This is a genomic window from Pseudomonas poae RE*1-1-14 (assembly GCF_000336465.1).
Taxonomy (GTDB): domain Bacteria; phylum Pseudomonadota; class Gammaproteobacteria; order Pseudomonadales; family Pseudomonadaceae; genus Aquipseudomonas; species Aquipseudomonas poae.
Window position 1 is genome coordinate 1,889,808 of sequence record NC_020209.1, and the last position, 57,671, is coordinate 1,947,478.

General features: G+C 59.5%; 40 protein-coding genes and 2 pseudogenes (2 of these 42 cut by a window edge). 18 read left to right on the forward strand and 24 right to left on the reverse strand.

Features of this window, described 5'->3' with window-relative positions:
• On the forward strand, positions 1 to 650 hold the 3' portion of the coding sequence (hppD, locus tag H045_RS08475) for a 4-hydroxyphenylpyruvate dioxygenase (protein ID WP_003230731.1). 427 nt of this gene lie to the left of the window's left edge; only the last 650 of its 1,077 coding nucleotides appear in the window; its start codon lies off the left edge, out of view; the stop codon is at positions 648 to 650.
• 45 nt (positions 651 to 695) lie between these two features.
• On the opposite strand, the gene rarD is transcribed toward hppD, so the two are convergent.
• Positions 696 to 1,577: an EamA family transporter RarD gene (rarD, locus tag H045_RS08480; protein ID WP_015372050.1), complete on the reverse strand. Its 882-nt coding sequence runs from the start codon at positions 1,575 to 1,577 to the stop codon at positions 696 to 698.
• A gap of 134 nt (positions 1,578 to 1,711) precedes the next feature.
• Positions 1,712 to 3,022, reverse strand: coding sequence for an MFS transporter (locus H045_RS08485; RefSeq protein WP_015372051.1), 1,311 nt, complete (start codon positions 3,020 to 3,022; stop codon positions 1,712 to 1,714).
• 160 nt (positions 3,023 to 3,182) lie between these two features.
• Here H045_RS08485 and H045_RS08490 point away from each other — a divergent pair, with 160 nt between their 5' ends.
• Together H045_RS08490 and H045_RS08495 are read left to right on the forward strand one after the other, a co-directional pair.
• Positions 3,183 to 4,289, forward strand: coding sequence for a sugar diacid recognition domain-containing protein (locus H045_RS08490; protein ID WP_041931613.1), 1,107 nt, complete (start codon positions 3,183 to 3,185; stop codon positions 4,287 to 4,289).
• 90 nt (positions 4,290 to 4,379) lie between these two features.
• Positions 4,380 to 5,543 carry a glycerate kinase gene (locus H045_RS08495; RefSeq protein ID WP_015372053.1) on the forward strand — a complete coding sequence of 388 codons (1,164 nt, stop codon included), beginning with the start codon at positions 4,380 to 4,382 and terminating at the stop codon, positions 5,541 to 5,543.
• Here H045_RS08495 and H045_RS08500 read toward each other — a convergent pair.
• On the reverse strand, positions 5,516 to 7,105 hold the full coding sequence (locus tag H045_RS08500) for an alpha/beta fold hydrolase (protein ID WP_176717690.1): 1,590 nt from the start codon (positions 7,103 to 7,105) through the stop codon (positions 5,516 to 5,518). The two genes, H045_RS08495 and H045_RS08500, sit on opposite strands and share 28 nt — an antisense overlap.
• A gap of 177 nt (positions 7,106 to 7,282) precedes the next feature.
• On the opposite strand from H045_RS08500, the gene H045_RS08505 reads away from it, so the two are divergent.
• On the forward strand, positions 7,283 to 7,795 hold the full coding sequence (locus tag H045_RS08505) for a GNAT family N-acetyltransferase (RefSeq protein ID WP_015372054.1): 513 nt from the start codon (positions 7,283 to 7,285) through the stop codon (positions 7,793 to 7,795).
• Between the two features lie 27 nt (positions 7,796 to 7,822).
• Here H045_RS08505 and H045_RS08510 read toward each other — a convergent pair whose 3' ends face one another.
• The 3 genes from H045_RS08510 to H045_RS08520 all read right to left on the reverse strand — a co-directional run bounded on the left by H045_RS08510 (position 7,823) and on the right by H045_RS08520 (position 13,812).
• Complete coding sequence (locus H045_RS08510; protein WP_015372055.1) at positions 7,823 to 9,223, reverse strand: DUF1254 domain-containing protein; 1,401 nt, start codon at positions 9,221 to 9,223, stop codon at positions 7,823 to 7,825.
• Positions 9,224 to 9,348: 125 nt separating this feature from the next.
• Complete coding sequence (locus H045_RS08515) at positions 9,349 to 9,714, reverse strand: response regulator (protein ID WP_015372056.1); 366 nt, start codon at positions 9,712 to 9,714, stop codon at positions 9,349 to 9,351.
• A 237-nt stretch (positions 9,715 to 9,951) separates the two neighbouring features.
• A complete protein-coding gene (locus H045_RS08520) occupies positions 9,952 to 13,812 on the reverse strand; it encodes a hypothetical protein (protein WP_015372057.1) in 3,861 nt (1,286 codons plus the stop codon).
• A 210-nt stretch (positions 13,813 to 14,022) separates the two neighbouring features.
• On the opposite strand from H045_RS08520, the gene H045_RS08525 reads away from it, so the two are divergent.
• The 5 genes from H045_RS08525 to H045_RS08545 all read left to right on the forward strand — a co-directional run bounded on the left by H045_RS08525 (position 14,023) and on the right by H045_RS08545 (position 20,587).
• On the forward strand, positions 14,023 to 17,517 hold the full coding sequence (locus H045_RS08525; RefSeq protein WP_015372058.1) for a response regulator: 3,495 nt from the start codon (positions 14,023 to 14,025) through the stop codon (positions 17,515 to 17,517).
• Positions 17,518 to 18,348: a CheR family methyltransferase gene (locus tag H045_RS08530; RefSeq protein ID WP_015372059.1), complete on the forward strand. Its 831-nt coding sequence runs from the start codon at positions 17,518 to 17,520 to the stop codon at positions 18,346 to 18,348. It begins immediately after the preceding gene.
• Positions 18,345 to 18,944 (forward strand): chemotaxis protein CheB, encoded by a 600-nt coding sequence (locus H045_RS08535; RefSeq protein WP_015372060.1) that lies wholly within the window; start codon positions 18,345 to 18,347, stop codon positions 18,942 to 18,944. The genes H045_RS08530 and H045_RS08535 overlap by 4 nt, the downstream gene beginning before the upstream one ends.
• Positions 18,938 to 20,131, forward strand: coding sequence for a hybrid sensor histidine kinase/response regulator (locus H045_RS08540; protein WP_015372061.1), 1,194 nt, complete (start codon positions 18,938 to 18,940; stop codon positions 20,129 to 20,131). Before H045_RS08535 ends, H045_RS08540 begins: the two co-directional genes overlap by 7 nt.
• Before the next feature lie 78 nt (positions 20,132 to 20,209).
• Positions 20,210 to 20,587: a response regulator gene (locus H045_RS08545; protein ID WP_015372062.1), complete on the forward strand. Its 378-nt coding sequence runs from the start codon at positions 20,210 to 20,212 to the stop codon at positions 20,585 to 20,587.
• 94 nt (positions 20,588 to 20,681) lie between these two features.
• Here the strand turns inward: H045_RS08545 and H045_RS08550 are convergent, their stop codons facing one another.
• Both H045_RS08550 and H045_RS08555 read right to left on the reverse strand, forming a co-directional pair.
• A complete protein-coding gene (locus H045_RS08550; RefSeq protein WP_157225358.1) occupies positions 20,682 to 25,466 on the reverse strand; it encodes a hypothetical protein in 4,785 nt (1,594 codons plus the stop codon).
• A 190-nt stretch (positions 25,467 to 25,656) separates the two neighbouring features.
• Positions 25,657 to 26,712 (reverse strand): annotated as a pseudogene (locus tag H045_RS08555) (response regulator).
• 32 nt (positions 26,713 to 26,744) lie between these two features.
• Here H045_RS08555 and H045_RS24930 point away from each other — a divergent pair.
• Together H045_RS24930 and H045_RS08565 are read left to right on the forward strand one after the other, a co-directional pair.
• A pseudogene (locus H045_RS24930) lies at positions 26,745 to 26,888 on the forward strand (response regulator); the annotation flags it as partial.
• Positions 26,889 to 27,035: 147 nt separating this feature from the next.
• Entirely contained in the window at positions 27,036 to 30,869 is a 3,834-nt protein-coding gene (locus H045_RS08565; RefSeq protein WP_141687633.1) for a hypothetical protein, read from the forward strand.
• Positions 30,870 to 30,925: 56 nt separating this feature from the next.
• Here the strand turns inward: H045_RS08565 and H045_RS08570 are convergent, their stop codons facing one another.
• From H045_RS08570 to H045_RS08580, 3 genes are all read right to left on the reverse strand, one after another.
• Positions 30,926 to 32,596, reverse strand: coding sequence for an ATP-binding protein (locus H045_RS08570; RefSeq protein ID WP_015372068.1), 1,671 nt, complete (start codon positions 32,594 to 32,596; stop codon positions 30,926 to 30,928).
• Positions 32,593 to 34,095, reverse strand: a complete 1,503-nt coding sequence (locus H045_RS08575; protein ID WP_003230706.1) for an ATPase domain-containing protein — start codon at positions 34,093 to 34,095, stop codon at positions 32,593 to 32,595. Before H045_RS08575 ends, H045_RS08570 begins: the two co-directional genes overlap by 4 nt.
• Positions 34,096 to 34,471: 376 nt before the next feature.
• Complete coding sequence (locus H045_RS08580) at positions 34,472 to 35,530, reverse strand: tetratricopeptide repeat protein (RefSeq protein ID WP_015372069.1); 1,059 nt, start codon at positions 35,528 to 35,530, stop codon at positions 34,472 to 34,474.
• 208 nt (positions 35,531 to 35,738) lie between these two features.
• On the opposite strand from H045_RS08580, the gene H045_RS08585 reads away from it, so the two are divergent.
• From H045_RS08585 to H045_RS08605, 5 genes are read left to right on the forward strand one after another with little or no spacing between them, the layout of a single operon-like run.
• Positions 35,739 to 37,388 carry an AMP-binding protein gene (locus H045_RS08585; RefSeq protein ID WP_015372070.1) on the forward strand — a complete coding sequence of 550 codons (1,650 nt, stop codon included), beginning with the start codon at positions 35,739 to 35,741 and terminating at the stop codon, positions 37,386 to 37,388.
• Between the two features lie 22 nt (positions 37,389 to 37,410).
• Entirely contained in the window at positions 37,411 to 38,178 is a 768-nt protein-coding gene (locus H045_RS08590) for an SDR family NAD(P)-dependent oxidoreductase (RefSeq protein WP_015372071.1), read from the forward strand.
• Between the two features lie 9 nt (positions 38,179 to 38,187).
• Complete coding sequence (locus H045_RS08595) at positions 38,188 to 39,372, forward strand: acetyl-CoA C-acyltransferase (protein WP_015372072.1); 1,185 nt, start codon at positions 38,188 to 38,190, stop codon at positions 39,370 to 39,372.
• A 12-nt stretch (positions 39,373 to 39,384) separates the two neighbouring features.
• On the forward strand, positions 39,385 to 40,512 hold the full coding sequence (locus tag H045_RS08600; protein WP_003230700.1) for an acyl-CoA dehydrogenase: 1,128 nt from the start codon (positions 39,385 to 39,387) through the stop codon (positions 40,510 to 40,512).
• A gap of 11 nt (positions 40,513 to 40,523) precedes the next feature.
• Positions 40,524 to 41,297: an enoyl-CoA hydratase gene (locus H045_RS08605; RefSeq protein WP_015372073.1), complete on the forward strand. Its 774-nt coding sequence runs from the start codon at positions 40,524 to 40,526 to the stop codon at positions 41,295 to 41,297.
• A 267-nt stretch (positions 41,298 to 41,564) separates the two neighbouring features.
• On the opposite strand, the gene H045_RS08610 is transcribed toward H045_RS08605, so the two are convergent.
• The 12 genes from H045_RS08610 to arnC form a co-directional block, all read right to left on the reverse strand.
• Positions 41,565 to 42,716, reverse strand: a complete 1,152-nt coding sequence (locus tag H045_RS08610; RefSeq protein ID WP_015372074.1) for an acyl-CoA dehydrogenase family protein — start codon at positions 42,714 to 42,716, stop codon at positions 41,565 to 41,567.
• Between the two features lie 3 nt (positions 42,717 to 42,719).
• Positions 42,720 to 43,823: an enoyl-CoA hydratase/isomerase family protein gene (locus tag H045_RS08615; protein ID WP_015372075.1), complete on the reverse strand. Its 1,104-nt coding sequence runs from the start codon at positions 43,821 to 43,823 to the stop codon at positions 42,720 to 42,722.
• Between the two features lie 130 nt (positions 43,824 to 43,953).
• A complete protein-coding gene (locus H045_RS08620; RefSeq protein ID WP_003230693.1) occupies positions 43,954 to 44,664 on the reverse strand; it encodes an HPP family protein in 711 nt (236 codons plus the stop codon).
• A gap of 171 nt (positions 44,665 to 44,835) precedes the next feature.
• Entirely contained in the window at positions 44,836 to 45,003 is a 168-nt protein-coding gene (locus H045_RS25250) for a hypothetical protein (RefSeq protein ID WP_003230691.1), read from the reverse strand.
• 302 nt (positions 45,004 to 45,305) lie between these two features.
• Positions 45,306 to 46,928, reverse strand: coding sequence for an ArnT family glycosyltransferase (locus H045_RS08625; RefSeq protein ID WP_015372076.1), 1,623 nt, complete (start codon positions 46,926 to 46,928; stop codon positions 45,306 to 45,308).
• Positions 46,929 to 46,931: 3 nt separating this feature from the next.
• On the reverse strand, positions 46,932 to 48,311 hold the full coding sequence (locus tag H045_RS08630) for a UDP-glucose dehydrogenase family protein (RefSeq protein ID WP_003230688.1): 1,380 nt from the start codon (positions 48,309 to 48,311) through the stop codon (positions 46,932 to 46,934).
• Positions 48,308 to 48,709, reverse strand: a complete 402-nt coding sequence (gene arnF / locus H045_RS08635) for a 4-amino-4-deoxy-L-arabinose-phosphoundecaprenol flippase subunit ArnF (RefSeq protein ID WP_003230687.1) — start codon at positions 48,707 to 48,709, stop codon at positions 48,308 to 48,310. Before arnF ends, H045_RS08630 begins: the two co-directional genes overlap by 4 nt.
• Positions 48,706 to 49,053, reverse strand: coding sequence for a 4-amino-4-deoxy-L-arabinose-phosphoundecaprenol flippase subunit ArnE (gene arnE / locus H045_RS08640; RefSeq protein WP_015372077.1), 348 nt, complete (start codon positions 49,051 to 49,053; stop codon positions 48,706 to 48,708). The genes arnF and arnE overlap by 4 nt, the downstream gene beginning before the upstream one ends.
• Positions 49,050 to 50,705 carry a lipid IV(A) 4-amino-4-deoxy-L-arabinosyltransferase gene (arnT, locus tag H045_RS08645; RefSeq protein ID WP_003230685.1) on the reverse strand — a complete coding sequence of 552 codons (1,656 nt, stop codon included), beginning with the start codon at positions 50,703 to 50,705 and terminating at the stop codon, positions 49,050 to 49,052. Before arnT ends, arnE begins: the two co-directional genes overlap by 4 nt.
• Positions 50,702 to 51,586, reverse strand: coding sequence for a 4-deoxy-4-formamido-L-arabinose-phosphoundecaprenol deformylase (arnD, locus tag H045_RS08650; RefSeq protein WP_015372078.1), 885 nt, complete (start codon positions 51,584 to 51,586; stop codon positions 50,702 to 50,704). The genes arnT and arnD overlap by 4 nt, the downstream gene beginning before the upstream one ends.
• On the reverse strand, positions 51,586 to 53,589 hold the full coding sequence (arnA, locus tag H045_RS08655) for a bifunctional UDP-4-amino-4-deoxy-L-arabinose formyltransferase/UDP-glucuronic acid oxidase ArnA (protein ID WP_015372079.1): 2,004 nt from the start codon (positions 53,587 to 53,589) through the stop codon (positions 51,586 to 51,588). Before arnA ends, arnD begins: the two co-directional genes overlap by 1 nt.
• On the reverse strand, positions 53,586 to 54,617 hold the full coding sequence (gene arnC / locus H045_RS08660) for an undecaprenyl-phosphate 4-deoxy-4-formamido-L-arabinose transferase (protein ID WP_041931469.1): 1,032 nt from the start codon (positions 54,615 to 54,617) through the stop codon (positions 53,586 to 53,588). Before arnC ends, arnA begins: the two co-directional genes overlap by 4 nt.
• A gap of 412 nt (positions 54,618 to 55,029) precedes the next feature.
• Here arnC and H045_RS08665 point away from each other — a divergent pair, with 412 nt between their 5' ends.
• Together H045_RS08665 and H045_RS08670 are read left to right on the forward strand one after the other, a co-directional pair.
• A complete protein-coding gene (locus H045_RS08665) occupies positions 55,030 to 55,848 on the forward strand; it encodes a M949_RS01915 family surface polysaccharide biosynthesis protein (RefSeq protein ID WP_015372081.1) in 819 nt (272 codons plus the stop codon).
• 108 nt (positions 55,849 to 55,956) lie between these two features.
• Positions 55,957 to 56,871 (forward strand): site-specific integrase, encoded by a 915-nt coding sequence (locus H045_RS08670; protein WP_015372082.1) that lies wholly within the window; start codon positions 55,957 to 55,959, stop codon positions 56,869 to 56,871.
• A gap of 85 nt (positions 56,872 to 56,956) precedes the next feature.
• On the opposite strand, the gene H045_RS08675 is transcribed toward H045_RS08670, so the two are convergent.
• A protein-coding gene (locus H045_RS08675; RefSeq protein ID WP_003230670.1) for an SDR family oxidoreductase crosses the window boundary here: on the reverse strand, positions 56,957 to 57,671 show its 3' portion. Its footprint extends 143 nt past the window's final position; the window shows 715 of its 858 coding nt (coding positions 144-858); its start codon lies beyond the right edge, outside the window; its stop codon occupies positions 56,957 to 56,959.

The following is a 57,671-nucleotide window of genomic DNA, read 5'->3' on the forward strand; positions in this document are numbered from 1 at the left end:
TGTACCTCGACGGCGTGGAACGCAACCCGGTTGGTGCGGGCCTGAAGGTCATCGACCACCTCACGCACAACGTGTATCGCGGCCGCATGGCCTACTGGGCGAACTTCTACGAGAAGCTGTTCAACTTCCGTGAGGCGCGCTACTTCGATATCAAGGGTGAATACACCGGCCTGACTTCCAAGGCCATGAGCGCGCCGGACGGCATGATCCGCATCCCGCTCAACGAGGAATCGTCCAAGGGCGCAGGGCAGATCGAAGAGTTCCTGATGCAGTTCAATGGCGAGGGCATCCAGCACGTCGCGTTCCTCACCGACGACCTGATCCAGACCTGGGACGCATTGAAGCGAATCGGCATGCGCTTCATGACTGCGCCACCGGACACCTACTATGAAATGCTCGAAGGCCGCCTGCCCAACCACGGTGAGCCGGTCGATCAGTTGCAAGCGCGGGGTATCCTGCTGGACGGTTCATCGATCGAAGGTGACAAGCGCCTGCTGCTGCAGATTTTCTCGGAAACCCTGATGGGGCCGGTGTTCTTCGAATTCATCCAGCGCAAGGGCGACGATGGGTTTGGCGAAGGCAACTTCAAGGCGCTGTTCGAGTCGATCGAGCGCGACCAGGTGCGTCGCGGTGTGCTGACCGCCGACTGACCCATAAAAAGCCCGGCTTCGGCCGGGCTTTTTATTACCTGCCATTCAGGGCCGGCGCTGGCGCACCAGATGCTTGAAGCCTTCGAACACCAGCACCATCACCGCGATCCAGATTGGGATGTAAGTCAGCCATTCGCCCGGTTTGATGCCCTCGCCAAGCAGCAGTGCCACTAGCAGCAACAATACCGGCTCAACGTAGCTGAGCAGCCCGAACAGGCTGAACGCCAGCAGTCGACTGGCAATGATGTAGCTCACCAGCGCCGAGGCACTGATCAGGCCGAGTATCGGGATCAGCGCATAAAGTTTCGGGTGAGTCTCCATCACCGCAAATCCCTGTTCGCCGCTCTGCACGAACCACCAGGCGACCGGCAGCATCAGCGCCATGTCCAGCCACAGCCCGCCCAGGTGGTCAGTCTTGAGGTACTTGCGAATGATGAAATACAGCGGGTAGCCGATGATCACCACCAGCGTCGCCCAGGAGAAGCCTCCGGCCTGGAGCACCTCGTTGAGCACCCCGAGACCGGCGAAGAATACCGCGACCTTCTGCAGATAAGACAACTGCTCGCCCCACACCAGGCGCCCGGTGAGCACCATGGTCAGCGGCAGCAGGAAGTAACCCACCGACACGTCCAGGCTGCGCCCGTTGAGCGGCGCCCACATGAACAGCCACAACTGCAGGCCCAGAAAGGTCGAGGACAGCATCGCCCCGAGGATCAACTTCGGCTCGGCCGCTAGCCTGCGCAGCAACGCCCAGGCACGCCGCCATTCGCCGGTAACGAGCATGAACACGGTCATGCACGGCATGGTCAGCAGCATGCGCCAGCCGAAAATTTCCAGGCCGCTCAACGGCGTCAGCAACGACGTGAAGTAGTACATGACGGCAAACAACACCGAAGCCGAGACGGATAACACAACACCTTTAGACACGCTGCCCTCGCGCAAACCGTTTAATCCAATTCCAAGCGCAGATTATGGTGGTTTTAGCGAAGCAGCGTCGCGCTATTTTGGGGCGTTTTTTGACGGCTCCCGGCCCGATCACCGTATTGATCGTTTGGCGCGCCTCAGTCCTTCAGGCTGCGGGTCATCCGCAACGCCAGCACACTACCGGCCACAATCACCGCCGCCAGCAGGTACAACGCCATATCCGTAGACCCTGTAGCGTCCTTCACAAAACCCACAATGTAGGGGCTGAGAAAGCCGGCCATTTGTCCCATGGAGTTGATCAACGCCAATCCACCTGCCGCAGCTCCCGCGCTGAGCAGGGCGGTAGGCACCGGCCAGAACATCGGCAGGCCGGTGAGGGCGCCCATGGTGGCGATGGTCAGGCCGAGGATGGCAATTGCCGGCGTGGTCGCGAAATTCACTGCGATCACCAGGCCAACGGCGCCCATCAGCATCGGCACCACCAGGTGCCAGCGCCGCTCCTTGCGCAGGTCGGCAGAGCGACCCACCAGCAGCATGAACACCGCCGCCAGCAGGTACGGAATTGCGCTGAGCCAGCCAATCACCAGATTGTCAGTGAACCCCAGGTTTTTGATGATCGACGGCAGCCAGAAGTTGATCGCGTAAACACCGCTCTGGATGCAGAAGTAGATCAGGCCGAACGCCCAGATGGCCGGGTTCTTGAACACTTCAGCGAGCGAATCGGTGCTGGTTTTCGGCTTGTTCGCCAGGTCCGTGGCCTGGTCGGCCTCCAGCACCGCACGCTCGTGGGGCTTGAGCCACTTCGCATGAGCGAAGCTGTCGCTGAGCAGGAAGTAGGCGAGGGCGCCGAGGATCACGGTGGGAATGCCCTGCAACAGGAACATCCACTGCCAGCCGGCCAGGCCGCCTTGGCCTGCGGCGAAATGGTTGAGGATCCACCCGGAAAACGGGCTGCCAAGCAGGCCGGACACGGGGATCGCCGACATGAACAAGGCCATGATGCGTCCCCGGCGAAAGGTCGGGAACCACTGCGAAAGGTACAGCACCACGCCTGGAAAGAAGCCCGCTTCGGCGGCGCCGGTAAACAGGCGCAGGGTGTAGAAATGCGTGGGCGTGGTGACGAACAGCAGGCAGGTCGACAACGTGCCCCACACGATCATCATCAGGGCGATCCATCGCCGCGGGCCGAAGCGGGTCAGCGCCAGGTTGCTCGGCACGCCGCACAGCACGTAGCCGATAAAGAAGATCCCGGCCCCCAGGCCGTACACGGTTTCACTGAACTTCAGCGCGTCGAGCATCTGCAACTTGGCAAAGCCGACGTTGACCCGGTCGAGGTAGTTGAACAGGTAGCAGATGAAGATAAAGGGGATCAGGCGCAGGGTGATGCGCTTGTAGATGGCGTTTTTTGCGTCATCGGTGGCCGGTGTTGCAGCGGCGCTCTGGGACATGGCGGTCTCTCTTTATTATGATTTTTTGCGATGCACAGGTAACGTTGATCGCCCAACGAGTCTCGGCCAACCGGCAGCCCATTGTCTTTGTGCCCGCGCACAGTCGGTCATGCGTTGCGCTGTGCCGATGAACAACCTCGCTTTCAAGGAAAACCGCCCCATGTTCGAGCTTGATCATGACCTGGCGCAGGATATCGTCAATCGCACCATGGCGATCCTGCCCAATAACGTCAATGTCATGGACAGCCAGGGCCTGATCCTTGGCAGTGGCGAGCCGGGACGCATCAACACCCGTCACGAAGGCGCGCAACTGGTGCTGGCCAATGGGCGCGTGGTCGAGATTGACAGCCAGACCGCCAAACACCTCAAAGGCGTACAACCGGGCATCAACCTGCCGCTGCTGCATGATCAGCGTCTGATCGGCGTGCTCGGCATCACCGGCGAGCCGCAAGAATTGCGCACCTACGCCGAACTGGTGCGCATGACTGCCGAAATGCTGGTGAGCCACCGCCATCAGCAAACCGAACAGCAATGGCGGCGCCAGCGTTGCGATGACCTGCTGGCGCTGCTGTTGGCCGACAACGGCGACTCGCCGCGCCTGGTGGATGAAGCGCAACGCTTGGGCCTCAAGCCGCAAATGGCGCGCACGCCATACCTGTTTGAGCTGGGGCCTGGGCAATCTGCACAGGACCTGAGCGCTTGGCTGGCCTCACGCTACCCGGACAGCTGGTGCGTGAGTTCGGCGCCATCGTCTCTGCTGTGGTGCCGGCCCGCCACGGTGCTGGTGGACAATCCACGGCTGCTGGAAAAACTCGACGGCCTGGGCTGGAGCGTCCTGCGCGTGGCCATTGGCGGGCAGGCCGAGGGACTGAGCGCATTGCGCCGTTGCTACCGCCGCGTCGGCGACTTGCTCGCCTACGGCCGCGATGTGTTGCCGCAATCGCGCGTGCTGACCCTCAACCGCTGCCGCCTGCCGGTAATGCTCTGGCGCCATCGCCACGAAGACGCTCTGGATGAACTGCTCACCCCGCTGCGCCAGGTGATGGCCAGGGACACCAACGGCCAGTTGCTGGCGACACTGCGCAATTGGTGCGAGCACGATGGTCAGAGCCAGGCCTGTGCCGATGCCCTGGGCATCCACCGCAACAGCCTGCGCTACCGCATGGAGCGTATCGCCGAGCTCAGCGGCGTCGACCCGCTGACCCTGGACGGCATGCTCGCGCTGTATCTGGGCGTGCAGCTGTTGCCCCAGCCATTGTCACAATGAACAACAAACCCGCGCCGTACTTGTGCATCGGACAGGCGTCATCGAAGGTGGCAACTGGCAGCATGGACGTCATAAAAAAGGAGAACGCCCATGAAAATCATCATCGCCCCTGACTCGTTCAAGGACAGCCTGAGTGCCGCCGGTGTGGCTCAGGCCATCGCCGACGGGCTGGCGCAGGTCTGGCCAACTGCCGAGCTGGTGCAATGCCCGATGGCGGACGGCGGTGAAGGGACGGTCGATGCCGTGCTGGCGGCGTGCAACGGCGAGTTGCGCCGCCTGCCGGTTCGAGGGCCATTGGGCGTTACGGTTCAAGCACGTTGGGGCTGGTTGGCCGACAGCCACACGGCCATCATCGAAATGGCCGAGGCCAGCGGCCTGCAACTGGTCGCGCCGGGACAACGCGATGCGTGTTCCAGCAGCACTTACGGTACGGGGGAACTGATCCGCGCGGCCTTGGATCTCGGCGCCCGACGCATCATCCTGGCCATCGGTGGCAGTGCGACCAATGATGGCGGTGCCGGGGCGATGCAGGCCCTCGGCGTGCAACTGTTCGATGCCGCAGGCCAGGTGTTGGCGCCGGGTGGCCTGGCGTTGACGAACCTGGCGCGCATCAGCCTCGAAGGCATCGACCCGCGTTTGGCGCAGGTGCGCTTTGAAATCGCCGCCGACGTGAATAACCCACTGTGCGGTCCCCATGGCGCCTCGGCAATTTTCGGCCCGCAGAAAGGCGCCAATCCCCGGCAGGTGGAGCAACTCGATGCCGCGCTCGGGCATTTCGCCGACCACTGCGCCAGCGTGCTGGCTACGGATGTGCGCGACGAGCCCGGCAGCGGCGCCGCCGGCGGCCTGGGCTTTGCCGCCAAGGCATTCCTGAGCGCACAGTTTCGGGCGGGTGTGGACGTGGTCGCCGGACTGGTCGGCCTGGACGCGGCCGTTCGCGGCGCCGATCTGGTCATCACCGGAGAGGGTCGCTTTGACGCCCAGACCCTGCGCGGTAAAACACCGTTTGGCGTGGCACGCATCGCCCAACGGCACAGCGTGCCGGTGATTGTGATCGCCGGCACGCTGGGTGAAGGCTATGAGCAGATGTATGCCCATGGCGTTGACGCTGCCTTTGCCTTGCCTTCAGGGCCCATGACTTTGGAGCAGGCTTGCAGCGAGGCGCCACGCCTTTTGCGTGAGCGCGCATCGGATATTGCGCGGGTGTGGCGGCTGGGGGCCTCGGTTCAATCGGTGACGAAGCAGATCCGATAGCGCTCTGGTTTACGACCATATGCCAGGTAATCACCGACGCTCTGATTGACGCAGGCGCTGCTATCAGAAAAAGACACACCATGCTGATAACCGCCCTTGAGCAACGTCATGTGAGTGTTGGGCAGGCTTTTGAAGGCTTTTAACGCGCCCGCTGTGGGTGTCTGGTCGTCGAACTCGGCCTGGACCATCAGAATGCTGTCCACTTGTTTCAGCTTTTTCAGCGGTACGCCGGTTAAGGGGCGAGCGCTCCACCCAGCGCAGTGCGCAGCCTGAAAAAAGCTGCCACCCACCGGATAGTGAGTGGCATACCGGTTTTCCCTGTCAGTCCAGAATGCCTGTCCCGCCGCCGGCGTGTCATTGCATAGAACGGTGCTGCGTACGGAATCTGCCGGCGTCAGCTTCAGCGGACCGGGTACCAAGCCATTCCAGGGTTCAGGGTTACGGATGAGCGTGAGCACGTGCATGAACGCGCTTTTAGCCGACTGATCCACCCCTGCGTCGGGACTGAATCGATAAGCGCGCGCCCTGGACAGCAATGCGGCGTCGTTCTCGTCGGGCGTTTCACGCAACCATTGGCTGAGCAGGCGTGCTGCCATTAAATAGGTCGCAGAGCTGTAAAGCTCGTTGTCAGAGCGCAGGGCTACCCGAACCTCGGGGACCAGGCCCAGGAATATGTCGCGCACTGCTTTGGGGTCGCTACCCAGCTGATAGACATGCGGACGACTGGCGGCTGGCTGCGCGACAAAACGCTCGAAGATTCTTTCCTTCTCTGGCGCCTGGATGAGTGAGGCTTCCTGAAAAGTCGATGTCCAGTCCGTGTTCGAGTCAAGCACCATGCGGCCAACGTGCTCCGGGAACAGTCCTGCATACCAGGCACCTAGCCAGGTGCCGTAGGAGTTTCCAACGTAATTGAGTTTTTTCTCCTTGAGTAAACCACGCACGAACTCCATGTCGCGGGCGGTTTGATCGGTATTGATGTAGGGCGCCAGGCGCTGACTGGCGCAACCACGGGCCAGCACGGCGGCGTTGTGTTGCAGGGCCATGAGGTTGGCAGGGCTGCGGTCCTCGGTGATGTCGTTCTGCGCGACGATCAGCTCATCGGACTGGCACACCAGTTGAGAATCCTTCGTGCTGCCCAGTCCTCGCGGCGTCAGACCGATGACGTCATAGGTGTCTATCAGGTGCCGATACGCCTCGCCTGCGGCCCTGTCGCCATAGTTTTTCCAGATGGAAGCCAGCAGCACCGCAAAGCCATCGGCTTCAGCGCCGGGTCCGCCCGGATTGGTGAATATCGCGCCTTCTCGCTTGCCTGGCTGGCGCGCAGTCACCCGGGTGATATCCAGGTCGAGGGTGCCGAGCGAGGGCTTCAAGTGATTCAACGGCACGCGGACAGTCCCGCACTGTGTTCTGGCAACGACTTCCGGGTCCAGACCGCTGATAGGCCGTCCGTCACAGTTGGCGAGCCATCGAATAGGTTCTGCCTGTTTTCTGGTGGAGCAGGCACCGCTCGCCAATAGCGCCATGATAAGAAGGCTGCCCAATACTGCTCGTTGCTTGTTCACTGTTTGAAGACCTGGCCTGTGGTTGGATGGCCGGGAGTATTACAAGGCCGGCCTGGCCGTGAATGTAGGAAAGTACGACGCTTTTTACTGGCTGTCTCCGGGAAAGCACGTTGCTTTCTTTTACGTCGCGGTCGCCTCTACACTGGACGGCCACTATGCCTTTCAAAGGATGAACGCATGCATGCGCCTGAGACCCCCATCGTGATCCAGCGCTTTACCGAGGTCCATCTGGAAGGCGTCACCGCGCTTTATAACGAGCCTGCCGTGTGCAGGCAGGTGCTGCAGATGCCCTTTCAGTCAGTCGAAGCCTGGCGCAAACGCCTGGTGCTGGATAACGAGCGCCGACTCCAATTGGTTGCGCTGCACGGCGGCGAAGTGATCGGCCAACTTGGCCTGGAGCAATACCTGCGGGTGCGCCAGAGCCATGTCGGCTCATTGGGTATGGGCGTAGCCACCGCCTGGCAGGGCAAAGGGGTGGGCTCCCGTCTGCTCGCGGCCGCTCTGGACGTGGCCGACAACTGGATGAACCTGCACCGGGTGGAATTGACGGTGTACGCCGACAACGAAGCCGCGCATTGCCTGTACCGCAAGTTCGGCTTCGAGGTGGAAGGGCGCTTGCGCGACTATGCCCTGCGTGACGGTGTATTCGTTGACACATTGAGCATGGCGCGCCTTCGCCCTTCAGCTTGATTGGCCCGGCGCGCACGCGCTCAATCGTTACTTCAACGGCGTCAACGGTGGCAGTTTCCATTGCCCATTACCCACCTCGGGCTTGGGCAGATACACCCGCAGCACGGCATAGAACGGGCCAGGGGGCGCCGGCAGCCAGTTGCTCTGCTCGGCCTTGGGCGGCTCGTGGTGCTGCAGCGCCAAGGTCAGGCCACCGTCGGCGTCGCGCTTGAGGGCGGGCAGCATGCGGGAATTGATCAGGTAGCGCTTCTTGTGGTTGGGCACCAGCAAGCGGGTCCTGGCGTCATACATCGTCAGCGACCAGAACGCATCGGCCGGCGGCAATTGATCCTTGGCAAAATGCACGGTGTAGCTGTGGCGTGCACCATTGGCCGGTTTTCCTTCGCTGTCGACGAGGTATTTGAAGTAGGCCGCTTCATCACTTGAGTTGCCGAACATGCCCGTTTCGGCACCGGCGTAGCGGTACAGGTAATTGTTCTGCAGGTGGTCGCGGCTGCCGTAAAGGTCTGCGCTGGTGACCTGACGGGTGTCGATCCGGTCTTTCTTCAATGCAGCGAATTCGGCCTTGGCGTCGGCGATGCCGTCTTCCAGCGCCTTGCGTTGCTCTGCCGTCAATTGTTTAACCTTGAACGGCGCGCCCGGGGCAATGCCGATTGTGGCAAAGCGCGCGAGCAGCTCCTTTTCACTGTCCTGGGGCGCGGCAAAGGCCAGCATGAAGTTCAGGTAACGAAACAGCTGCGGGCCTTCGGTCATGGTCGCCATCGGCTTGGGCCATTCGATCTTCGCCACCTTGGGCGGTGCGGCCTGTTTCACATAGCCGCTCAGCGGCTGCACCTTGTAGCCGTCCTGGATCTGCCTGACCTTGTTCAGGTCCTTCTCGTCAAACAGCTGCGTGCGGTACAGGGCGTAGGCAATATTGCTCTCGCTGTAGACCACCCGGTCGACGTCCACCGGCTGCTGACCTTTCCAGTCGGGCCCTGCGATCATGTAGTGACCGCCGTTGTTGCCCGTGCTGCGGGTGCCCAGGTAGGCGATATTCTGGGTATACAGGTCGATCAACTGCACCGAGTAATAGCGGTCGTCTTCGATTTTCGGCAGGGTCAACACCAGGGGCTCTCTGCGCAGGTCCATCCACACGAAGGAGTAGGGCGTGTCCGCGTTGGGGCTGGGGAGCACGGTGTCCTTGGGCGTCAGGACCTGCGTGGTATTGCCGATCTGGTTGAACGGTGCCTTGTAGTTGACACCGCCTTTGTCGACCGCCTGGGTGTAGAGCGTCCTGTACATCTGCACCACCGGAAAACCGTACAGGTAGGCTTCCTTGGCGATCGCTCGTGCTTGGGCCGGCGTCGCCGTGAAGTCCGCCCATGCGCCGGTACTCATGAGGAGGGAGAGGCTCGCCAGCACCAGGCGCGCGGGTTTTCCGATCATGTTGTTGCGTCCTTCCAAAGTTCTTTTGACTGACGGGAGATGAAGGCGACGAGTTTCCCGTTTTATTGGGCAAACGTCACGTTAATCCCTGCAGGACGCTGAACTGAGCAAGTGGGGGGCAGGTATCAGGCAGCGGGCAGCATTGACTTGACCTTGTCGCGCAGTTGGTCAATCGAGAATGGCTTGGCAATGACCTGCATACCATCGGGCACATCGATGTTGTCGGCGTAGCCACTGGCAAACAGGATAGGCAATTGAGGGCGCAATTCACGTACTTTGCTTGCCAGTTGCTTGCCGTCCATGTCCGGCAGGCCGACGTCGGTCATCATCAGGCTGATGACCTCTTGGCTATTTTTCACGAATGCCAGTGCCTGCTCGGCGTCAGCGGCCTCCAGCACAGTGAACTCCAACTCTTCGAGTACATCGACGATCAGCATGCGCACGATGTTGTCGTCTTCTACTACAAGGATGGTGGAGGGGGTAGCGGACATAATGAAGGTTCCCGAGGATTGAGAGGGCAGGTCTTTAGCGGTTGAAGGGCTGCTTTCTAATGAGTCGCTTCAATCTCTGCAAGTTCCGTTGGCGCGGCATTGTGAAGGGAATGAGGGGAAATGTCGCGCCAGGCGCGCAGCCTTTAAGCGAGCGCGCAGGGGGCGTAAGGGGATTTGAGTCGCTGCCGGAACAGCGCAACGGCTTGAAGCCGCTATCCGTTGCGCCTGTTGAGCGACTTACAGCTCGTTCATGAACAAATCGTCAACCTTGCCGGGCACCGATTTGACCGCCGCGTTGAGGTGACCGGGTTCAAAAGCCGATATTTTGTATTGAGGCGCACTCGTGGACGGGCCAAAGTGGTTCAGCAAGCTCTTCGTGCGGCCGCTGTTCAAGAAACTGTCCAATCCCTTGCGCATCGCGGCTTCATCGGCAAAGAGCGCCAATCCAAAATTGGGATCGAAATAAAACCATTCCTTGTGCTGACCGGATACGACAACGCCGGCTGTGATGCCGTGGTCAGGGCCATTGATTAACAGTGTTTTTGAGGTCTGAGCACTGGCCAGCTCTGAAATGATTGCGGTGTGAGTCACCTGGCGGGACTCCATGCCGAGATGGAACTGTGAACCGAGTATGCCCTGATAGTCCTCCAACTGTTGACGGAACTTGACCGTATTGACCGCTCTCCTTTGTTCTCGCGCGGCTTTGGCGGGGTCTGTCACGCGCAACCTGGCTATTTCGTCGGCACTGAGTGGAGGGACCATCGAAGCGTAGAGGTTTTTAATGAATGTATCCCGTTTGTTGTAACGAGTGGCTGCCGCAATGATGTTGGATATCGCCGCGCACTCTCCTTCAGACATCAAGGCAATCTGGCCGAGCACGAGACCTTGCGGAACGGGTATGAATGTGCCGTCTGCGGCTTTGACCTCATCGCTGAACACCCTTGAGTTCTCCAGGCTGACAAGGGACCGGCGATTTTCCATGTACCGGACCAACCGGCCAATTTCCTCCGGCGTGCGTCCGGGCACCAGCGTAAGCTCGGCCAGCTCATTATTGCTCAACGTGTCCGAAAACCCGGGGATCGCCTGAGGTTTACCCGCGTCGTACCCGCGCTTGAAGCCGGCCGCATCGGTTAGTTCGGCGATATCGCGCTTGGCTTTGAATTTGGCAGGCAGCATCTCGAGGTCATCAATGCGTCTGACCAGGCTGCCCAATTGCATAGGCGTGCGCCGTCTGGCCACCGCCAGGCGTTTGAGGTCATCGATCTTCAACGCTGGGGTGTAGCCGTCTATGTCTTGCGGGTGCGCGGTGTTCTGCCCCCTGATATAGGCGGCGTTATCCTCGGCTTTCGCCGCGACGATGGCCGCCGAGTAGTCCCTGCGAAAAGTGCTGTTATGGGCAGGAGACGTGGAACCAAACATCCATCGCCAGCCATCCCCGAACGCTCTGATTTCACCGTCCAGGGCGACGGCCGCGGGATTGAAGTCCATGCGTGGCGAACCGTAAGACGCACCACTGGCAGGATCGTACGCGTACCACTGGCGCCCCTGGAGTACTGCGGTGCCCTGAACGGTCTGCCCGTCAACCTTGAAGGCACCTGCCGCGGCGCCGTCGTAGTGTTTGCTGGCCGCTTTGAGCAGATCGTAATTGCCACTTGCTCCCCTGAGCGCGGTGACCAGATCGGCCCCTTTGGCAAATCCCTTGCGTACCAGGTTGGCTCCTCCCACCAACATATCGCCCACCCCGCCAACGGGATTGAGAAACTCGAGGGCAGCCGCCCCAAGAAACTTTACCGCTTGGGTAGCCTTGCCAGCGGCTTTGAGACCCGACATGCCCTTGCCAAACACTTTTACCGCCTGCGCAGCTTTGCCCGCACCCAGCGTAAGCAGCCCGAATGCGTCCATGGCCAGATCACTGACCCCTTCAAAGGTATTGCCTTGCCTGAAGTTATTGATCGCCGATCGCAACGGAATCAGGTTGAGAAAGAATTCATCAATGACGCTCCCCAGCGCCCGCCCTCTGTCAAAGGAGGTAATGCCTCTGGCGTGATTGAGCAAGTCCTCGCCATCCAGCGCAAGCGCTTTGACGTACATGTCGGCAATAAAGTCGGTGCGCTTGGAGCGATAGCTGTCGGGGGTTTGAGCGCTAACAGGCTGCTCTTTTGCTTCGTTGTCACGCGCGCCGTTGTAGGGGTCCAGAAGCGACCTTCGAGTGATCAGATTGGCTCGCCTGACATCCATTTTTTCCGGGCTGTAGGGCTCACTGAACTTATCGGCCGGATGATCCTGTTTTTCAATGACCCCCGCGCTGGTGTTGACTTCATAAATAGTGACTTTACCGTTGAGCGTGGTCTTTATATGCATCCTGCGCCCACGCTCTGTCAGTTCCAGCGACGAAGTGAAATCCTTGGCAATTTTGTACTCGTTGGTGTGAAAAAACTTCACGTCGCCGTATTCAAGGTTCATGCGATCGGCCAGTGGCAACTTGGCAATCAGCTGTTTGACAAGTTCATGGTGGCCGTCGCCCAGGGATTTCATTGTGGCTTCATATTGCTTGCCAAATAGCTTGTTGACCTCAAGATGCTTTTTGGTCCTTACATAAGCATTGAACGAGGCGATCGGAATGCGCGGGTCTTTCTTAACCCATAGTTGAAATCTATCGAGCGTTGCACCTTCCATCACGATATCAAGCATCGAGCGTCGCGTAAGAAAGGCAGGGTAGACGCGACCTCCATTCTCGTTGCGTATCTGCAAACTCCTGATGTCAAATACGGCAGGATCAACCTGAGGAAACTCGGTTTTCAGATACTCCAACGCGATGTCCTTTCGACTGGGTACGGGTGACTCCAGTAACGCAGAAGACTTCACCAGAGCGTTGAGTCGATCGTTATAGGCTGTCTTGGCCTGTTGCATCTCGGCTGGCGAATGTTCGGTTTCGGATGGTTTCAACACGCCATTGGCTTGGGCCCAATCGCTCAGGGCGTCGCGTTGAGCCACTTGATTGGCGTAAGTGTCAGTCGCAATGGGCTCCGCCTGGGCGATCACCTCGGCGTAGGTCATGTTCTGCACCCGACCAGGTGTCTGCGCCTCGATCCTGGCGGCGGCAATGGTCAATTGCGTCCACATGGCAGAGCCTACGGTGACGCCGCCGGGAATGTCCTTAACCAGAAACTGGGGAGCGCTTGGGGCCAATAGTAGAAGGCTGGCCAGTTCGGCCGAGTGCTGTGTGGCCCGCCCTTTGCTCACTAGATGAAGGCCTAGTTTTTTCACGACCTCCGACGGGGTGAGCCCCCAATGGCTGGAGTCCAACAAGTCGAAACCGGCTACCTTGTTGCGAACGTTGTTCAAGGAAGATTCCGGATCCAAACTCAGGTTAATCGTCGTGAGTATGTAGTCGTAGATGCTGGTGTCCGAGGCCACACCGCCAAGGTGCGCTTGCAAGGCTTGCCCCAGCTCTACGGCCTTGGGGCTGTCGAGCAATGTCTGCAGCGCTGTGACCGGATCTTTCAAATCGCCTCGTGTCACCGGACCGCCCATCAGCAGATACCCCAGCACACCCGACGCCCAGAAGCGGGGCAGCGGCAAGCCTGACACCCCTGTGCGGCTGGAGTACAGGAATCGCTCAATACGACGCTGGTCAGCTTGCGAGATTGGTATTGGCCAGGACAGCCCACCGCCGAAATCACGCAAGGGAGGGACCGACGCTCTTTTCTCCAATACGTCTGCCAGCTTTTTAGCTTCGTCCAGGGTCTGCGGCAATTCATAGCCCAGGTCCTTGATGACGGCAGCCAGGGTCGGTGGAGTAGTGTGGGTCAGGGTTTCGGAGGAATTTATAAAGGGCACCAGAACATCGCGGTGCAACTGGTCGGAAAGCTTGTGAGCCACCCAGGTTGTCAGGTTGCGAAGCTTATCGGCAAGACTGAGCATATCCTGCTGGTCCGCCAGCAGTTGCCGCACGGTTTTGACCGCAGGTGTCGCAACAGCGGGCGAATGCTGCTGGGGGGATGGATTCACTGTTACCGCGCCAGCCTTTTTTGCACCCGCTTCAGGGGCTTCGGTGACAAGGTTCATCGGTCGATGCGCTACGCTGGTGATGCTCATTTGGAATACCTTGGTATGTAGGAAAGGCGCCTGACTGTTGGACCTTCCCTGTTCCTGAGGCGTAGTCCTGAGTGCCGGCTCAGTGCAATCCAGTTCCACCGGCTAAGCGTCGAGCCCGTACGCTTGCGTCAAATAAGCGCACAAACATAGCCTCGGCACCCGGTATTCGGGCAAACTCCCGGTTTTTCCGTATTTGGCCAAGGCATGCCCATGACTCCTGCGTCATCCGTCGATGAAAAGAGCTTCCGTAACCTGTTGAGCCGAAATGTCGCACTGCCCCTGAGCGTCGGCGTACTCAGCGCGGTGTTTTTCGTCTGCCTGATCACCTATCTGTTGTCGGTGATCCAATGGGTTGAACACACCGATCGGGTGATCAACAACCTCAACGAGTCGTCGAAACTCACGGTGGACCTGGAAACCGGCCTGCGTGGTTTTCTGATCACCGGCGACGAGCATTTTCTCGACCCCTACGAAGTGGCAAAGCCGCGCATCATTGGCGACCTGCGTAACTTGCAGGAACTGGTAGCGGATAACTCGCAGCAGGTGGACCGCCTCAAACGCCTGGAAGCGATGCAGGGCGAGTGGAACAAGTACGCCCAGTCGATGATCGACCTGCAGCGCAACAGCGGTGACTACCGCTCGGCGGTCAAGGCCGGTCGGGGCAAGGGCCTCACCGATGCGATCCGCCAGGAATACGCGGATGCCGTAGCAATGGAGCAGCAGTTCCGAATCGCGCGCAACAAGGACGTCACCCGTACCACCATTGTCAGCGTTGCGCTGTACCTGGCGTTCGTATTGGGGCTGAGCGGTTTTCTTGCCTATATCGGCCGCAGGAATTTGGTAGCGTTATCAGAGAGCTACAGCGCAAACCTCGCGTCGCAACAGAAGATTGCGCGGCGTCTTGAGCAACAGGCCTGGCTGCGCAACGGCCAGACCGAACTGGCCGAGCAGGTCCTCGGCCAACTGACCCTGAACATGCTGGGCCGCAATATCCTGCAGTTCTTCGCTCAATACATGGGCTCTGCCGTGGCCGCGTTGTACGTGCGTCAGGAGCACGGAGGGCTCAAGCGTGTGGCCACTTATGGTTTCTCACGCGAGCAGGAACAGCAGGAACAATCGATCTACAGCGACGAAGGCATCGTTGGGCAGGCCGCCCAGCTTGATCGCCTGATTCGCCTGGATGATGTGCCGGTGGATTACTTCAAGGTCAGCTCCGGGCTGGGTGAGGGTTCGACGCGCAGCGTACTGGTGGTGCCGACCAGCGACGAGGACCGTGTCAACGGTGTGATCGAACTGGGTTTCCTGCGCCCCCTGGATGAACGCGACGTCGAGCTGCTGGAACTGATCGCCGGCAATATCGGCACCTCCATCGAAGCTGCGCGCTACCGTCAGCGCCTGCAGGAAGTGCTCGCCGAGACCCAGCAGCTCAACGAAGAGCTGCAAGTGCAGCAGGAAGAACTCAAGACCGCCAACGAGGAGCTCGAAGAACAGTCACGCATCCTCAAGGAATCCCAGGCCCATCTGGAAACCCAGCAGGCGGAGCTGGAGCAGACCAACGAGCAGTTGGCCGAGCAGACCCAGACCCTGTCCGAGCAGCGCGACGCCATGGACCGCAAGAACATCGAACTCAACCAGGCCCAGCTTGAACTCGAAGACCGCGCCGACGAGTTGCAGCGTTCGAGCAAATACAAGTCCGAATTCCTCGCCAACATGTCCCACGAACTGCGTACGCCGCTCAACAGCTCGCTGATCCTGGCCAAGTTGCTGGCCGAGAACCCTCAGGAAAACCTCAGTGCCGAACAGGTCAAGTTCGCCGAGTCGATCTATTCGGCGGGCAACGACCTGCTGAACCTGATCAACGACATCCTCGACATCTCCAAGGTCGAAGCCGGCAAGCTGGAAGTGCGTCCGGAAACGTCCAGCGTGGCGCGTCTGGTCGAGGGTTTGCGCGGGATGTTCGAGCCGCTGGCCGCCGACCGCAAGCTGGGTTTTCAGGTGGATGTACAGCCCGGTGCGCCGGCCATGCTGTTTACCGACCGCCAGCGCCTGGAGCAGATCCTCAAGAACCTGCTGTCCAACGCGGTCAAGTTTACCGAGCAGGGTGAGGTCAGCCTGTCGGTGTCCCGTGCGCAGGATGCGGGCATTGCCTTTACCGTGCGCGATTCGGGCATCGGCATTGCGCCGGACCAGCAGGAAAGCATCTTCGAAGCCTTCCGCCAGGCCGACGGCACCACCAACCGCCGTTACGGCGGCACCGGCCTGGGCCTGTCGATTTCCCGCGACCTGGCCGCGTTGCTTGGCGGCTATATCAGCGTGACCAGCGAACCGGGCAAGGGCAGCGTGTTCACCCTGGTATTGCCTGAGCACTACGTGGAGCGCGAAGCCGATGCGCCGCTGGCAGAGCAGGCGCGCGAGCCGCTGGTCGCCGCGCCTGCGCCGGTCAGGGTGTCGCCGCTGCCGGTGGCCGATACCAGCCAGATCCCGCGCTTTGCCGACGACCGCGACAAGGCGCCGTTCACCACCCGCTGCATCCTCGTAGTGGAAGACGAGCCCAATTTTGCGCGGATCCTCTTCGATCTGGCCCATGAACTGGGCTACCACTGCCTTGTGGCCCATGGCGCGGACGAAGGCTACAGTCTGGCGGCAGAACTCATTCCAGACGCGATCCTGCTCGACATGCGCCTGCCGGACCATTCCGGGCTCACCGTGCTGCAGCGCCTCAAGCAGAACGCCGGCACCCGCCACATCCCGGTGCACGTGATTTCCGTGGAAGACCGCGTCGAAGCGGCGATGCACATGGGCGCCATCGGCTATGCGGTCAAACCCACCACCCGTGAAGAGCTCAAGGATGTGTTCGCGCGTCTGGAGGCCAAGCTGACGCAGAAGGTCAAGCGCGTGCTGCTGGTGGAAGACGACGACCTGCAACGCGACAGCATTGCCCGACTGATCGGCGACGACGACATCGAGATCACTGCCGTGGGCTTTGCCCAGCAAGCCTTGGACCTGCTGCGCGATCATATCTATGACTGCATGATCATCGACCTCAAACTGCCGGACATGCTCGGCAACGAGCTGCTCAAGCGCATGGCCACCGAAGATATCTGTTCGTTCCCGCCGGTGATCGTCTACACCGGGCGCAACCTGACCCGCGATGAAGAAGCCGAACTGCGCAAGTATTCGCGCTCGATCATCATCAAGGGTGCGCGTTCGCCGGAGCGTCTGCTGGACGAGGTCACACTCTTTCTGCACAAAGTCGAATCGCAGCTGTCCCATGAGCGCCAGACCATGCTCAAGACCGCGCGCAGCCGCGACAAGGTGTTCGAAGGCCGCAAGATCCTGCTGGTGGACGATGATGTACGCAATATCTTTGCCCTCACCAGTGCGCTGGAACATAAGGGCGCTGTGGTGGTGATCGGCCGAAACGGCCGCGAAGCCATCGAACGGCTCAATGAAGTCGAGGACATCGACCTGGTGCTGATGGACGTGATGATGCCGGAGATGGACGGTTACGAGGCCACCGCGTTGATCCGCCAGGACCCGCGCTGGAAGAAGTTGCCGATCATTGCGGTCACCGCCAAGGCCATGAAAGACGATCAGGAGCGCTGCCTCGCTGCAGGCTCCAATGACTACCTGGCCAAACCGATTGACCTGGACCGTCTGTTCTCGTTGATTCGCGTCTGGCTGCCGAAGATGGAACGCATTTAAGTGGAGCGCAGTTTCTTGGACAAAAGCAGCGACATCGAGCTGCGCCTGTTGATTGAGGCGATTTACCTCAAGTACAGCTACGACTTTCGCGATTACTCGGGCGCGTCGGTCAAGCGCCGTGTGGCCCATGCGTTGCGCCAGTTCGATTGCGCGACCATCTCGGCGCTGCAGGAGCGGGTGCTGCACGATCCGTCGGCGTTCATGCAACTGCTGCAATTTCTGACGATCCCGGTGAGCGAGATGTTTCGCGACCCGTCGCACTTTCTCGCGATTCGCCAGGAAGTGGTGCCGCTGCTCAAGACCTACCCGTCGATCAAGATCTGGATCGCCGGCTGCAGCACGGGGGAGGAGGTGTACTCCATGGCGATCCTGCTGCGCGAGGAAGGCTTGCTGGAACGCACGATCATCTACGCCACTGATATCAATCCAGCGTCGCTGGACAAGGCCAAGCAGGGCATCTTCTCCCTGGAAAACGTGCGGGCCTACACCGCCAACTATCAACAGGCCGGAGGCCAGCGCTCATTTGCCGATTACTACACGGCAGCCTACGATTACGCGATCTTCGACAAGACGCTGCGCGAGAATGTGACCTTTGCCGATCACAGTTTGGCGACCGATAGTGTATTCTCCGAAACTCAATTAATTTCGTGTCGTAACGTATTGATTTATTTCAATAAAAAATTGCAGGATCGTGCATTCGGTCTGTTCCATGAGTCGCTGTGTCATCGCGGCTTTCTGGTGCTGGGCAGCAAGGAAACCCTGGATTTTTCCGCCTACAGCAAACAGTTCGAGCCATTGGTCAAACAGGAACGGATCTACCGCAAATCATGAACGACGCCGCAGCCAACCCGATTCGCGGGATTGAAGCCATCGTCGTCGGCGCGTCCGCCGGCGGTGTCGAGGCGTTGCTGAGCATATTTGGCGAGTTGCCCACCGACTTCGGCCTGCCGATCGTTGCTGTGCTGCACCTGCCGGACGAGCGCCGCAGCCAGTTGGCCGACGTGTTCGCGCGGCGCCTGCGCATCCCGGTAAAAGAAGCGCGGGACAAAGAGCTGATCGAGGCCGGCACCCTGTATTTCGCCGGGCCCGGTTACCACCTCTCGGTGGAGCAGGACCGCAGCCTGTCCCTGAGCCAGGAAGACCGCGTGCATCATTCACGGCCAGCCATCGATTATCTGTTTTCATCGGCTGCCGATGCGTACGGCGCCGGCCTGCTGGCGATCCTGCTCACCGGCGCCAATCAGGACGGCGCGCGCGGGCTGGCACATGTCAAGCAATCGGGCGGCACCACGGTCGTGCAGGACCCCACGGAAGCTCGCATCGCCGTGATGCCGCTGGCGGCCCTGGCCCTGCACACACCTGATCATATTCTGACACTGGGCCGGATCGGCTCATTGCTGGCTTCCCTGGAATCTTCCCCATGTTAAGTACCGTCCAGGCCAAACTGCTGATCGTCGACGATCTGCCGGAAAACCTGCTGGCCCTCGAAGCGCTGATCAAGCGCGAGGATCGCCAGGTCTACAAGGCATTGAGCGCCGACGAGGCCTTGTCACTGTTGCTCGAACACGAGTTCGCCATGGCGATCCTCGATGTGCAGATGCCGGGCATGAACGGCTTCGAGCTGGCCGAATTGATGCGCGGCACCGAAAAAACCAAGAACATCCCGATTGTGTTCGTCAGTGCCGCCGGTCGCGAGCTGAACTATGCGTTCAAGGGCTACGAAAGCGGCGCCGTCGACTTCCTGCACAAACCGCTCGACATCCATGCGGTCAAGAGCAAGGTCAATGTGTTCGTCGACCTGTACCGCCAGAGCAAAGCCATGAAGCTGCAGGTCGAAGCCCTGGAGCGCAGCCGTCGCGAGCAGGAACTGCTGCTGACGCGCCTGCAGGCCACCCAGGCCGAGCTTGAGCAGGCGGTGCGCATGCGCGATGACTTCATGTCGATCGTTGCCCATGAAGTGCGTACCCCCCTTAACGGCCTGATCCTGGAAACCCAGCTGCGCAAGATGCACCTGGCCCGGGACAACGCTGCGGCGTTTACTCTGGACAAGATGCACGCGATGGTCGACCGCGACGAGCGGCAGATCCGCAGCCTGATCCGATTGATCGAAGACATGCTCGATGTGTCGCGTATTCGCACCGGCAAACTGTCGATTCGCCCGGCGCCTTTTGACCTGGCGCAGTTGGTGAGCAGCCTGGTGAACAATTTTGCGCCGCAGGTGACTGCCGCCGAGTCGTCCATGCAACTGGTGGTCGACGGGCCGGTGGAGGGGCATTGGGACGAGTTTCGCATTGAGCAGGTGGTCACCAACCTGCTGACCAACGCGTTGCGCTACGGCGCCAAGAGCCCGGTGCACGTGCGGGTGTATGCCGAACATGGCGAGGCGCGCGTGGAAGTGCGCGACCACGGCATTGGTATCAGTGAAGAGAACCAGAAGCGCATTTTCCAGCAGTTCGAGCGCGTGTCTGCCAGCCATGCGGCCGCCGGGCTGGGCCTTGGATTATTCATTTCCGAGCAGATCGTCGCGGCCCATGGCGGCACCATCGAGGTCGAGAGCCGGATAGGCGAGGGCGCCTTGTTTCGGGTGTGCCTGCCCCTTGCGCAAGCGCAATGAAATCAATCGTCAGCCCAACGCAACCTCTGCCAGACCCCATGGTCGTAATTGCAGCAATTGACCGGACATAGGCTTCCCATGAGTGAAGATGCACAAGACGTCGTACTGATCGTCGAGGACGACGAATCCATTATGTTTGTGCTGGGTGAATACCTGGCAGGCCTGGGGTATCGGGTATTGAAGGCCGTCAACGGAAAAGAGGCGTTTGAGATTCTGGCCACCAAGCCGCACCTGGACCTGATGGTCACCGACTACCGTCTGCCCGGTGGCATCTCCGGGGTGCAGATTGCCGAGCCCGCACTGAAGGTGCGGCCAGAATTGAAGGTTATCTTCATCAGCGGTTACCCACAGGAAATCCTCGACTGCGACAGCCCGATCACGCGCAATGCACCGATCCTGGCCAAGCCGTTCGATCTGGATACGCTGCAGGAGCATATCCAGCGGTTGTTGGCGTAATCGTTGATGGGGCAGCAACTCAGATGAATCCGTCCATCTGAGTTGACCGTGTGGTCCCGTATACACCGCAAGCGATATCAAGCGTCACTCATAGTTAAATTTTTGTGTATTGCGCCGGTACATCCCCCTTGACGTAAAACACTTCCAGTTCCTGATTTTTGATTTGATCAGCAGCCTGCAATAGCGTGGCCTTGGTAACTTTCCCTTGCTGCACCAGTCTTTCACCATCTTTCAAAATTATATCGGGCACTGTCCGAAAAGCTGCGGGGTCTTTGGTTGTATCGACAGTGAATACAGGCACTGGGTTATCCGGTGTTGAGTATTGCTTGGAGAAACTATTGGCCTTTGCCTTGCTTGCGCTGAACGACATGACTTCGCCGCCGCTGCCCCCATGCCTGGCTGTGTGTTTGATAATGGCAGCGAGATAGTCATCACCTGCGGTGCTTGTTCCCGCCGCACGCCTCAAGCCCGTTGCAGGAGAGTCTCCAGCCGCGGTATGGGCTCGGTAAATTTGCGCAGGAACCTCAAAGTCTGCGTTCTTGATATCTTCGACTGTTTTAACTCGCGGCCTGGCTCCTGGGAGGGCATTGCGTTGGTTCAGCAGGTTTTCCATAAAGGTATCTGCACTGCTCGACGTCGGAAGGTCAACGTTGAAGAGTTTATTAAAACTAACTTTGTCCGTGCTGCTGAGTGCTATCCATCCATCATCGTGATCAAATATTTTGAATTCCAGGCTCTTGCCGGTAGTGGCGTAAGTTCTGTACTGGCCGGGTAGAGTCTTGTCATTGAATAGTTTTGTCAGCCCTTTCTGCATTGCCTCTGAGGTTGGGAAGAAGGCGACGCCCGCATTGGGATCATAGAAATAATATTTTTTGTTGGAATCATCGATTAATACGCCTGCTGCCATCGCATGTCCAGGCGAATCGATCATTATGGATCTGGTTACAGCCGATCTGGAAAGCTCTCCGACCATCTCCTGATAGGTGACCTGTCGGCCAACTTTCTGCGCATAAAAGGAAGCATTATTTTCCGTTGAGTTTTGAAGGCGGCTGAGTGTACGCATGAACTCTCTAGCCTCATTCGTATCCGCACGAGCAGCGGCTTTGAACATGTTATTAATCAGCGTTTTCTCTTTGCCTTGCTCGACGGCAGTGGCAAACGTGCGTGCCAGAGCCGCACACTGGCCGTCAGAAATCTGAGCCGTTGAGCTAAGATAAGCGGCTTGCGGCATAGGGAATACCGTTCCGAATTCAGGATCGATATTGTCAATAAACTTGGTCGCCGTTTTACTACCGTGTTTGAATGCCAAGTTGTCATATTGCCTTGCAAGCGCTCCCATGGCTGCAGCGTTGATGTCTTTTCTTTGTGCCTGCTCCATTACCTGCATTGCAGTCAGGTTTTTCAGCTTGTCTGTTATGATTTTCGGCGGATTCTTCATATAATAGCTCGCTTCAAAATCCGATTTTTCCGAGCCAAATTTGAAGCGTTTGACCGTTTTCTCCCAATGGGTTTTGGTGGCTTTTTGCTTGGCTGTTGGTATGCGTGGACCGATTTCCCAGTCTCCAAAGGCAGGGAAGGTGCGCCCCATGGAAGGCACAAAGTCATCGAGACCTGTACCAAATGCTCGTCGTACGACATGATTGTATCCGCGCCAGCTATCACCAACGAGTGCGGCAGGCCCTTTTAACAAAACACCGCCCTCCTTAAAGGTACCTATGGCAGAGGCGTCATAACGTTTGGCTGCTGCCGCGACATCATAGAAGTTGACTCCACGCATCTTTCGAACTTGATTAAGGCCCGCTTTGCCCACTTTTATTATTCCTTTCCCTAGGCCGGTTATCGCGCTGGCAATACCATCCAGTGGATTGAGCAGGCTGATGGCCGCGAGCCCCACAACCTGCAAAATCTTCAAGGTCTTCAAACCTGTCCCTACGCACTTAGCTAACATGGAGACTCCGCAGCTTGCGATCGCTGCAACATCCAGGATTAAGCTTCCGATACCGGCTCCGATATTTCCTTGAGAAAAATTTTCGATAGCTGAATAAAGTGGAATTAAATCAAGTAAAATATTTCGAATTACTATGTATGATGGAACTTCGGTCTCGAATGTAGTAGCACCTTTAGCATGAGCTTCAAGTCTCTTGTCTATCCCTGTGAATATATTATCCGTTACAAAATTAGCAATCGCATCGGTACGTGGTGAATCATAAGAGTCATGCGCTGGATGGTCGGGTAATCCGGCCATATCGCCTATCTTTATGATATGTCTTAGATCGGTTGATAGTTTGCGGTAGCTGGTTACTTCCACAGTGTCAGTGTCGGCTCCCGGTTTTACTTGTTTGCCTTGGATATGGCCTACTACAAAATTATTCTCAAGGTCTTTGCGCCGCTCAACAAACCCTTTCTGCGGATTGATTTCAAAAAACCTGACTTCCGAGTCGATTGTGCATTTTGCGACCGTTGGTTTGTTGTCGTCGGGCTGACGACGGAGCAAGAAGTTACGCCCCTCTATGCCTTCGTAAATAAGTTCTTCGCGAAAGAATTCGATTTTTCCGCGATCAAAAAATCTAAAGTCGTCAGCAGAAAGGTGTGATAACAAATGCTTCGTGGTTGTTTTTGTACTGGCCTTCAGGTTGTCAATATGGGTTTTTATCTCTTCCGAAAACTGTGCGACAGTGTCGGGAAAGCCAGTGGATTTGGCAAATATATCTTTATATTTAATTTTATAATTTGTTATGTACCAATGGTTTTTTTTGAGGCCGCCATTGGGGCGTTTAAAGGTACCCAGAGGAGGAGGCTCAAAAAGCCTGTTGGAGGCATGTAAGTCTAATAATGAGTATGGCCCAGGGAAATCTTTGTTGTAAAATGCGGCCCCTATACACTTTTCATTGATGAACGCGTAAAAGGCCGCCTTCTCCCCATGCTCCTTTCGATACGATTCGATAGTGGCGCCACGAATTCCCAGTTTACTTATGAGCGAGTTTAAGTAGGGGTGGTTGGCCTTGTCGTTGAACCCGAGTGCGTCATAAAGATTTTTTGCGCCTATGTCTGCACGTTTGGGGAGTGGTGCGCTGTTGAACTCGGTGGCTTGAAGATATTCTATGGTTCGTTTATTAAATTTAGTCAGTACCAACTGCTGTTGAGCCTGGGTGTAATCATCTCCAGGGTTAAGGGGAGTGATGCTGTTTGCTACGCCCCAGTCCATGAGTGCTGCTAACTTCGCAGTTTGCTCGACCTGTTGTTGCACAGAGATCAGAGATAGCATGTCGCTCCGATGCAGGACTTCCAGGTAGCTCATGGTGGAGGTCGCACCTGGCGACTGTGCTTCTACTTGTGCCACAGCAACGCTTAAAGCCATCCACTCATGTGAGCCATACCTTACTTTGTCAGGGATGTTTTTGACTAAAAACTCCGGGAAGCGCTTTGACAGCAGCAGGTGGGCTGCGATGGGGGCTAACTCACGAGTGACTCGTGAGTGACCAGTACCACTGGTTGCACCCAATAGATGGTCCGCCAATCGCTTTACGACGGCCGATGCAGTCAAGCCGCGATTGCCAGGTTGAGCGATCTCAAAGCCTCCCACAGCGGTTCTTGAACGTCTGAGTCCTGGCTCAAATGCTTCGTGAATCGATGCCAGCACGTAATCGCTTGCACTAGTGTCGGTAGCGATTCCTCCAACGGTATCTTGCAGACTTTTACCCAGTGCCTGTGCATTGGGTGACTGAAGTATTTGTTCGATAACTCTTCGCGGATTACGCAGTTCATGTGTTTCCCAACGCCGATGGTTGCTCAGATAACCCAACAGACCAGAGGCGCCCGGAAGACTCACGCGGCTCAAGTTGATGATGTGCAACCTCCGCGGATTCGCCATTGGTACCGGCCAGCTCAAGGCGCCGCCAAAGTCCCCGTATCTCGGTGAGCTTGGCTCAGAAATTTTCAGTGCTGACAATAATGCATTTAATTCATCAGCGGAGCTGGGTAATACCCAGCCTTGAATATTTATGTATTTCTCGAGGCTTATGGTCTCCTTTCCGGTATCCGAGGGGGCCTGCCCAGGCGCTGGCATTGCATTGATATCAATGTTGGTATTTTCCAAAAACTCACTCAATTGGCGGGAACCGTCTTTCGGAAAAGTCTCCAGCAGCTGAATGATTTTTTGTTTTTCATTGAGTTCCGCGAGCACGCTCTGGTTCAAGCGAAGCTCTGATTCAGAGCGTACAGAATCGTGGCTGAAATCGCTGAAAGACGTATCATCTTCCAGTTCGGCGGCGCTCGCTCGCACCCTCTCTTTAAGCGTGTTGGCCGGATTATTTACCGGAACGGATTTCCCGTAGAACCTGGCTACTTCTGTTGTGTATGCCCCTGAGGGATTATAGGTGGTGTCAAAGGTAGGTGAGAAGGCTTCAGCAACTTTCATGAGCAGTTCAAAGGAGGAAAAATCAGCACGCGGAAAATGCACGGGCTTCCCTGACACCCTGGCGACAATGCAAAGATCTTTCGGTGAGATCGTGATGTCATGTAATAAGCTGACTTTGTTTTTTGCTGCCCACTGAGTGAAGTCTTGACTGCTTAATATGCTGTGAATTAATGATCGCCATTTACCAAATGTCGAGTTTTCAGAGATGTCAGAAATGAGCTTGTTCGGGGGATGCAGGGTAGACTTGCCATCTGCAAAATCGAGCAATATCTGACGATAGACGTTAGCCAGTTGCTTGTCTGCCTTGTTTGTAAGCGTCGTTACACTATCCATGATCAAGGGTTGCTTAACGCTCGCACTCAAGTCAGCAGGCAAGAAAGCGCCTGCGTCACTATTCCCTGTTCCGACCTTTGAAGTTTCATTGACACGGAATGCAGGTCGAACGGTTGTTAGATTAGGCATGTAGGCTCACATTCGATATAAGTCATTAACTTTGTCGTACGACATGTTAGGTTTTGTTAGCGCGGAGACTTACTCAGTGGTGAGCGACGACGGAAAATTCCACGTTTTTATGGTTTAGTTGTTGCAGTAAGTTTCGTCGTGGACAGTTAGCTTACTGCAATAACCTGTTGCACACTTCACTATTTAATAATTAACCCCGAATCATCTCCCGCACCTTCGCCGTCAACAGATCAAACGTAAACGGCTTGGTGATCAACTGCATCCCCGGATCAAGAAATCCGCCACGCACCGCCGCATGCTCGGCATACCCGGTGATGAACAGCACCTTCAACCCCAGGTCGGATCTGCCGGCCAATCTCCGCCAATTGGCGGCCATTCATGCCCGGCAGGCCGACGTCACTGATCATCAGGTCAATGCGTTGCTCGGACTCGATGATCGGCACCGCTGTGACAGCGTCCACCCCCTCGACGAATCCATAGTCCAACTCCTTGGGCACTGCGCTGACCAACACGCGTACGGCGGGTCGTCCTCCACAATCAGCACCGTTTGCCCTGGCCGATAGGCTTGGTCGTGAAGAAAGTCGGCCTATCACGCTGTCGGGAATGCCACAGCCGGTATCGCTGACGCTTAATTCAACGTAATCGCCGGGCTGTAAGGTGCCGTAGGTGGCGGTAAACACGCTGTCCAGATGGCGGTTGCAGGTTTCCACCGTCAGGCGTCCGCCACCCGGCATGGCATCACGGGCGTTGAGCACCAGATTGAGCAGGGCGCCTTCCAGTTGATTGGGATCGGCTTCGGCGGTCCAGAGCGGGCCAACGAGGCGCATGTCGAGGTCGATGCTTTCGTTGATGCTGCGTTGCAGCAGTTCGCCCATGGAGTTCACCAGTTGGTTGATTTCCACAGGTTTGGGGTCCAGCGACTGGCGAGGGGAGAAGACGAGCAAGCGGTGAGTCAAAGCGGCGGCGCGGTTGGCCGAGGTGACGCCCAGGTCGATCAGGCCAGTGACCGGATGAAACGGCCGCTCCAGCAAGGTCACGTTGCCCAACAGGCTGCTCAGGTGCGATGAGCCATTTTGCTCGGTGCCGCCGTGGTGGGTCAGCAATACGATCGGCAGGTCCGACCAGGCGGGTTGTTGATGCAGCTATTCAAGCAACGGCCCCAGGTCGACGCCGTGCTCGAGCGCCTCGCACAGGGCGCTCAGGTGGGGGCGACGATGCCGCCGTAGCCGGCTTCGTTGAGCATCATTAATGCCAGTGAATTGTCGCGGCCCACGGGGGCCGGAATTGAAGGTTATCTTCATCAGCGGTTACCCGCAGGAAATCCTCGACTGCGACAGCCCGATCACGCGCAATGCACCGATCCTGGCCAAGCCGTTCGATCTGGATACGCTGCAGGAGCATATCCAGCGGCTGTTGGCCTGAAGGCAGGTCACAACTTGTAGTGTGTTTAGCGTCGTTCCTTCGCTTCAAAAGGAACCTTCTGATAATGCGGGCAAATAAATGGAATGACCGATGAGCTTGACTCATTGCGATTAACATCCCTGTCTTGTCAGAAGGTCGCCCTTGTCTATGTCCAGTATTTCCTCCAATCGCCACTTTTCGAGTCATCTCAACACCTCTGGGACAACCTCGTACCCCGTGCCCATTACGCAGCCTGCAGCTGCGACAGGTGGGACCGGCGACGTGACGGGCGACAGGCGCTTATTGGCGCTTTACACCGATGCCATTCGACGAGCAACGCAGACGAACGCGGGCACGGAAACCATCGAGGGTATTGAACCGGACTCATGGTTTGGCACCTGGTGGCAACAATTTTCCAACGCTACCCATAGCCCCGTCTTTTTGGAATGGGCAAAGTCGAAAAATATCGATGCCTCTGAACCCATTAAATTCAACGCCTACAGTGACACGCTCACGGCAACGATTAACGGTAAGCCCACCGTATTAGCGGGGGACCAGCAGGGCCCAGGATGGCGAGAGGCCACGGGCGTTGCCATGGCTGCGGCGAAGGCTTTGGGCCATGGCGATATTGATGCGCCAACCAACCCGCAGTCGGCTCCGCTGATTCGGGTTGCACGTTTTTATGGCGAGGTTCTACTCCCTGACAGGAAAGAAGAAACCTTAGAGCGAGCGACGCAGCTCGATCACAATCAGGGTTTTGAGGTGTTGGGGCCCAATACGTACGTTAATGTAGAGGCTCAATCGCCTGAAGCGCTTGAACAGCAAAAAGCGGAACTGGGTGATAGCGTCAATAAATTCAGCCTGCTGCAAGCGTTGAAACACCGGCTAGAGTCGGCCGTGAATTACGGCGCCAGAAGCCCTAGCAATCTGGACATCCTTCGTATACCCATCTACCCCGACTCGACTATGGCGCAGGAAACCCAGCAGACCGACGCCACCCTTTTGCAGGTTCTGAGTGCAAATGGCTTGCAGGTGCCTGAAACCTTCCGAGAACTGGACAATCTTGTCCGCGCCTTGGCTACCCCAAGTTTAACCTCGCCACACGACGGGAATTTTGGTGGCGCCTTGACATGGCCGCAGCCGCTATCTGTAGAGGATCAGGCTGAGTTGTTCCGCATCATCGCTGACAACCAGCCGCCATTGCCCGGTCTTAAGGCCGATACTCGTCTGGGGAGTACTGATCTACTTGGCAATTTGATGATAAACGTACCGTCAGCGCTCCTTAACCGAGGCGTTCCTCTGGACATCATGAAGTGGGTTCTCGACTCCGGTGGCGCAATACAATTGGGACAAGCGCTAAAACAGCGCATGGGAAAAGTGGCTGAGCACTCCACTCCCCGAGAAATACTGCTGACTGCGCTGGGTGTGACGTTGGACTTAAAGAGTCTGGAGGCTCCAAAAGAGCACCATGTAGCTGGGTTCAATCTGGCCGCGCCCGAATACTATGGGCAGCCTATATCGGTGATCAAACAGCGACTGATTGAACATTTGGTTCGTACTAATACCACTACGCCGCAGGCTGCTCCAGTTGCGGCCATGCTTCTACTTGCGCGTGTGGCGCCGGAGCTCCTTGTCAAAGACACCCCGCCTGACATGGCCTATGGTTCTTTCAGCTGGTTCACCCTAAAGACCGCAATAGGCCGGATTGAAGCGACCAGCCCAGGCGCCAGTGCGCTGATGAGCTTTGCTGAAATTATCGCTTTCGATTCCGTTGACCCTGTTACGGATAAGGCGCGGGATATTCAAGTGCGCGCCGCTCTGCCCGGGATCATTGAGTGGGGCAGAGGTCAGGGCCTTCTGCCGCTGCAAGGGCCATACACGCCTGAGCAATTAAGCGATACCCAGCAGGCATTCAGTCAACGACAGGAGGAGATTTCGGGTGCGGTTGACGCGTTTACCGCCGACGCCCCTACACAACGTGCTGCCGCATTAGCCGAACTCGAGGCCCATTTCGGCAAGTACATTCCCTTCGAGGAGAAAAGCATTCACAAGCGAGTCTATAGACTCGACGAAACCAGGAAGGTCCACGAGAACCCTGAAGGCAATTATTCGCTGTTGGACATTTATCTATCCAAAAAGGAGGGAAGTCACGTCTGGCTGTCCTCCAATTCCGCCATAACCGAGGAAATGATCGATAAACTCAAGTCGTTGCCAAATCCAATAAAGAAACATGAGGCCGCATTCGATAAGTACGCCGACAACCTGTCAGCAGCCTGGGGAAGCGTAACTAAAGGCTTGATAGCCAACCTGCCTATGGAAGACCGTAAAAACATCGAATTTGGCAAGCTGACGGTCTACCAAAGAGGTCAGTTAGTGCGCTCGGTAGTAAATACGCGCAATGGCAGCCACACCAGCGAGAGATTTTCCTCACTAAACGATGATCGGTCTCTTATTATCAAAACCGAACGCAACGGTTTGGCAACCTATTATGAGTGTGACCCCCGGCTCAATATAATGCGCAAACGGGAAGAGTGGACGGCCCTCAAGGAAGGACCTCAAGGCCCTGAGGTTGAAACGAGCAGGGGCGCAGCCGGTGTCAGTACGAAATATTTTACCGCACCGGCAATCCGCCGACTCGAACTCGATGACAGTGACGTTGGCCATGAACAGGAAGGCGATAAAAATAACGGCGTGCCCAAGTCGTCTTCCAGCAGGCGGAGTGAATATTTGGGTAAACTGCTTTCGGAAAATATAATTGGGCTGCATCGTCTGGGGGATGTAAAAGATTCCACTTTGGCGGTAACTACCTTCGACCAAGAAGATGAAAGTAACGCGTTTACACGCAACCTTATTCTGGGTGTGATACCCGGAGCATCAGCGATATATAATTTGGCGAATGGTAACTATAAAGATGCCGCCGCAGACATTATTTTTGACGTCGTCATGTGTTTCACTACTGCAGGGCTTGGAAAAGCGGGCGGCGCTGTTAAAGGCGGCCGTGGCGGGTCAAAAAAATTCAAGAAAGTCAGTGTGGCCTCCAAACAGCTAAAACGCGTGGATGACCTGGTTCGTCAGGGTGTAGTGAGAGGGCAACAACTTACCCACACCCAGCTTAAGCAGCTCGAAAATCTTACACATTCCGTCGATGACGTCGACTTGTTAAAAGCTACTAACCGATCTGATGTTGCGGTGGGTACCCATACACCTAGCGGCAGTGTGCGTCCAGTGAGCGTGCACGCAAAGTTTGATGAGGCGACCGGGGAATGGCTACCTTATGATGTTGGCAAGAACAAGGTATATGGCAGACCGCTTGAAAACTTTACACCTGAGACAGCCAGGTATTTTGATGACGCCTTGGGCGTCGAAGAAGAGTTCGGCGTCGTGTTGCGCCGAAAGAAGCCAAATCACTTGGAACAAAGCTTGGCGAAAAATAATGCTATAAATTTGGGAGGAAGTACTAAGGATTTCAAGCTGATTGGTAACGGTATTTTTACTTACGTTGACACCTATAAAGGGGTAGATAGGCTAAATGTATGTGCGCATGGCATGCTTCCAGATTTCAGAGAGCTCCTTACCGATGCACCCATATCTATGTACTATAACGGTGCGACTCACACGCCTGCCGAGCTTTTGGAAACGCTTAAAAAGTCGTCCATCAATCCTCAGGATTTCAATAACGTACGTTTGTTAATGTGTAACTCAGCCAACGGCTCGGCCAACTCGTTTGGCAGTCAGTTCGGAAAGTTGATACAACGTGATGTCAAGGCGTTTCAGGGTCCTGTTCGAGTGCATGCTACACCTGAAAAAGCTGCTGGAATAAAAGCAGATATAAATATTCGCTATCCGGGGCTTCCTGAGTCAGACATCAATCAAAAAATCTATGAGCAAGTTAAGTTTGGTTTGTCAACGAGTCCCATTAAATTTAAAGTCGACCTATTGAACCCGCCACGGAAAAACGAAATTCCCTTCTACTATCGGCCCGTAAAATTCAAAGTCAAATAAAACTCAAACAACAGTTGTCGTCATGGCGGGAGGGTTTACGGTCCGGAATGAAGGGGCTACGTCCGAATCATCTCCCGCACCTTCGCCGTCAACAGATCAAACGTAAACGGCTTGGTGATCAACTGCATCCCTGGATCAAGAAACCCGCCACGCACCGCCGCATGCTCGGCATACCCGGTGATGAACAGCACCTTCAACCCAGGTCGGATCTGCCGGCCAATCTCAGCCAACTGGCGTCCATTCATGCCCGGCAGACCGACGTCGCTGATCATCAGGTCAATGCGTTGTTCGGACTCGATGATCGGCACCGCCGTAACAGCGTCCACGGCCTCGACGAATGCATAGCCCAACTCCTTGAGCACCGCGCTGACCAGCACGCGCACGGCGGGGTCGTCCTCGACAATCAACACTGTCTCGCCAGCATTGGCGTAGGGCAGCAATGTCGGGTTGCTGGCCTCCTGCGCAGCGATCTCGCCAGCAAAACGGGGCAGGAACAGGCTGACGGTGGTGCCATTGCCCACTTCACTGTGGATGGTCACATGGCCGCGGGACTGGCGGGCAAAGCCATAGATCATCGACAGGCCAAGGCCGGTGCCCTGGCCGATCGGCTTGGTCGTGAAGAAAGGGTCAAACACTCGGCCTATCACGCTGTCGGGGATGCCGCAGCCGGTATCGCTGACGCTCAATTCAACGTAATCGCCGGGCTGCAAGGTGCCGTAGGCGGCGGTAAACACGCTGTCCAGATGACGATTAGAGGTCTCGACCGTCAGGCGGCCACCCCCGGGCATCGCATCGCGCGCGTTGAGCACGAGGTTGAGCAGGGCGCTTTCCAGTTGATTGGGGTCGGCTTCGGCGGTCCAGAGCGGGCCGGTGAGGCGCATGTCGAGGGCAATACTTTCGTTGATGCTGCGTTGTAGCAGCTCGCCCATGGAGTTCACCAGTTGGTTGATTTCCACAGGCTTGGGGTCCAGCGACTGACGACGGGAGAAGGCGAGCAAACGGTGGGTCAAACCGGCGGCGCGGTTGGCCGAGGTCACTCCCAGGTCGATCAGGCCATCGAGGTCGTCGAGCTTGCCCCGTGCAATACGCCTTCGCAGCAATTCCAGGCTGCCGATGATGCCGGTCAGCATGTTGTTGAAGTCGTGGGCTATGCCGCCGGTCAACTGGCCGACCGCTTCCATTTTCTGCGACTGGCGCAAGGCTTCTTCATTGCTGCGCAGTTGCGCGGTGCGCTCTTCGACCTGCTGTTCAAGGGTTTCGAGGGTGCTTTGCAGGCGCTGCTCGCTTTCGCTCAAGTCAATCAAGCGATCGCGCGCGTCGTATTGGCGACGGCGGCCGCGCAGGGCGGCGCTCACCAGGCTGATCAGCGTGACCGGATGAAATGGCCGTTCCAGAAAGGTCACGTTGCCCAACAGCCCACTCAGGTGCGACGAACCATTTTGCTCGGTGCCGCCGTGGTGGGTCATCAATACGATCGGCAGGTCCGACCACGCTGGCTGCCGATGCAGGTACTCGAGCAGCGGTTCAAGGTCGACACCGCGCAGGGCTTCCGCGGCGATCACCAGCAGGCCGGCGCCTTGCTCGAGCGCCTCGCACAGCGCGCTCAGGTTGGCGGCAACGATGCCGCTGTAGCCGGCTTCGTTGAGCATCATCAACGCCAGTGAACTGTCGCGGCCCACGGGGGCGAGGATGATTGCGCGCTCGGAGACAGGTAAAAGACTGTTCACTGGCCCTCTTCCTTGAGCAGGGGAGAGCCCGCGCCCATGTAAGTGGGGATACCGCGCAATACGCCCTGGAAGTTGTCGAGGGGTTCACCCACGGTCAACCCGCGAGCGCTGATGCGGTATTCGCGAATCGATGACTCATGGGAGCCGGTGCGTTTCTTGATGATCGAAATCGCCCGGCGAACCTTGCCCAGCGCCTCGAAGTAGCGCAACAGAATGACGGTATCCGCCAGATAGGTGATGTCCACGGGCGTTTGCATATCGCCCACCAGCCCGTGCTGGGCGACTGTCATGAACGTCGCGGCGCCACGGCGGTTGAGGTACAGCAGCAGCTCATGCATATGCAGGATCAGCGCGTTCTCTTCCGGCATTGCGGCCTGGTAGCCGTTGATGCTGTCGATCACCACCGTCTTGATGCCGCGCTCGTCGACGCAGCGGCGCACCCGGTGCGAGAACTCGCCAGGGGACAGTTCGGCGGCATCCACTTGCTCGATCAGCAGGTTGCCGGTGTCCCGCAGGGCGGCCAGGTCGATGCCCATGTTTTTCATGCGTTCAAACAACAGGCCCAACTCTTCATCGAAGATGAACAGCGCGGCTTTTTCGCCACGGGCCACTGCGGCGGCGGCGAAGACCATCGAGATCAGGGATTTGCCGGTACCGGCCGGGCCAAGAATCAGGCTGCTGGAACCGGTTTCGACACCGCCGCCCATCAACGCATCCAGTTCAGGAATGCCACTGCTCAACGTCTGTCGCACATAACCGCCACGGTGCTCGGCCGCCACCAGGCGTGGGAACACGTGGATGCCGTCCTCCATGATGGTGAAGTCGTGAAAGCCGCCACGGTACTTTTGGCCACGGTACTTCACCACGCGCACGCGGCGCCGCTCGGCGCCATAGCTGGGCGTAAGTTCCTCAAGGCGAATCACGCCGTGGGCTACGCTGTGCACGGTTTTATCCAGGGATTCGGTGGTGAGGTCGTCCAGCAGCAACACCGTGGCGTCGTAACGCACGAAGTAATGCTTGATCGCCAGGATCTGCCGGCGGTAGCGCAACGAGCTCTGTGCCAGCAGGCGGATTTCCGACAGCGAGTCGATCACTACGCGGCTCGGCTTGATGCGCTCGACCACTTCAAAGATCTGTCGGGTGGCTTCGCCCAGTTCCAGGTCGGAGGAGTACAGCAGGCTCTGCTGGTGATCAGCGTTGAGCAGGCTTTCGGGCGGGGTGAGCTCGAAGATATGAATATTGTCATCCAGGTCCCAGCCGTGGGACTTGGCACCCTGGCGCAGTTCACGCTCGGTTTCCGACAGGGTGATGTACAGCGATCGTTCACCTTCTCTGGCGCCTGCCTGGAGAAAGTGCAGCGCCACAGTGGTTTTGCCGGTGCCAGGTTCGCCTTCCAGCAGGAACAGGTGGCTGCGCGATAGCCCACCGCAAAGAATGTCATCGAGACCTTCAATGCCGATGGCCGCCTTTTCACTGAACAGCTCGTTGGATGTAGACAAGAAGTGCCCTCAGGTCACGTACAAGTAGAGGGCGTGCCCGCTTGGCACGCCATAATCTCTTGACCGTAGCGGCCTGTAGCCGTTCCGCGAACTTGCGATTATGTGCCGTGGGCGACTCTCGGTTGCTGTTGAGTGGGCTTACTGTGGAAAGTGGGTTTGCTGTGTGAAGCAGGTCTAATGGTGGAAAGCAGGTCTTACTGTAGCGAGCGGGCTTGCCCCGCGTTGGGGTGCGAAGCGCCCCCAATCCAGCAAAACGCGGTGTGCCTGAGACGGCTCAGCGCCTGGTTTTAGGGCTGCTGCGCACCCCAACGCAGGACAAGCCTGCTCGCCACAACAAGCCCGCTCGACATAACAGGTCCGTTTGCCGCGAGGATTTCTACAGGCCTTGCTGCAACGCGGGGTCGTCGGGGTTCTGTTGCTCAAGCTGTGCGAGCAATACCTGCACGTTCTGCAGCTGCCCGCTTTCCTTCCAGTAGTTGACCAGCAGTACACGCGCCTTGCGGTTGGCGGGGTGGCGCTGGATGATTTCTTCCAACTGGCGCTGGGCCGCTTCCAGTTCGTCCTGGGCGTGCAGGGTGGTGGCGAGGTCGTAGCGATAATCCTGATTGTCCGGCTCCAGTTCGATCGCCCTGGACAGGCCGAGCAGTGCATAAGGTCGCTCGCCGTGATGCAGCAGCCACATGCCGAGCGCATGCTGCAAGTAGGCTGATTCCGGGTGCGCCGCCAGTTGCCTCCCCAGCAATTGGCGCGACTCGTCGGTCTTGCCCTGTTTGTCCAGCAGTTCAATCTGCGCGACCACGGCTTGCAGGTTATCCGGTTGCAGGCGTATTGCCTGCTCCAGCGCATTCTGCGCATCCGGCAGCAGGGCGCTGTGAATATAGAGGCGCGCCAGCTGAATCCAGCCCTCGGCGGTTTCGGGCTCGGCCTTGAGCTTTTTCACGAACTCATCGAGCACTTGCTGCAACGGGCCGAAGTACAGGCCCAGCGTGTCCGGCGAGAGGCCGAGCAAGGCATTGGCGGCGGCAAAACGAACCTCCTGCTCCGGGTCGTCCAGCGCCGGCCCGAGCAGCAGGGTGCGCTGGCCGGTGGGCACCAGGCCGACAATGCTGTGAATGGCCGCTTCGCGTACCACGGGCGAGTCGTCAAGCAGGTCTTTATCGGCCAGTTTCAATGCCTGGGGGCTGGGGTAGTTGGGCAGTTCGGCATGCAGGGCGGAGCGGCGTTCCGGCGACAGGTCCGGGCGGCCCAATTGCTGGTACAGCACCCGCGCCGCGCCCGGTTCGCCATTGTGTGCCAGCCGCAGCGCCTTGGCATATCCATGGGCAATCGCCGGCGGCACCGCCGTCGGGGTGGATCGGGAGAAATACCAGGTGATCACTACAATAAACAGCAGGGCGCACAGGCCGATGATGGAGTAACGGCGTGACTTTGACATGCGGGCGTCCAGAAAACGTGAGCGACTGTTACAAAGCCGTCAGCTTCGACCAGACCACGGCAGGTGTCAAACCCGCGTCCGCTCCTGCGCGCAATGGCCAAACCAGTCAACTATCTTGAAGGCTTTGACCATTGCCGCCATGGCGCCCTGGCGCCACTATTTCTGCTGTTTACGCCCTGAAAATAAAAACACAGAGGGATTTGAAGCGATGCGTGACTACCTGTCTACGATGAGCGAGTTCGATTACCCACGTACCGTTGACGCGGCGCTGGCCGGCAACCTGCAGGCCCTCAACGCCTGCGTGGAATGCTGTGACCGCCACGCGCTGCCGGGGCGCATCGCGCTGTTCTGGGAGGGCAGGGACGGGCGTAGCGCCACGGTGACTTTCAGCGACCTGCAGGATCAGGCGGCACGCTTCGCCAATTTCCTCCTGGCTCAGGGCATAAAGCGCGGCGACAAGGTCGCGGGCCTGCTGCCACGCACCGCCGAACTGCTGGTGGTGGTGCTTGCCACCTGGCGCATCGGCGCGGTCTACCAACCGTTATTTACCGCCTTTGGCCCAAAGGCCATCGAGCACCGCTTGAACAGCTCCGGCGCTGCGCTGGTGGTCACCGACGCGGTCAACCGGCCCAAACTCGCCGAAGTCGACGCTTGCCCGCCCATCGTCACGGTCACCGGCCCCAAAGGCGAAGGATTGGTGCGGGGCGACTTCAGTTTCTGGGCCGAGCTGCCCAACCACGCCAATGACTGCGAGCCGGTGATGCTGGGCGCGGACGAGCCGTTCCTGCTGATGTTCACCTCGGGCACCACCGGCCCGTCCAAAGCGCTGTCGGTGCCGCTCAAGGCCATCGTCGCGTTCAAGAGCTACACCCGTGACGCCGTGGATCTGCGCCCCGAAGACGCCTTCTGGAACGTCGCCGACCCGGGCTGGGCCTATGGCATCTATTTCGGCGTGACGGGGCCGCTGTCCATCGGCCACCCGATCACCTTCTACGATGGCCCGTTCACCCTCGAAAGCACCTGCCGGGTGATCAACAAGTACGGCATCACCAACCTCACCGGCTCGCCCACGGCTTACCGTTTGCTGATTGCCGGCGGCAAGCAATTCGCCGAGTCGATCAAGGGCCGGCTGCGCATCGTCAGCAGCGCCGGCGAGCCGCTGAACCCGGAAGTGATCCGCTGGTTCGCCGACAACCTGGGCGTGACCATTCACGATCATTACGGCCAGACCGAGCTGGGCATGGTGCTGTGCAACCACCACGGCCTGGCGCATCCGGTGCATGTGGGCTCAGCCGGCTTTGCATCACCGGGTCACCGTATCGTGGTGCTGGGTGCAGACTGCGAGGAACTACCGGCCGGCCAGCCGGGCATCCTGGCCATCGACCGCGAGCAATCGCCGATGTGCTGGTTCGCCGGTTACGACGGCGTCGACACCCGGGCGTTTGTCGGCAAGTACTACCTGAGTGGCGACACCGTGGAGCTGAACCCGGACGGTAGCATCAGTTTTGTCGGGCGCAGTGATGATGTGATCACCACGTCCGGCTACCGCGTCGGCCCGTTCGATGTGGAAAGCGCGCTGGTGGAGCACCCGGCCGTGGTCGAAGCGGCCGTGGTCGGCAAGCCGTGCCCGGAGCGCACCGAGTTGGTAAAGGCCTTTGTGGTGATCAACGAGCAGTACCGCGCCACCCCTGAGCTGGCCGAGGAACTGCGCCTGCATGTGCGCAAGCGCCTGGCGGCCCATGCGTACCCACGGGAAATCGAATTTGTCAACGACTTGCCCAAGACCCCAAGCGGCAAGTTGCAACGTTTTATCCTGCGTAATCAGGAGATCGCCAAGGCCCAGGCGGCCGTGGCGTGATCCACTTTTCAAGGAAACCATGATGCAGATTGAAAACAAGGTGTTTCTGGTCAGCGGCGGTGCCTCGGGCCTAGGCGCGGCCACGGCCGAGATGCTGATCGCGGCGGGTGCCAACGTGATGCTGGTGGACATGAACGCCGAAGCCGTCGCCGCCAAGGCCGAACAGCTTGGCGTGCGTGCACGCAGCGCCGTGGCCGATATCAGCCAGGAAGCTGCCGCCCAGGCGGCGGTGCAGGCGGCGGTCGACGCGTTTGGCGGCCTGCATGGGCTGGTCAACTGTGCTGGTGTGGTGCGCGGCGAGAAAATCCTTGGCAAGGACGGGCCCCATGGCCTGGCGAGCTTTGCCCAGGTGGTTAACGTCAACCTGATCGGCAGCTTCAACCTGCTGCGCCTGGCGGCCGCGGCGATTGCCGAGACCGAGGCCAATGCCGACGGCGAGCGCGGCGTGATCATCAATACCGCCTCGGCCGCCGCCTTCGATGGGCAAATCGGCCAGGCCGCGTATGCCGCGTCCAAGGGCGCCATTGCCAGCCTCACACTGCCGGCCGCCCGTGAATTGGCGCGCTTTGGTATCCGCGTGATGACCATCGCCCCCGGCATCTTCGAAACGCCGATGATGGCCGGCATGCCCCCCGAGGTGCGTGATGCCCTGGCCGCCGGCGTGCCGTTTCCGCCACGCCTGGGCAAACCTGCCGAGTACGCCGCGCTGGTGCGGCACATCATTGAAAACAGCATGCTCAATGGCGAGGTGATCCGTCTGGACGGCGCTTTGCGCATGGCAGCCCGCTAAGGAGGTCTCATGAACGATCCGATTGTTATTGTCAGCGCCGCGCGCACGCCCATGGGCGGGTTTCAGGGTGACCTCAAGGGCCTGACCGCGCCGCAATTGGGCGCCGCCGCGATTCGGGGCGCGCTGGAGCGGGCCGGGATCGCCGCAGACAGCGTCGACGAAGTGCTGTTCGGCTGCGTGCTGCCGGCGGGGCTTGGCCAGGCGCCGGCACGTCAGGCCGCGCTGGGCGCCGGCCTGGACAAAGGCACCCGCTGCACCACCCTGAACAAGATGTGCGGTTCGGGCATGCAGGCGGCGATCCTGGCCTACGATGCGTTGATGGCCGGCAGCGCCGAGGTGGTGATTGCCGGTGGCATGGAAAGCATGTCCAACGCACCGTACCTGCTCGACCGCGCCCGCAGCGGCTACCGCATGGGCCATGGCAAGGTGCTTGATCATATGTTTCTTGACGGCCTGGAAGACGCTTACGACAAGGGCCGACTGATGGGCACGTTCGCCGAAGACTGCGCCCTGCATAACGGCTTTACCCGCGAAGCCCAGGACGCATTCGCCATTGCCTCCCTGAGCCGCGCGCAGGAAGCGATCAGCCATGGCAACTTTGCCGCCGAGATCGTTCCGGTGCAGGTCACCGTGGGCAAGGAGCAGAAAACCATCCTGCATGACGAGCAGCCGCCCAAGGCACGACTGGACAAGATTGCCAGCCTGAAACCGGCGTTCCGTGAAGGCGGCACGGTGACGGCAGCCAACTCCAGCTCGATTTCTGACGGCGCGGCGGCCTTGCTGCTGATGCGTCAATCCGACGCTGACAAGCGCGGGCTCAAGCCTTTGGCGGTCATCCAGGGCCACGCTGCGTTCGCCGATGAACCGGGGCTGTTTCCGGTGGCGCCGGTAGGGGCCATTCGTAAGCTGATGAGCAGGACCGGCTGGAACCTCGACGAAGTCGACCTGTTCGAGATCAACGAAGCGTTCGCCGTGGTCAGCCTGGTCACCATGAGCAAGCTGCAGATTCCCCACCGCAAAGTGAATATCCACGGCGGCGCCTGTGCCCTCGGCCATCCGATTGGCGCCTCGGGCGCGCGGATCCTGGTGACGTTGCTTTCGGCGCTGCGTCAGCAAGGCCTCAAGCGCGGCGTGGCCGCCATTTGCATCGGCGGCGGTGAAGCCACGGCCATGGCCGTCGAATGCCTGTATTAAGGAATGAGCACCATGCTGCCCAATGATGAACAACTGCAAATCAGCGACGCTGCCCGGCAATTTGCCCAGGAGCGGCTCAAGCCGTTCGCTGCCGAGTGGGACCGCGACCACCGTTTCCCCAAAGAGGCCATTGGCGAAATGGCCGAGCTGGGTTTTTTCGGCATGCTGGTGCCGGAACAGTGGGGCGGCTGCGACACCGGCTATCTCGCTTATGCCATGGCTCTGGAGGAAATCGCCGCCGGCGATGGCGCCTGCTCGACCATCATGAGCGTGCACAACTCGGTGGGCTGCGTGCCGATCCTTACGTTCGGCAACGAGCAACAGAAAGCGCAGTTCCTCACGCCCCTGGCCAGTGGCGCCATGCTCGGCGCTTTCGCCCTCACCGAGCCCCAGGCGGGCTCTGACGCCAGCAGCCTGAAAACCCGCGCGCGCCGTGACGGTGACCACTATGTGCTCAACGGCTGCAAACAATTCATCACCTCGGGAAAAAACGCTGGCGTGGTGATTGTGTTCGCGGTCACCGACCCCGCAGCGGGCAAGCGTGGTATCAGCGCGTTTATCGTGCCGACGGATTCGCCTGGATACAGCGTGGCCCGGATCGAAGACAAGCTCGGCCAGCATGCCTCCGACACTTGTCAGATCCTGTTTGAAGACCTGAGGGTGCCTGTGGCCAATCGCCTGGGCGAGGAGGGCGAAGGTTACCGGATCGCCCTGGCCAACCTTGAAGGCGGTCGCGTGGGCATCGCCTCCCAAGCGGTGGGCATGGCCCGCGCTGCGTTCGAAGCCGCGCGCGATTATGCCCGTGAGCGCGAAAGCTTCGGCAAGACGTTAATCGAGCACCAGGCCGTGGCGTTCCGCCTGGCCGACATGGCTACGCAAATAGCGGTGGCGCGGCAGATGGTGCATTACGCGGCAGCCCTGCGCGACAGCGGCAAGCCAGCGCTTGTGGAAGCCTCCATGGCCAAGCTGTTTGCTTCGGAAATGGCCGAAAAGGTCTGCTCGTGCGCCTTGCAAACCCTGGGCGGTTACGGTTACCTGAGCGACTTTCCCCTGGAGCGGATCTACCGCGATGTGCGGGTCTGCCAGATTTACGAAGGCACCAGCGATATTCAACGCATGGTCATCTCACGCACTCTCTAAGGAGCCAATCAATGAGCTACGAAACCATTTTGCTGCAAGTGCAGGACCGTGTCGGGCTGATCACCCTCAATCGTCCGCAAGCGTTGAACGCGCTGAATGCGCAACTGGTCAGCGAGCTGAACCAGGCGCTGGACGAACTGGAGGCCAATCCGCACATTGGCTGCATCGTGTTGACCGGTTCGAAAAAAGCCTTTGCCGCCGGCGCCGACATCAAGGAAATGGCCGAGCTGACCTACCCGCAGATCTACCTCGACGACCTGTTCAGCGACAGCGACCGCGTGGCCAACCGCCGCAAGCCGATCATCGCGGCGGTCAACGGCTTTGCCCTGGGTGGCGGCTGCGAACTGGCGCTGATGTGCGACTTTATCCTGGCCGGTGACGGCGCCAAATTCGGCCAGCCGGAAATCAACCTCGGCGTGCTGCCGGGCATGGGCGGCACCCAGCGCCTGACCCGCGCCGTGGGCAAGGCCAAGGCCATGGAGATGTGCCTGACCGGTCGCTTTATCGATGCGGTGGAAGCGGAGCGTTGCGGGATCGTTGCACGCATTGTGCCGGCCGATGAACTGCTCGACGAAGCGCTTAAAGTGGCGACTCTGATTGCCGGCAAGTCGGTGCCGATCAGCATGATGGTCAAGGAAAGCGTGAACCGCGCGTTTGAAGTCAGCCTGTCAGAAGGTGTGCGCTTCGAGCGTCGGGTGTTCCACGCAGCCTTCGCCACCCTGGATCAAAAGGAAGGCATGGCCGCCTTCGTCGCCAAGCGCGCGCCTGAGTTCAAGGACAAGTAACCGATCTGCCCGCCGCTGAAGAGCGCGCTTATCAAACACAACATACAGCGATACCCCTGTGGCGAGCGGGCTTGCACCGCGTAGGGGTGCGAAGCGCCCCCAATCCAGCAAAATGCGGTGTACCTGATACGGCTCAGCGCCTGGTTTTGGGGCTGCTGCGCAGCCCAACGCAGGACAAGCCTGCTCGCCACAGGGAATCTGCGCTTAACTGAATGGCATTGGGGCAAGCCCGCTCGCCACATGATCGTGTTCACACTCCACAGACAGTCAGAGCGGGTAGTTTTTCAGTTCTCTGGCAATCACCATCCGCTGAATCTCGCTGGTGCCCTCGTAAATCTGCGTGATGCGCGCGTCCCGGTAGTAGCGTTCCACCGGGTAGTCCTCCAGGTATCCGTACCCGCCATGAATCTGCACCGCTGAGGAGCACACCTTCTCGGCCATTTCCGAGGCAAACAGCTTGGCCTGGGAGGCTTCCGACAGGCATGGCTTGCCGGCACTGCGCAGGCGCGCGGCGTGCAGGATCAGTAATCGGGCGGCATTGAGGCGGGTCTGCATGTCGGCGAGCAGGTTGGCCACGCTCTGGTGCTCGATGATCGGTTTGTCGAATTGCGTACGGTCACGGGCATATACCAGTGCCGCTTCGAACGCTGCACGGGCGATCCCGAGGGCCTGGGCGGCAATGCCGATGCGGCCGCCTTCCAGGTTCGACAGTGCAATGGCCAGGCCCTTGCCGCGCTCGCCCAGCAAGTTGGCTTCGGGCACCGTGCAGGCCGTGAAGGTCACGGCGCAGGTATCTGACGCGCGGATGCCCATTTTGTGTTCGGTACGGTCGACCATGAATCCCGGGGTGTCGGTGGGCACCAGGAACGCCGAGATGCCTTTCTTGCCAAGCTGCGGGTCTGTCACCGCAAACACGATCGCCAGCTGCGCGCGCTTGCCGTTGCTGACAAATTGCTTGGCGCCATTGATCACCCACTGACCGTCGCGCAGTTCGGCGCGGGTACGCAGGTTATGCGCTTCGGAACCGGCCTGGGGTTCGGTCAGGCAAAAGCAGCCAATCGCCTGGCCGCTGGCAAGTTTCGCCAACCAGGCTTGCTTCTGCTCCAGTGAGCCGTAGTTGAGGATTGGCCCGCAACCTACTGAATTATGGATACTCATCAACGCGCCGGTAGCCCCGTCACCGGCGGAAATCTCCTCCACCGCCAAGGCATAAGCGACGTAATCGACATACGCGCCGCCCCATTCCTCGGGGACGACCATGCCCAGCAGGCCCAGTTCGCCCATCTTCGCGACCAGGGCGTCGTCGATCCAGCCAGCTTTTTCCCATGCCTGGGCATGCGGTGCGATCTCGTGGCGCGCAAAGTCGCGAGCCATGTCGCGAAACATCACCTGATCTTCTGTATATTCAATATCTTGCATGGCTTATCTCCCAACCTGCTTGAAGTCGTGGAAGAAGCGTTCGACATGGGCGGCTTCCAGTTCATCGAGGGACGGCGGGTTCCAGCGTGGCGCCTTGTCCTTGTCGATGATCAGCGCGCGCACGCCTTCGATAAGGTCACCGTGCTCGAACCACTGTCGGTCCAGGTGCAGCTCTAGCGCGAAACACTGCTCCAACGGCAGGCGACGGCCGCGACGCAGCATTTCCAGGGTCACCGCCATGGCAAGCGGTGAGCGGGTCTGCATCAGGTTGGCGGTGGTGATTGCCCATCCATGGCTGTCGGCAACGGTGACCTGCTGCAGTTGCTCGACCATGCTCGGCACATCCGGCAGCGCAAAGAAATGGTCGATGGCCCGGCGCAAGCCGGCAAGCGGCGCGTCCGGCAGTTGCTGTAAGGCCAGTTTGGCCAGCGCGCCCTGCAGGTCCTTGAGCGGCGAGCCGCGCCAGCGCAGGCTGTCCAGCTTGTGGTCGAGGTCGCTCAGCCGATCGCTTTCCAGATACCAGTCGGCCAGGCCACAGTAAAGTGCGTCAGCTGCGCGGATCTGCACGCCGGTCACGCCCAGGTAAATCCCCAGCTCTCCCGGAATGCGCGGCAGGAAGTAACTGCCGCCCACATCCGGGAAGTAACCGATGGCGACTTCCGGCATGGCCAGTCGGCTGCGCTCGGTGACCACCCGCAGGTCAGCGCCTTGCACCAGACCCATGCCGCCGCCCAACACAAAGCCATCCATCAGGGCCAATACGGGTTTGCGGTAATGATGGATCGCCAGGTCCAGCGCGTATTCCTCGACGAAAAAGTCCTCGTGCAAGCTATCGCCGGCCTTGAAGCTGTCGTAAAGGGAGCGGATATCACCGCCGGCGCAGAAGGCTTTTTCACCGGCGCCGCGCAGCACGACGGCATACACCTGCGGGTCGTCCGCCCAGGCCTGCAATTGGTGGCTGAGGCTGCGCACCATGTCCAGGGTAAGGGCGTTCAAGCCGGCCGGGCGATTGAGAGTAAGGTGGCCGATATGGTTGCGGACTTCGGTCAGAACATCCTTGTTGCGTGTGTCGATGGGGCTTGCCTCGGCGGAAACCTGAGCAGTCATCTCTAACTCCCTGCTTTTATTGTCTTTATCAAGATGTTCGCAAGCGAACCTTCTCGCGATCCTACCAGTGCAAATTTGCCCAGTACAACCTTCAATCATGCAGGTGCTTCTTGCATTTATGCAGTCGTGCTTACGCCACGCGACGAGCCAGGACTTCGCCGATACTGCGCCGGCGCGCATGGCCCTCGGCCGCATGGACCAGTTGCTCAAGCTCGTTCGGCTCAATGTCGTAGAACTGTTCCATTTCAGCCAGGGCGAGCTTCAGATCGGCGGCAGTGATGGCCGGGTCAGTCATCGGCGGTGGATTACCCATGACCCCCTCGGGCGGCATACCGGCAGCCTTGGGATAGCGGGTGCGCGTGGCGTTGTTGTAGGCCAGGGCACACGCCAACAAGGCGCCGGCGCCGAGCATCACGGCAAACAGTTCATGCCAGCCAAGGGCGGCGGACGCGGGGTCTGCCAGCACCAGGGTCATGGCCAGCCCCCCGGACGGTGGGTGCAGGCAGCGCAGCCAGCAGATCAGAATCACCGTCATGCCTGCCGCCAGGCACGCACTGCCCAGGGTGCGCCCCAATACCCGGGCCACCAGCAGCGCAACGACCGTCGCGCACAGGTAACTGCCGATGATCGACCACGGCTGCGCCAGTGCGCCGGATGACACCGCAAACAGCAGCACCGCCGACGCGCCCAGTGGGCCCAGCAGGTGCAGAGCGACATCCATGCCAAACACTTGGGCGCACAGCCACACACTGAACAGGGTGCCCAGAGCCATGCCGATGGCGGCACGGCTCCATTCTGCAGGACGGGTGTTGATGGCAGCGGGTAACCAGCGAGCGAGCATTGTGCGAATCCATGAACAGCGGGCGAAAAAAAGGGCTTGTCAGGTTTCCCGGAAAAGCCCTGCAAGTTCCAACAATTGGGGGAAGGAACCTGCGCAGTGTGCCGCCGTTGAATCAATGGGTCCAATGCATATTAATGCAGGTTGAATGCAATAAAACTGGATTCAACGCAATCAGCCAAAAGGAATTAGCCGGGTTTTCTGTGCTGACACTGCGCTGATCCGCCCGAGCACGCGGGTTCGGCGTTCCTCGTTGAACAGCTGACGCTGCAGGTTTTCCTGCACCACTGGATCGTCGGCCAGCGGCCCGTTCAGCGCCACCACGGCATCGCGAAGTTCCATCAACCCATCCAGCCTCGGCCCGGGAATTAGCAAAGAATCATCCGACACGGCATTGCCCTCTTTATGCAGTAGGCGGCCCTGATGTCGCTGGCCGACAGCGTCCTTGTTGTTATGCAGTGTGCGTCGGGTGGTAGATAGTTAACGCACTGGTATGCGAGTTTACCGGCGGGGTAGAGGCGCCGAAAGGCAGAGTTAATCGGCCTTTACGTATAGATATGTAGGTCATTTCCGGGTGCCTGTGACGAAAAACGCCACTCCGGAAAGAACGGGCGTCACGTCCTACGAAGCGGGTCAACCTGCGCTCAAGGCGGTGAAACCTTCTCCAGACGCAGCAGCACGTAAGGGTCTTTATCGAACGTTCCGGTGAGGGTCGGAGTGAGACCCTGCAGGCGAGGGTCTTCCAGGTGGTCGAAGTCCTGGGCACTCATCACCAGCCAGGCTGGCCCTTGCAGCGGTGCCAGGTCCCTGGACGTCTGGGTAAACAGGGGCACCTTGTCGCAGCCATAGCCAACCATGAACTTGATCGCTTTCGCGTCCTTACCCAGGCCGTGCAGCACCAGCGGGGCTGGCTCTTGCTGGATCCGCGCCTTGACCGCAAGGCTGAAGGCGCGTGTGTCGTAGACCGCGCGTTCAAGGGGCTCGACCACCACGATGTAAGTCGACCAGATCGCAAGCACAGCCGCCAACGCCGGCCCCAGCGGGCGCCACCGCGGCTTCAGCCACGAAAGCACTGCCAGCAGTTGAAGCACACCCAGGACCGTGAACATCAGCCCCAGGCTCTCCAACTGCTGGGGATAGCGTCGCCGCGCCGCCATCAGCCCGATCGCCAGCAGTGCCGGCGACAGCGTCCAGATGCCCAGCATCAAAGCGCGCAACCCGGCGAACAAGCGTCCCTGGCTGACCTGGAACGGGTAAGCCGCAATAATCGCCGCCATCGGCAGCATCGGCAGAATGTAGCGCGCCTTTTTTGCCTGTGGCACCGACAACCCCAGCATCACCAGCACACCGGCGGCGGCGCAGTACAGCACCAGTTGCAACGCCGGGTCCGGCGTGCGCCGCCCGCCGGCAAGCACTGCCAGCAGCACCAGCAAGGCCAGCGGGTAGGCAAGGGCATAGTTGCCCAGAGAACTGGTGAAGTAATACAGCACGCCGCTCGAGCCTTCACTGCCGTCCATGCGCCCCATGAACTGCATGCGGATCACGTCCTGCATGAACACTTCACCGCCACTGAGCTTGGCCAGCAGCAACAACAGGCCGATACACGCCGCCAGCAGCGCCAGGGCCAGCAGCCCGAAGCTGAACAACGGGCGCCATTGGCGATTGAGCAGGTAATAGCTGCACAGGATGCCAGTAGGAATCACCAGCCCGATGGGCCCGCGGATGGCAAAGCCGATGATCAGCAGCAGGAACAGCCAGTGCACGCGCCTGGCCGCGCCGAAATGATCATGGGCATAACCCAGGTAGAACACCGCCAATGCCACGGCGGCGAGCATCTGGTCGAGGGATACCGCGCGGGTCTCGGTAATGAAGGTGCTGCTGAGCAACAGCATCGCCACGCTCAGCAGGCCCCAGCGCGTGGAGTAGGGCGCCGTCAGGCGGTACACCAGGGTGACGATCAGCGCAGATGCGATGGAGGTGGGCAACCAGGCCGTGAAGCTGGTGACCTGACCAAACGGCAATGACAACACCCACGTCAGCAGGGTGGAAGTCGCCAGGTAGTCGGCGTACGGCTGGCCATAGGTCGTGGGGAAAAAACTCGGCCCATGGCGCAGCATCTCCTGGGCAAACACCACGAAACGCGAGTCAAAGCCGATGATTGCCTGATGCCAGTTGCCGACGACAAACAGCAACAGCGCCAGCAACCCCAGACCCAGGGATTGGTGGCGCAGCGTTGCGGTGAGCGGAGAGGGTTGCGCTTTGTTCACGTATCAGGCTTCCACAACCTGGGGTAACCACTGCTGCTGGGGGATCGGCAGCGTGCAGGAGTCGCCACGGCCCATCGGGAAATACTGGAAGCCCTTGCGCGCCAGACGTTCGCCGTCATACAGGTTGCGGCCATCGAAGATCACCGGGGTTTTCAGGCGCTGGTGAATCAGGTCGAAGTCCGGTGCCTTGAACTGCTGCCATTCGGTGCAGACGATCAGCGCATCGGCGCCCACCAGCGTCGACTCCGGCGTGCCCATCAGCATCAGGCGCTCTTCATCGGCGTAGAGGCGCTGGGTTTCCTGCATGGCTTCGGGGTCGAAGGCGCGTACGTTGGCGCCGGCAGCCCACAAGGCCTCCATCAGCACGCGGCTGGGGGCGTCGCGCATGTCGTCGGTGTTGGGCTTGAAGGCCAGGCCCCAAAGGGCGAAGGTCTTGCCGCGCAGATTGCCCTTGAAGAACGCGTTGATGCGCTCGAACAGCTTGCTCTTCTGGCGCTGGTTGATCGCTTCCACCGCCTCCAGCAGGTCGCTGGAGCAGTTGGCCTGCCTGGCGCTGTGGATCAGGGCGCGCATGTCTTTGGGGAAGCACGAGCCGCCGTAGCCGCAGCCCGGGTAGATGAAGTGGTAGCCGATGCGCGAGTCGGCACCGATGCCCAGGCGCACGGCTTCGATGTCGGCGCCCAGGTGTTCGGCCAGCTCGGCGATCTGATTGATGAAGCTGATCTTGGTGGCCAGCATGCAGTTGGCGGCGTACTTGGTCAGCTCGGCGCTGCGCAGGTCCATGAAGATGATGCGGTCATGGTTGCGGTTGAACGGCGCATACAGGTCGCGCATCACGTCGCGCACTTCTTCGCGCTCGCAGCCGATGATGATGCGGTCAGGGCGACGGCAGTCGGCAACGGCCGAGCCTTCCTTGAGAAATTCGGGGTTGGAGACGATATCGAACTCCAGATGACGGCCGGCCACGCGCAGGGCTTTTTCGATGTGCGCGCGCAGGGTATCGCCGGTGCCGACAGGTACGGTGGATTTCTCCACCAGGATTACCGGGGCCACACGATGGCGGGCCACGGCGTCACCCACCGACAGCACGTACTTGAGGTCGGCCGAGCCGTCTTCATCCGACGGCGTGCCCACGGCGATAAACAGCACTTCGCCGTGTTCGACCGCCAGCTTCTCGTCAAAAGTGAAGTGCAGGCGACCGCTCTCCAGGTTTTCCTTGACCATGGCCGCAAGGCCTGGCTCGAAAATGCTCACATGGCCCTGCTGCAACAGCTTGACCTTGTTCTGATCCACGTCCATGCAGATGACATCGTGACCGACTTCGGCTAATACGGTGGCCTGTACCAGACCGACGTAACCACTACCAAATACACTGATTTTCATGAGGCGTTCCTGGGACTTGCTGCGCTAGGACGGCGGGAGTTGATAACCAACACACCGAGGATGACAAACGCCACCCCCAAGGTTTTTGAAAGTGAAAAATATTCGTTGAACACGGGCAGGCTGGCGGCCAACAGGTAGACCAGCGCGTAGCTGATGCTCAGCAGTGAATAGGCACGGCCCAACGGCAGGTGCTTGAGCGCCCCCAGCCAGCAGAGCATCGACAGCGCGTAGGCGAGGATCGCGATGATCACCACGCCCAGCGCACTCGGATCAATCGGCACACTCAGCCATTCATGGGGCAGGGGCAGGCGCGTCATGCTCCAGCGCATGCCCAGTTGTGCGGCGCTGACCAGGCCGACGCTGCCCAGGGCGAGGGCAAAACCCCGTGCGCGGCTCATACCTGGCGCCCCAGCAACACAACGCCGGCAATCACCAGCGCCACGCCCAGCCAATGGCGGCCGTCGATGGGCTCATGGAACACGAACCGCGCCATCAACGTGACCAGCACAAAGTTGAGGCTGAGCATCGGATAGGCAATCCCGACCTCCAGGCGCTGCAAAACCAGCAGCCACACCAGCAGGCCGAAACCCAGGCACAGCAGCGCTGACCACAGCCACGGCGAGCGCAATTTCAGCGCCCAGCCTTCGGGCAGGTGTCGCCAGCTTTCCACGGCAAACTTCTGCGAGACCTGACCCATGCAGGTAAGCAGGCAGGCAGCGAGCAACAGCAGCAGGGTGATCACGGCGCCACCTGGGCGAAGATCAGGATCACGATGTTGCCCTGCTCATACCGCTTGCCGTCCTGGGGCAACAGATTGACTTCGGCAATCTCGTCATCCCCCTTGACCCGCATCACCACGCCGACCGGACCGCGCTTGCGCGCATCACTCATCCATTGCTGAACCTGGTGGGTGTCCACCATGTGATGGCTGGCATCCGGGTAGGCCAGGCCGTATTTCACTTCGCCGATGGAGTTGTAGAGGATCACGTCAGGGCGTTTCAGGCGCCAGGCCAGGGCCGATGCCGCGCCCAGGTCGTTACTCAGCAGGGCGGTGGCCGGCTGCAGTTCTTGCAAGTGATCAAGGATGAACTGATCGGGGGTCTTGTTGTAAACCACCGAATGGGGCAGCGCGGCCGGGGCCAGGGCCACCAGCAGGCCGCTGCCGATCAGCGGTGCCGCCCACAGCGTCAGCGGGCGCATGGCTTGCAGCAGGTTGGCGATAACCCAGCCGAACAGCAAGACACAGACCAGCACCAGGCTGAAGGTTTCCTGGCCGGGTTCGTACACCGGTTTTTTCAGTTGCACCCAGGTCAGCGCCAGCAGCGCCACGACACCGAGGATCAGGTTCAGCCAACCGTTGATGCGCAAGGCACGCGTGCGGCCTTGGGCCAGTTTGTCGGCCAGCGCATGGCCCATCAGCACGGCCAGGGGCAGCAGGCACGGCATGATGTAGGACGGCAGCTTGCCTTTGGCCAGGCTGAAGAATGCCAGAGGCATCAGCAGCCACAGCAACAGATAGGCAATTTTCGGCGAATGCTTGTCCAGCCAGGCCTGCTTGAAGGTGGCAGGCAGCAGGCCCAGCCACGGCAACGAAAAGGCGGCCAGCAGCGGCAGGTAATACCAGAACGGCTCGGCGTGCTGGGCATCTTCGCCGGCAAAGCGCTGGATGTGCTCGTGCCAGAAGAAGAAGTGCCAGTAGTCCGGCTCCTGCAGGTGGACGGCCAGCGCCCAGGGCAGGCTGACAGCCGTGGCAACCGCCACCGCGATCAGCCCATACCCCAACAGTTCACCCACGCGCTTTTGCAGAACCATGTACGGCACGGCAATCAATACCGGCAACAGCCACGCCAGGAAGCCTTTGGTCAAAAAGCCCATGCCGCAGGCGAACCCGAGCAGCGCCCATGCCCACAGGCGGCCACGCCGAGTGGTGCTGTCCAGGCAAAACCACAACGCAACGCCGGTGAGGTTGACCCAGAAGGTGAACTGCGGGTCGAGGTTGGCGTAGCCGCCCAGCGCCGCCACGCTGACGAAACTCATGTACAGCACGGTGCTGATCAGGCTTTTCTGGCGGTCGCCCCACAAACGGCGCGATACGGCGTATACCAGCAGGATGCTCAGGCCGGTGCTCAGGGCCGAGGCAAACCGCACGCCGAAGAGGTTCTGCCCGAAGATCGCCTGGCCGAACGCGATCATCCAGTAGCCGGCGGCGGGTTTCTCGAAATAGCGGATACCCATGAAGTGCGGCGCGGCCCACTTGCCGGTCAGCAGCATCTCCTGGCTGATCTGCGCATAGCGCGATTCATCTGGAATCCACAGGCCATGGGTGGCCAACGGCAGCAGGTAAAACGCGCCGAACGCCAACAGCAGCAGGGGCAGGGCCCAACGCCGCATCATGCCTGCTGCACTCCGAGCCAGCCTTCGCGGCCGCTCAAGGCGCCACGCACCAGGTGTTGTCGGGGGAGGGTATTGACGTCGGCGGGCAACAGGTCACCCAGTGGCGCGAACTCGATGCCGCGCTGCCTAGCCTGGGCGAGCAACTGGCGAAAATCATTGGCCATCAGAATCCCTTCTACTTCTGCGTGGATCGTATAGACGTTGAGCTTCGCCGCTTCGAAGCGGTCAAGAATGAAGCCGTTGAAGTCTTTGGCAGCCACCACCGGCCCGACGACTTCGTCGAAGGTCGGCAGGTCTACCGGAATTTGTGGCGTACCCGCACTGCCGTCGGCCAATGTCGGCCGAAACAGGCTGGTACCCCGGCAATCGCTGTTGTAGCGAAAATTGAAACCTTGCTTGGCTTGCACCACGCGCTCATCGGCGCGCCAACCGGCGGCCGCTGAACAGTCGATGCGTTCACCGAGGATGTCGCTCAGGGTGTCGACGCCGCGACGGATCTGTTCGATCAGCTGTGCTTCGCTCCAGCGCCCGGTGTTGGCTTGCCAGCCATGGTGGTCCCAGGCATGCAGTCCAACCTCATGACCGGCGGCCTTGGCCTGGCGCATCAGGTGCCCCAGGTCACGGCCTATCGGCTTGCCCGGCCAGGCGGTGCCGGCCAGCAAAATATCCCAGCCATACAGGCCGGCAGCGTTGGAGCGCAGCATCTTCCACAGGAACTGCGGACGGATCAGGCGCCACAGGTGGCGCCCCATGTTGTCCGGCCCGACGCTGAAGAAGAACGTCGCTTTAACCCCGGCTTCGTCCAGGGATTCGAGCAGCCGCGGCACACCTTCACGGGTGCCACGGTAGGTGTCGACGTCGATGCGCAAGCCTGCCTTCATTATTTGGCAGCTTCGTTGGACTGGGCGATTTCGAGCATGGCTTCACGCAGGAAGAAGTCCAGCGTGTTACCGATGGTTTCGCTCATCTCCACGGTCGGCGTCCAGTTCAGCAGGCGCTTGGCGTTGTCGATGCTTGGCTTGCGGTGCGCCACGTCCTGGTAACCGTTGCCGTAGAACGCCTTGCTCTCGACGTCACGGAAGCCGGCGAATGGCGGGAAGTTGCCACGCAACGGGTGGGCTTCGAACTGACGCAGCAGCTCTTCGCCCAACTGGCGGATGCTGGCTTCGTTTTCCGGGTTGCCGATGTTGATGATCTGGCCGTTGCACACACCGTTGTCGTTATCGATGATGCGCGCCAGGGCTTCGATGCCGTCGGCAATGTCAGTGAAGCAACGTTTCTGCTCGCCACCGTCGAACAGACGGATCGGCGTGCCTTCCACCAGGTTCAGGATCAGTTGGGTGATCGCACGTGAGCTGCCGATACGCGCCGAGTCCAGGCGGTCCAGACGCGGGCCCATCCAGTTGAACGGACGGAACAGGGTGAACTTCAGGCCTTTGTCGCCGTAGGCCCAGATCACGCGGTCGAGCAATTGCTTGGAGACGGAGTAGATCCAGCGCTGTTTGTTGACCGGGCCGACCACCAGGTTGGAGGTGTCTTCGTCAAAGTACTGGTCCTGGCACATGCCATAGACTTCGGAGGTCGATGGGAAGATCACGCGCTTGTTGTACTTGACGCAGTAACGCACCAGCTTGAGGTTTTCCTCGAAGTCGAGCTCGAACACGCGCAGCGGGTTGCGGGTGTATTCGATAGGCGTGGCGATGGCCACCAGCGGCAGCACCACGTCGCATTTCTTGATGTGGTATTCGATCCACTCGGTATGGATGCTGATATCGCCTTCCACGTAATGGAAATTGGGGTGGCTGCGCAGGCGCTCGATGGCGTCGGAGCCGATGTCCAGGCCGTAGACTTCGTAGCGGTCATCGCGCAGCAGGCGCTCGGACAGGTGATTACCGATAAAACCGTTGACCCCCAGGATCAGCACGCGGGTGCGGCGTGGCTTGCTGCCGGATTCGGCACCGCGCAGTACGGAGCCGTCCACCAGACCCAATTCATCGGCCAGGGAAGGGCCGGCCAGGTACAGGCCGGTGGCGTTGCGCTGGCCGAACTTGATCACCAGGGAGTCTTGACCACAGGCGATACGCAGCGGGTTGACGCTGATCACCCGGCCCGGCGCCAGGCCTTCATTGCCCTGGATGACCTCGGCCTGCCACACGATCAGTTTGTGCTCGCCCACGGCGCAGAAGGCGCCCGGGTAGGGTTGGGTCACGGCGCGTACCAGGTTGAACAGCTGTTCAGCCGGTTTTTTCCAGTCCAGCTTGCCATCGGCGGCGGTACGGCGACCAAAGCAGGTGGCCTGGCTTTCGTCCTGGGCGGTTTCGGTCAGCTTGCCCTGGGCCAGTTGCGGCAGTGCGTCGCGCAGCAGGCTGGTGGCCGCGTCACGCAGTTTGGCGTGGAGGGTCAGGCCGGTGTCGCTGCGATCGATCGTGACTTTCTGCTGGGCGAGGATGGCGCCGGCATCGGCACGCTTGACCATGCGGTGCAGGGTCACGCCGGTTTCGGTCTCACCGTTGACCAGCACCCAATTGGCCGGGGCGCGGCCACGGTATTTGGGCAGCAGCGAGCCGTGCAGGTTGAACGCGCCGTTTTTGGCGGTCGCCAGCAGGGCTTCGCTGAGCAGGTTGCGGTAGTAGAAGGAGAAGATGTAATCCGGGTTCAGCTTGGCGATACGCTCGATCCACAGCGGGTGGTTGGCGTCTTCCGGAGCATGCACCGGGATGCCGTTGCGCGCGCACAGTTGCGCAACGGAGCCATAGAAATTGTTTTCCTTGGGATCATCGGCATGGGTGAACACGGCAGCAATTTCGTAACCCGCACTGAGCAGGGCTTCAATGCCTGCACAACCAATATCGTGGTACGCGAATACAACAGCTTTTGAACTCATGACTGACCCTGATCGGAAGAAGTGGAGGTATGGGATGACACCAGGCCGTCGACGACGACCACGGGTGCAGATGCTGCCGGTTGGTTGCGCAGCACTTTTTCGATAAAGAAACGGGGGCGGGCGCGCACATCGCTGTACATGCGGCCCAGGTATTCACCCAGAAGCCCCATGCCGATGAACTGGCCGCCGGTGAACACGAACAGCACCGCGAACAGCACGAACATGCCGTCGCCGGCCCACTGCGCACCGAAGGCCAGGCGCAGGATGACCAGCGCGAGGGCGAACAGCACGCCCAGCGCTGCCAGGCTGAAGCCGACAATGGAGAGCAGGCGCAGTGGCGTGGTGGTCATGCAGGTAAGCAGATCGAACATCAGGCTGATCAGGCGCATGGCGCTGTATTTGGATTCGCCGTGTTCACGCTCGGCGTGGTGCACCAGGATTTCCGTGGTATGGCGGGCAAAGCCGTTGGCCAGGATTGGAATGAAGGTGCTGCGCTCGCGGCAGGCGAGCATGGCATCGACGATGGTGCGGCGGTAAGCGCGCAGCATGCAGCCGTAGTCGCTCATGGCCACGCCGGTGGAGCGCTGCACGGCAAGGTTGATCAGGCGCGACGGCCAACGGCGGAAGGCCGAGTCCTGGCGATTGTTGCGCACGGTGGCGACCACATCGTAGCCAAGGGCGGCTTGCTCTACCAGGCGCGGGATTTCTTCCGGGGGATTCTGCAGGTCGGCGTCCAGGGTGATCACCACCTCACCCCGGCATTGCTCGAAACCGGCCATGATCGCGGCATGCTGGCCGTAATTGCGGTTGAGGATCACCGCCACGATGTTGCTGCCGTCTTCGTTCGCGGCGTCTTCGAGCATCTGGGCCGAATTGTCGCGGCTACCGTCATCCACCAGGATGATTTCGTATTCGTAGGCCAGTTGCTTGCAGGCGGCATTGGTGCGACGCAGCAGTTCAGGCAGGCTCTCTTGTTCGTTGTAGACCGGTATAACGATCGACACGCAATGAATAGGGTAGGGTTTCAAAGATTCATGACCTCGGGGTTAGCGCAACTTGAAGCGTGAAAACAGCAGCGATCAGGGGGCGAACATGCAGGCCGCGGATAGATGCGCGGTGCCAAAGCTGGAACATTATCAACAGGTTAGCCTGTATAGCGCGGTTTACTGTGAAGTAATGCGTTCAAGATTAAGCGCAAAAATGTTGAACAGATATGAAAGCCTGATGAAAAACTCGTTTATTTGACAGGTAGACAGCTAGGGTTCAGCTAAGCAGCCAGCGGCCTGCAGCCGAGAACTGACCAGCAAAACAGGGACAAGCCGCCGCACATTGTGTGCAACTTCGCTGCCTGTGATTCGTTGCCGGATTTAATTCAACAATCTTCTCTGCATTGCGCCTCAAGTGCCGGTAAAGTAAGCCATCTCGTGCCAGGGTAGTCGGATGAATAGCGTGCAGCTTTTGCGCGGCCAATTGCGGCCTGCGTTGATCGGTTTGATGATGTCCGTGGCCTGTATCGGTACGGTGCGGGCCGATGAAGGGGTGGCGCTCACGCCGGTCAGTCAGGTGCCTGACGGCGTCGAAGTGCGCGGCAAGCAAGTGGCGGCGTTCACCTGGGACGACCGCCAGGGCAAGAACCTGCTGGTGCTCGCCGAGCAAATCAGCGAGCGGGACGACGATGGCAGCCAGTCGGCATTCGTCTACGCGGCCCAGTACCTGATCGACGGTGACCGTCCCCGGCGCATGTGGATGCTCTACGACGACGTGCAACGCTGCGAATTCGATGCGGCGCTGCGTTTCGACATGGCAGCCACCCGCGTCACAGACCTTTCGGGGGACGGCATCACCCAGGCCACCGTGGGCTATTCGCTCACGTGCGCCAGCGACGTGAGTCCCAATCAATTCAAACTGATCATGCATGTGGGCAAGTCCCAGAAGTACCGGCTGCGTGGTGTCGACCGCTATGGCGCCGCGTGGTGGGACGAAGAGCTCGGCGCGCTGCGCGGCATGCCCTTGCCCACCGATTGCAGCGTGGCAGCCCAACAGGCGCTGGTCAGCCAGTACAAGGAGCAGGGCACCGAACTGCCGTTGCCGGGGTGCTATGGCGATGAGAAAGACTTTGCCAAGGCCCCCGAGCGCTACCTGACCTTCATGCGCCAGCACTGGTTTGCGCTGATGAAGAAGCAGGACACCGAGTGGGCTCAAGCCCAGGTCCAACCCCAGCCTCAGGAACCCACCGTGGACGAGGACTCGGCGCCGTGATGTGGTGCGAGGGCTGATCCTGCGCTAGACTCAGGCCTCGCCAATTCACTAAATACCTCGACTAATCAATGGATTGCTCGAGGTATTTAATCCAAAGGCTGATCTACCTTGACTGAGTCTATCCGCAACCCACTGACCCTCTATCTCACCCGCCTGGCCCCCTCCAGCCAACTGACCATGCGCTACGTGCTGCAAGACGCGGCCGACCGCCTGGGCTTCGAAGACGCCAATCTCGAAGACATCGACTGGCACCATCTGCAACCTGAACACGTGATCGCCCTGGTGGCGGCCCTGCGCGAAGACGGCTATGCGCCCAATACCTCATCGCTGTATGTGAATGCCGTACGCGGGGTGATGAACGAGGCATGGCGCATGAGCCTGATCAGCCAGGAACACCTGCTGAAAATGCGCACGGTCAAGGCCACTCCCGGCAGCCGCCTGAGCCAGGGCCGCAACCTGCGGCGCACGTTGATCCGCGAAATGATGGACGTGTGCGCCGCCGATCCACGCCCCCAGGGTCTGCGCGACGCGGCAGTGATCGGCATTCTGTACGGCTCGGGGATGCGCAAATCGGAGTCGGTAAACCTGGACCTGGCGCAGGTCAATTTCCAGGAGCGCAGCCTGCGGGTGATCGGCAAGGGCAACAAGGAACTGGTCAAATACGCGCCGGACTGGGCCTTCGCCAAGCTGGCGGCCTGGCTGGATTTTCGTCGCGAACAGCTCAAGGAGGGGGAGCAGGACGACAGTTTTCTGTTCAATCGTATCCGTCGGGGCAGCCATATCACCCGCGAGCGTATCACCAAGCATGCGATCTATTACATCGCCCGCCAGCGCGGAGAACAGGTGGGTGTGCAGATCATGCCCCATGACTTTCGCCGCTCGTTCATCACCCGGGTGATTGAGGAGCATGACCTGTCGATTGCGCAGAAACTGGCGCACCACACCAATATCCAGACCACGGCCAGCTATGACGTGCGTGAGGATAACGAGCGGCGACGCGCGGTGGACAGGTTCGACCTGTAGCGGTCGCCCGCTTGGATGAAGACCAACGGTTGATGAACATCAAAATGTGGGAGGGGGCTTGCCCCCTCCCACATTGCGTGGGGTATTAAAGAATGGGCTTGCCGCCGGTCACCGCATAGCGCGAACCGGAGATGTAACTGGCCTCATCGGATGCAAGCAGGACGTAGATCGGCGCCACTTCGACCGGTTGCCCTGGCCGTCCCAGCGGGGTTTCGCTGCCGAAGCTCTGCACATCTTCATCAGTCATGGTGGCCACGATCAATGGCGTCCAGATCGGACCGGGGGCGACACTGTTGACGCGAATGCCCTTGCTGCCCAGTAGCTGTGCCAGACCACCGGTGAAGTTGGCGATGGCGCCTTTGGTAGCGGCGTAGGCCAGCAGGGTTGGCTTGGGCATGTCGGAGTTGACCGAGCTGGTGTTGATGATAGAGCTGCCGGCCTTCATGTGGGGCAGGGCAGCCTTGCAGATGCGAAACATCGCAGTGATGTTGATATCGAACGTCCTGACCCATTCCTCATCCTCGATCTCTTCGAGGGTTTCGTGATTCATCTGGAACGCGGCATTGTTGACCAGCACATCAATGCGGCCGAACTGCTCGACGGTCTTGTCCACCAGCGCCTGGCAGGTAGCCTTCTGCGCGATGTCACCGGGTAGCAACAGGCACTGGCGGCCGGCTTCTTCAACCCAGCGTGCGGTTTCCTGGGCGTCTTCGTGCTCGTCGAGGTAGGCGATGGCCACATCGGCGCCTTCACGGGCGAATGCGATGGCCACGGCACGACCGATGCCGCTGTCGGCGCCG

What these genes read in the sequence shown, in the direction of transcription:
- H045_RS08485 (WP_015372051.1), bottom strand. Translation starts at nt 3,022, where the DNA reads ATGTCCCAGAGCGCCGCTGCAACACCGGCCACCGATGACGCAAAAAAC.
- H045_RS08490 (WP_041931613.1), top strand. Translation starts at nt 3,183, where the DNA reads ATGTTCGAGCTTGATCATGACCTGGCGCAGGATATCGTCAATCGCACC.
- H045_RS08495 (WP_015372053.1), top strand. Translation starts at nt 4,380, where the DNA reads ATGAAAATCATCATCGCCCCTGACTCGTTCAAGGACAGCCTGAGTGCC.
- H045_RS08505 (WP_015372054.1), top strand. Translation starts at nt 7,283, where the DNA reads ATGCATGCGCCTGAGACCCCCATCGTGATCCAGCGCTTTACCGAGGTC.
- H045_RS08510 (WP_015372055.1), bottom strand. Translation starts at nt 9,223, where the DNA reads ATGATCGGAAAACCCGCGCGCCTGGTGCTGGCGAGCCTCTCCCTCCTC.
- H045_RS08515 (WP_015372056.1), bottom strand. Translation starts at nt 9,714, where the DNA reads ATGTCCGCTACCCCCTCCACCATCCTTGTAGTAGAAGACGACAACATC.
- H045_RS08520 (WP_015372057.1), bottom strand. Translation starts at nt 13,812, where the DNA reads ATGAGCATCACCAGCGTAGCGCATCGACCGATGAACCTTGTCACCGAA.
- H045_RS08525 (WP_015372058.1), top strand. Translation starts at nt 14,023, where the DNA reads ATGACTCCTGCGTCATCCGTCGATGAAAAGAGCTTCCGTAACCTGTTG.
- H045_RS08535 (WP_015372060.1), top strand. Translation starts at nt 18,345, where the DNA reads ATGAACGACGCCGCAGCCAACCCGATTCGCGGGATTGAAGCCATCGTC.
- H045_RS08540 (WP_015372061.1), top strand. Translation starts at nt 18,938, where the DNA reads ATGTTAAGTACCGTCCAGGCCAAACTGCTGATCGTCGACGATCTGCCG.
- H045_RS08545 (WP_015372062.1), top strand. Translation starts at nt 20,210, where the DNA reads ATGAGTGAAGATGCACAAGACGTCGTACTGATCGTCGAGGACGACGAA.
- H045_RS08550 (WP_157225358.1), bottom strand. Translation starts at nt 25,466, where the DNA reads ATGCCTAATCTAACAACCGTTCGACCTGCATTCCGTGTCAATGAAACT.
- H045_RS08565 (WP_141687633.1), top strand. Translation starts at nt 27,036, where the DNA reads ATGTCCAGTATTTCCTCCAATCGCCACTTTTCGAGTCATCTCAACACC.
- H045_RS08580 (WP_015372069.1), bottom strand. Translation starts at nt 35,530, where the DNA reads ATGTCAAAGTCACGCCGTTACTCCATCATCGGCCTGTGCGCCCTGCTG.
- H045_RS08585 (WP_015372070.1), top strand. Translation starts at nt 35,739, where the DNA reads ATGCGTGACTACCTGTCTACGATGAGCGAGTTCGATTACCCACGTACC.
- H045_RS08590 (WP_015372071.1), top strand. Translation starts at nt 37,411, where the DNA reads ATGCAGATTGAAAACAAGGTGTTTCTGGTCAGCGGCGGTGCCTCGGGC.
- H045_RS08595 (WP_015372072.1), top strand. Translation starts at nt 38,188, where the DNA reads ATGAACGATCCGATTGTTATTGTCAGCGCCGCGCGCACGCCCATGGGC.
- H045_RS08600 (WP_003230700.1), top strand. Translation starts at nt 39,385, where the DNA reads ATGCTGCCCAATGATGAACAACTGCAAATCAGCGACGCTGCCCGGCAA.
- H045_RS08605 (WP_015372073.1), top strand. Translation starts at nt 40,524, where the DNA reads ATGAGCTACGAAACCATTTTGCTGCAAGTGCAGGACCGTGTCGGGCTG.
- H045_RS08610 (WP_015372074.1), bottom strand. Translation starts at nt 42,716, where the DNA reads ATGCAAGATATTGAATATACAGAAGATCAGGTGATGTTTCGCGACATG.
- H045_RS08615 (WP_015372075.1), bottom strand. Translation starts at nt 43,823, where the DNA reads ATGACTGCTCAGGTTTCCGCCGAGGCAAGCCCCATCGACACACGCAAC.
- H045_RS08620 (WP_003230693.1), bottom strand. Translation starts at nt 44,664, where the DNA reads ATGCTCGCTCGCTGGTTACCCGCTGCCATCAACACCCGTCCTGCAGAA.
- H045_RS25250 (WP_003230691.1), bottom strand. Translation starts at nt 45,003, where the DNA reads ATGGAACTTCGCGATGCCGTGGTGGCGCTGAACGGGCCGCTGGCCGAC.
- H045_RS08630 (WP_003230688.1), bottom strand. Translation starts at nt 48,311, where the DNA reads ATGAAAATCAGTGTATTTGGTAGTGGTTACGTCGGTCTGGTACAGGCC.
- arnF (WP_003230687.1), bottom strand. Translation starts at nt 48,709, where the DNA reads ATGAGCCGCGCACGGGGTTTTGCCCTCGCCCTGGGCAGCGTCGGCCTG.
- arnT (WP_003230685.1), bottom strand. Translation starts at nt 50,705, where the DNA reads ATGATGCGGCGTTGGGCCCTGCCCCTGCTGCTGTTGGCGTTCGGCGCG.
- arnD (WP_015372078.1), bottom strand. Translation starts at nt 51,586, where the DNA reads ATGAAGGCAGGCTTGCGCATCGACGTCGACACCTACCGTGGCACCCGT.
- arnA (WP_015372079.1), bottom strand. Translation starts at nt 53,589, where the DNA reads ATGAGTTCAAAAGCTGTTGTATTCGCGTACCACGATATTGGTTGTGCA.
- H045_RS08665 (WP_015372081.1), top strand. Translation starts at nt 55,030, where the DNA reads ATGAATAGCGTGCAGCTTTTGCGCGGCCAATTGCGGCCTGCGTTGATC.